The organism is Blautia coccoides, assembly GCF_034355335.1.
Classification (GTDB): Bacteria; Bacillota; Clostridia; order Lachnospirales; family Lachnospiraceae; genus Blautia; species Blautia producta.
In genome coordinates this window covers 15,001-72,671 of sequence record NZ_CP136422.1, presented here as the reverse complement: position 1 = coordinate 72,671, position 57,671 = coordinate 15,001, and the positions used below count along the sequence as shown (strand labels likewise).

The following is a 57,671-nucleotide window of genomic DNA, read 5'->3' as shown; positions in this document are numbered from 1 at the left end:
ACTACAAAGTGTAGTGTATTCATACTGAAAAGTCAATTATTTCATCGTATTTACGGGATATAGCAATTCTGTTATGATAAGCTTAGTATCAGTCATGGAGACAGGCTTTTCCATGACACTCGTTGGGATTTCAAAAAAGGAGGTATTCATTTTATGTTAACCAGAAGGCAGAATTTATTAGAAACTATCAGAGGTGGTCATCCGGACCGTTATGTAAACCAGTACGAGGCACTGGGAATGCTTTTCGGCAATCCTTACACCGCTGCAAGTCCAAACGCAGAATACGGCAAACCCCCGGTAAAGAATGCATGGGGCGTAACAATGGTGTGGCCTGAGGGAACACCAGGAGGCTTCCCTATCCACGACGAAGAGCACATTGTATGTAAAGATATCACACACTGGAGAGATTATGTAAAAGCACCGCGTCTGGACTACTCAGATGCAGAGTGGGAACCGTTCATCGCTGAAGCAGAAAAAGTAGACCGCAATGAATATTTCGTTACACAGTTCATCGCACCCGGCCTTTTCGAGCAGTGCCACCATCTGCAGGAGATCCAGAACGCCCTGATCAACTTCTACGAGGAACCGGAGTGTACTCATGAACTGATCGAATATCTGACAGAATGGGAATTACAGTACGCAGAAAAGATCTGCAAATACATCAAACCGGATGCCATTTTCCATCACGATGACTGGGGCAGCCAGACTTCCACTTTCATCTCCCCGGATATGTTTGAAGAATTTTTCCTTCCGTCCTATAAGAAGATTTACGGCTACTACAAAGAGCACGGTGTAGATGTTGTCATTCACCATGCAGATTCCTATGCTGCAACTCTGGTTCCGTTCATGATCGAGATGGGAATCGACATTTGGCAGGGATGCATGACCTCCAATAACATTGCTGACCTGATCGCCAAATACGGCGAGAAGATCACCTTCATGGGCGGCATCGACAGCGCATCTGTAGACCGTCCTGACTGGACACCGGAACTGGTAGAAAAAGAAGTCCGCCGCGCATGCGAAGAATACGGAACCAAATATTACATTCCGTGTATCACCCAGGGTCTTGGAATCAGTACCTTCCCGGGTGTTTATGAGACAGCCAGCGAAGCAATCGACAAAGTAAGCAAAGAAATGTTTAAATAATTATAACTGTAAAGCTTCACAAACAGTTACCTATGATCTATAAAAGACCGTCCGCGGCAGCTCTCAGGCTGCTGCGGACGGTCTTCTTTGTGTCATTCCTCCGGAGGTTCCCCTGTATTCCATTCTTCCTCCGGAATCTCTGTTTCTTTCTCCAATCCGTCCCAGTTCACAGAATCCATCAGTTCTTTTGCCCTCTCATAGACATTTTTTCCAACCAGGATATCTGTCCCAAAGCTGCCGGAAGTTCCGGCCACGATCGTGAGATATCCGCCTATACTGTTTCCCTGGGCTATATACGGGATATCATTTTCTTCAAGCAGCCCTGTCAGGGCTTCTCTCTCATACACACCATAGACTGTTTTGAGATTCACCATCTCAAACTCATCCTCTTGTTTCTTTTTATGGAACATATACCCTCCTGACAGACTATTCTCTCCAGTCTTTGTTTACAGGTACTCCTTTGCGGAAGTATTCCTTATCTTCATCAGTAATGGGCCTTGCCACACGACACGGGGTTCCGAAAGCCACCACATTGTCCGGAATGTCCTGGGTCACCACACTGCCTGCGCCGATGACCACATTATTTCCAATCGTTACTCCCGGCATGATCACTGCATTTGCACCGATCCAGACGTCATTTCCGATATGCACCGGAAGTGAGAACTGTGTACCGTCCCTTCTGAACTCCCCGTAAACCGGATGCCCGGTCACACAGATAGACACATTGGGTCCGCACATAACATAATCCCCGATGTACACGTCCACATCATCCACGATCACAAGACCAAAGTTGGCATAAAAGTAATTGCCCACATGGGTGTTGCATCCGTAGGAAAAGTTCACGGGTGATTCGATCCATACCTCATCCCCCAACGAGCCAAGTATTTGTTCCAAAAGCTCACGCTTACGTCCGTAGTCGGACGGATTCGTCTGATTGTAGGCGAATGTCAACTCCTTGCCGTGCTTTCTCTGCCTCTCGATCACCTTTTCGTAGGCCACATCTTTTTCATCCTTGTGACCATATTCCCGGTATAAAAGTCCGCTTTTCATCTGCTGCTCTAATGACATGAATTCAATCCTCCTGTATGTCCACTATTTGTAAATGCGCATACCTATCGAATAGCTATCATTATTTTACCATTCTTTTTACATAAAGTCACGAAATAGCTGTCAGTAAATCAGAGAATGTATTCAAATTATAGGTTGCCTTTCCGCATTTGACCGCGTCACCGATGGCCGCGCAGTCCATGCCTCCTGCAAATGCAGCTTCCAGACCGGACTGTGCATCCTCCACCACCAGGCAGTCCCCGGGCTGCAGCTTCAGGTATTCTGCTGCTTTTTGGAATACCTCTGGGTCCGGCTTGGAGCGCGAAATGTTGTTGCCGTCCGAAACAGCGTCAAAATAGCCGGAAAGCCCCAGACGTTCCAGTATAAATCCCGCGTTCCTGCTGGAAGAGCCTATGGCCAGAAGAAGCCCCCTGCTCCTAAGTTCGTCCAGTACAGCTTTCACCTCAGGGGCCAGATCCTCTGTTGTCATATTTTTCAGAAGCTCACGGTACAGGTCATTTTTCTCTGCCGCATAGCGGACTTTATCCTCTTCCTGCATGTCACCGTCATACTTTTCCAGGATGATCTCAAAGCTTTCCATCCTGCTCACACCGCGCAGTCTGTTGTTGATCTCCTCGTCAAAATAAATTCCCAGCTTGTCTGCCAGCGCCTTCCACGCCTGATAATGGTATTTGTCTGTGTGGCAGATAACCCCGTCCAGGTCAAAAATGATTCCCTTATATTTCATTTCTTCTCTCCTTATCTCTTGATCTCAATGGTATCTCTCAGCGTGTACTTTGTTCCGAACACAGTGATCTCCCTGGGTTCTCCTTTTTCCAGTGTAAATACCGTCTTATCCCTGCCCGCAAAGACCTGGATATGGCTGCCCCTGTAATTGATCTTGAATGTATAGGAATCCCATTTGCCGGGAAGCACAGGTGCAAAACAGATGCCTGTCTCCTTTAGTCTCAGACCGCCGAATCCGTATACTACAGCCATATAATTTCCGCCCATATTGGCTGTATGGATCCCGTCCTTTGTGTTGTGGTGCAGGTTAAATAAATCCAGCTTCGCGCTGTCTCCGAAATAGTCATAAGCCTTTTCCTTCAGCCCCAGCTTAGATGCCACAATACTGAATATACATGTGGAGAGTGAGGAGTCATGTGTGGTCACATTCTCATAGTACGCAAAGGATTTCCTGATAGTCTCCAAATCCTGCGCATCCTCATATATAAAATGTGCCAGCACTGTATCCGCCTGTTTGCACACCTGGTATCTGTATAAGCAGAGCGGGTGGTAGTGCAGAAGCAGGGGGAACTTATCTGCCGGTGTCCCCTTGATATCCCACACTTCTTTTTGAAGGAAAGAGTCATCCTGGGGATTGATTCCCGTCTCCTCATCGTAAGGCAGATACATGCTCTCTTCCGCTTTTCTGAATTCCTCAATCTCCTCCGGCTTCAATCCGATCTTATCCGCCACCGGGGCAAGCTTTCCCGCCTCCTCAAGGAGTTCGTAAAAGCGAACTGCCCAATGAAGATTGTACTGGGCGCCTGCATTGGTATAATAATTGTTGTTTACCAGACATGTATATTCATCCGGTCCTGTCACATCATTGATATAAAACTTCCCTCTGTGGAAATTACCTGCGTCCATCCAGAGCCTTGCCGTCTCGAAAATAATCTCAGCACCTTTCTCTGCCATCAGCTCCAAATCCCCTGTAGCCAGATAATAGGCCGTCACAGCATAGGCGATATCCCCGTCAATATGGTACTGGGCAGAACCTGCCGGAAAAAATCCGGAACACTCTGCCCCTGAAATCGTCCTCCAGGGATAGAGAGCACCTTTTCTGTGTCCCATGATCCTGGCGTTTTTCCTGGCAGCATCCAGAATACTGTACCTGTAGGCGATGAGATTTGCAGATATCTCAGGGTTCGTCAGGGTAAAGAATGGCTGCATATACATCTCCGTATCCCAGAAGTAATGCCCTTCGTATCCCTCGCCGGAGAGTCCTTTTGCCGCTATATTGCTGTGTTCATCCTTCCCGGCTGACTGCAGAAGCTGATACAGATTGTACCTTACGGCCACTGCCAGGTCATCGTCCCCCTCAATATCCAGAGCAGACTGTTCCCAGAATTCATCCAGGTATTCTCTCTGCTGTCTGTACCAGTCTTGAAGGGGAACCGAAAGTGCTCTAATCATGGCTGTCTCTGCTTCCTGCCTGCAGTTTTCATATCTTATGGAGTCTGTAAATACAGTATATTTTACCAGCCGTACCGTCTCACCTTCTCTGATATCGGCTTTCATTTTCCGGGTAATACAGTGGCCATCCTGAACGGATTCCTCTTGGCAGCCACCCCTGTCTCCGCATTCCAGTACGTCCTTTACTGCCGTACATACCGTAAGTCCTGAAGTCACCGTCTCTGTGACCAGATAAGACACACCCCCGCATATCTCTGCACACACCGGACGCAGGTGCTGAAAGCTCTCACCGGCCACCCTCGGGTCATTAGGGTTACAGTAATTTTTCACATCTCCGTTATGTACGGATATAAATTCCAGTGTCCCGTCAAAATTCAGCGCCTTTATTTCATACGATATGGTAAAAAGCGGAAGAAGCAGAAAAGATGTCATTCTCTTAATGGTAATTTCAACTCTATGTCCTTTTGGGGAACACCACACAATCTGCCTCTGTGTGAATCCGTTCTGCATATCCAGGCTGCGGCTGCTCCTTTCCACTGTCCCGTCAAACATACTGAATGGTTCGCCTTCAATGTTCACACAGATGGTCTGGGTATCTGCCACGTTCAGCATCGTCTGCTTTTCCTCTGCCAGTCCGCAGAGCTTTTCCGCCTGAGACATTTTGGCAATGTCGTAAAATCCGTTGATATACGACCCCCGGATCGTATCATATCCCTCCGCATATCCCTCCTCAAAATCAGAGCGGACCCCGATATAACCGTTGGCATTGTGAAAAACCGTCTCATTCAAAAGGCACTGCTCGTTATCAAGCCCTATGTCCTCAATCCGGTAAACCCATTTATTCATTCTGTTCTTCCTTTCCTCAAGAAAATTTGCCTTTGTTCTTTTCCAGAGCGTGTCTGAAAATTCATTCTAGTCATCATTCTAGCAACAACTATTTTCAATTTCAATGGTTTTATGCAACACCATTAAATTCCATAATCATCTTATTTTTATTTTGTTATATTAACCAATATTTCGTTTTGAAATATACATTTTTTTATAAACTCTATACATATATATACGGCCAAGTCATCCGTTTCCTCCCCGTTTTTATTCCCGGTATATAAAAATGGATATTTTGTATCAAAACATTCCCCAAAGCATTATAAAAATTGATTTTTTCCCTTTTATCCTATATACTTATAATTATATATTTAACCTACAAATCAAATGGGAGGCATTCGATGAAAAGACTTTTTGCCCTGATACTAAGCATTATCATGCTTTTATCCATATCTGTACCCGTTCATGCCAGAGAACCGCGAAAAGTCACGGCTGCCTTTCCCAAAATGGACGACAGCCGCCTCTATATCGTAAACGAAGACGGTACCCTTGGCGGTATGATGTATGAATACTTTGAAAATCTTGGTAAATGTGCCGGATGGGACATCCAATATGTGGTGGATACCATGGATGTATTATTTGACAGTTTCTATGCAGGAGATATTGACCTCATGGGTTCTATGGGTTATTCGGAAACTACGGATGAATATGCAGACTATCCCTCTTTATCCAGTGGTTTTGACTATACTTGTCTGGCCGTACTCAACGACAATACAGATATCACATCTGGAGACCTGACCTCCCTCAACAACAGATCCGTGGCGATCACAGGCACACAGGAAAAGAATGGCAAAAAAGAGATGCTGGAGGACTTCTGTTCAAATAATGAGATCCAGGTGGATATAAAGGTATATAACTCCCATGACGACTACATCAATGCCTTCAGAAACGGAGATACTGATATGCTCCTGATCGGAAGTGCCGCGCGCGGAAATGATATGCGCATCGTCACACGCTTTGCGGATTCCCCCTATTATACTGTTGTATCCAAGGATAAACCGGAGATCCTGCGGGAGCTTAACGCAGCGCTGTACACCATGCATGCCATGTCCCAGAACTATACAGACCAACTAGAAAATAAATATTTCAAAAGCGATGACAGCCTGGCAAATGCCTTTACCGCTGAGGAGAAGACCTACCTCAAAGATAAATGTACCCTGACCGCAGTGCTGCCCAGATCCTCCTACGGAGCTTCCGACCATCTGGGTGAAAACGGCGACTATAGCTGCCTGGATGCGGATATTGCAGAATATTTCTGCAGTGTGATCGGCATTTCTGTCAATTTTGTTTTAACAGATACCCTTGACGATGCCGTTAAAATGGTAAAAGAACAAAAAGCGGATTTTCTCCCTGTTATCACAACCCTGCCGGGCAGTGATGAGACGTGCCGCGGACTGCAGCTTTTCCCCTATAACACGCCGGAGCAAATGCGTATCACCGCAAATCCATCCTCCAACAAGCCTGTACTGGCACTGCCGCAGTATGAGTATGAACAGGGACTTCCTGAGAATCATCCTCTTCTGGGTGAGTATGAAAAAATCCTGTACTTAAAGTCACCGGCAGAGTGTCTGGAGAACGTTGCCGAGGGCAATGCAACGGAAACTATATTGGACAGCTTTGCTGCCCACTACCTCCTTATGGAGAACAGTTATCCCAATCTCTCCATAACGCCTACGGATCTGAAACTGACTGCCATGAATCTGGCTGCCCCTGCATCTGCTGACACGAACCTGCTCACTATACTGGAAAAAGCAATGCTGTACATGAATGCATCTGAGGTTGATGATATTATTTATCAGCGTATGATCACAGAACAGACCAACGCATCTGCCAACTTGACCACTTTTTTTAAAAATCATGTGATATTCATATCTGTAACCCTGCTGTCCGTGATCGCGTTTATCCTTCTCTGCATCGCTGTGGCAGTTATATCCCGTGTGCGGCAGAAAAGCATGCTGGAGACACTGGCCGAGAGAGAACGCAGTGAAAAGGAACTGAGCTATGCACTGGAACAGGCCAATGTGGCGACCGAGGCCAAGACAAGGTTCCTGTCCAATGTCTCCCACGAGATGCGCACGCCGTTAAACGGAATTTCCGGAATGCTCACCCTGATGCAGAATGAGACTTCACCGGAAAAAAACAGAGAATACCTGGAAAAGGCCAGAATATCCTGCAGGCAGCTCCTGTCTCTTATCAACTCTGTGCTGGATATGTCGCGGATCGAAAGCGGCAGAGAGACTCTTACACCGGAAAAGTTCCATATGTCCGCTATTTTAAATGAACTTCATGCCATGCTCAGTGTCCAGGCAGAATCCAGAAACATCTGCATGGAAATCAATGGGGACTCTATCCCTGACAGAACGCTGTTTGGTGACTGCGTGAAATTAAAGCAGATATTATCTAATATAATCGTAAATGCTGTTAAATTCACACCTGAAGGGGGCCGCATTACCCTCACGGCAGAGGAAAAGACAGCCAATGACAGCGGTGAGATCCTCTATCTGTTTGAGTGCAGAGATAATGGTATCGGCATGAGCAGAGAGTTCATGGATACCATGTTCCAGCCCTTTACCCGCTCTGTGGAAGCGGACAAAATGCAGATAAGCGGAACGGGTCTTGGACTGTCTGTTATTAAAGGACTTGTAGACCTGATGCACGGAACCATAGACGTGGACAGCCAAAAAGGGAAGGGATCTGTTTTCCGCATCACCCTGCCCTTCCCCGAGGAACCTGATACCGAGGAAGACACCTCCACAGATGGGGAAAGGGAGACTGAAGAAAAAACTGCATCCTCACCGCTGAAAGGAAAACGCATTCTCGTCACAGAGGACAATGAGCTGAATCTGGAAATCACGGAACAGTTTCTGGAAATCCTGGGAGCGGAAACAGCATCTGCCCATGACGGTGCTGAGGCGGTGGCTCTGTTCTCCTCCTCCCCTCCTGGCACATATGATGCCATTCTCATGGATGTCCAGATGCCAAAAATGGACGGATACGAAGCGACAAAAGCCATACGAAACCTTTCCCGGGGAGATGCCGCCGCGATTCCTATTATTGCAACCACTGCAAACGCGTTTAGGGAAGACATGGAAAAGGCTCTCTCATGCGGCATGAATGACCACATACCAAAGCCTTTGGAGTTGAAAAAGCTGCAGGATATCCTTATGAAATACTGCTGCAGTCAGGAGTAAAAAAACAGGGTCTGTAAATTCTAATCTAATTTACAGACCCTGTTTTTTATACCGGCATAGGAAGAACAAAGAAATACATAACAATAAAGTGACATAAGCTTCCGCCCATAACAAACAGGTGGAAAATCTCATGAGAACCGAAGTTCTTATGATTTGCATTGAAAATGGTAAGCTTCAATGCATAGATAATACCTCCAACTGTATAAATGATACCTCCTGCCAAAAGCCATCCGAATCCTGCCGGAGAAAGTGCTTTGATGATCGGCACAAAAGCAAACACACAGAGCCACCCCATTGCAATGTAGATGACAGAGGAAAACCACTTGGGACAGGTGATCCAGCAGGCCTTAATAAGGATTCCCACAATGGCCACCAGCCACACTGCTGTACAGAGAATGGTTCCTGTCCTGCCGTGAAGCACGATCAGGCAGATTGGTGTATAACTTCCTGCTATGAGAATAAAAATCATCATATGATCCATCTTGCGCAGACGCCGGTTTACCTTTTCAGTGGAATCAACTGTGTGGTAAATGGTGCTGGCCGCATATAAAAGTATCATGCTCAGCATAAAAACACCCATGGCGATAATATGGATGCTGTCCGGTTCTCTGGCTGACCTGAGCAGCAGAGGCGCCGCCGCCAATACTGCCATGACCCATCCAATAAAATGTGTGATTGCGCTGCCTGGTTCTTTGATCTTCAGTTTCATAACATCACTCCTTACTTCAATTATGCATATAGTATGTACTTTGTGCGCATTTGGTATTCCTAAATGCAATACATAGTTTTAAATACTATGTCTTGATATTTATTATACTACTACGTATAAGCTTTTATTGCAACCCTTTTTTACAAATTTTTTCTAAAAGTACAAACGCGCAGGATACAAAGCAAAAAAGAAGCCCGGTATGAAAACCGGACTCCAGATTTAAAATACATTTAGATTTTGAAAAAATTCACATGCGCTGCCCATCTCACAGCGCACAGTACACCTCATATATATTATGCCAGCCACAGATATTCATATGGTCCCAGAACAATATTTTCCCACAGCGGTACGGATTTACCCTGGATCAGATCGTGCAGTTCCCAGGGAAGTCCAAACCAGTTTACAGCGTTGCAGTTTACAGTCTGTCTCTCCTCACTGAAATTTGCCAGCACCAGCATTTTGTCCTCCCTGTGGAATGCAAACACTGCTTTATTCCCCGTATCTACGGGAATAGAGGGTATATTTGAAGCAAAAATGGAATTATCCTTCCGAACCTGGATCATCTCTTTGATACTGGTGAACAGAATCCCCTCCACTGTTCCCATATCATGCCTTTTCTCTGCCTTCTCCCAATCCATAGGTGCCCGGTGCAGCCAGCGGGAATCATGGGCGATCGTCTCATCCTCTTTGTACTCCCACCAGTTCAGGGTTCCAATCTCATCACTACTGTAGAGAAGGGGTATCCCGGTATAGGAAATGATGACGCTGTTCAGGAGCAGGATCCTTTTGACCGCCAGTTCAAGCTTGTAGCGGTCCTTTTTGTCAAAGGCTTCCTCCAGGCCGCACAGAGAAGCCATTGTTCCGCTGTTTCTGGCATCCAGGGTCTCAGGGTTGAATTCGTAAAGCTCACCTTTTGCAAAACTGCCGGGAAATTTGCCTTCCATAAACTGAATGATAAACTGCTTATGCGCCTCTGGATCCATACCCAGATCTCTGATTATATCCTTCTCAAATCCCCAGCCGATGTCATCGTGGCACCTTGCGTAATTGATCCATACGCCATCCTTGGGCGTGCCGTAATCAATAGACATGGAGCGCTGCATCAGCCGCACATCCCTGGCTGCGAGGGAATTCCACAGCAGTACCATAAGAGACGCATTGTACATGATATGGCACTCTTTCTCCTCGGGAGTACCGAAATATTTAACGATCTCATGGGGTTCCACAATGGCCTCTCCCAGGAAGATAACGGACGGGCACACATCCTCTATGATCATCTCATACATTTTCAGAAGGGTGTGCACCTGAGGCAGGTTCATGGATGAAGTCCCCAGCTCTTTCCACATATATGGAATGGCATCCAGACGGAAAATGTCTATCCCTTTATTCGCGAGAGTCAAAAGCACTTCTGCGATCCGATTGAACACATTGGGGTTCTTATAGTTCAGATCCCACTGAAATTCATAGAACCGGGTCATGACGAACTTCCCGATATCCTCGTAATACGTAAAATTCTTAGGCGCAACTGAGGGAAATATTTCTGTCAGGGCCTTCTCATACTCTGAGGGAATGCCGTAATTGTCGAACATATAGTACATATCCTCATATCCGGCCTCATTTTTTTTTGACCTTAAGGCCCATTCATGTTCCTTTGCCGTGTGGTTCAGCACAAAGTCAATACAGGTTCGTATGCCCTTTTTCTTTAATTTACCTATAACACGCTCAAACTGTTCTGTAGTGCCGAATTTCTTATCCACGTTCAGATAATCGGACACCGCGTATCCGCCGTCGTTCTGGCCCTCTCTGGACTGCAGAAGGGGCATAAAGTGAACATAAGTCACACCCAGATCTGCCAGATAATCTATTTTTTTCTCAAAATTTATCAGATCCTCTGAGAACTTATCCAGATACAGCATCATTCCCACCATCTTCTCAGAGAGATACCAGTCATTCCCCTTCTTGTCCTGCTTTCTCAGGGCAGCGCTTCTGCTTACTTTTGCCGTCTCCATGATTCCCACGAGCTGATCAAAGAAAAACTGGGTGATCCCATTTTCCCCATACAGACCAAAATAATATGTGCGCAGTTTTTCCATAGACATAATATTATGCTCCTTTCACACGCCGGAAGTTTCTTCCGCATTCTCTTGTTTTAAGTATACAGGATTGGAGGATTTCCCACAAGCAAAAAAGGTACTGCCGCTGATTTACTGGCAATACCTTTTACTCTCTTTTTTCTGTCATGATCCTGCTTATCCTATTCCATTTTTCCTCTCAGGCAGTATATCTTCAGGCGCAGATATATTTTTCAAATGTCTCCCTGATCATCTGTTCATCCCCGCAGTCTGCGTGCACCTGCATAACAACGGAACGGGCCGCACTTATGAGCATTGCGCTGATAACTGACTTTGCGTCGTAAATGCAGCTTCCATATCTCAGATCTACATCGTAATCCACCTTATTGGCCAGATTCACAAAATCAATGACCTCATTTACATCCTTTAAATCAACCGGAAATGTAATCATTTCTCTTTTTCCCCTTTCTTCTGTATACCGGGCTGCTCTTTTGCCTGCAGCCCGGCTTATATCTTAAAATCTGTTTCTCTAACTTATCATTTTCTCTTTCCGACATTCATCCTGTAATCTGTTCCTGGCAAACACGGCTGCTCCTATGACACCTTTTCCCACATATTCCCGGGAATAAATATACCGAAAACCGTATCCCATCACATCTGTGCCAACCTTTTCATTTACAGCCTTTTCAAATTCCTCCCGCGGGAAATCCTTCATCTCCATGACACCGCCTCCCACCACAAGGGAATCCGGGTTGAATATGGTAGCCATCACAGCATATACATGTGCGCAGGCATCCACAAACTCTCTCAGAGGTTCCTCATCCCTGTGAAGTGTGAACATGTCCTGTATCTCCGTATCCGGATAATACTGCTCCCGGATCTGCTGCAGTCTCCAGCCTGATGCATAGCACTCACAACATCCCCTTTTGCCGCAGCTACACGGATCATTTCCCTTATAATAAGGAATATGGCCCAGGTCAAGCTCTGCTCCGTCTTTACCCTCAAGCGGCTTGCCATCAATGATCACAGAGGCTCCCACACCGGTTCCGATATAGATTCCAACTACGATTTTCTGGCTTTCCAGATGGTTCACAGCCACATCATACTGAAGGATATTGTTCACATCATTATTCACATACACAGGAACTTCAAAATATTCCCTCATCTCAGCCGCAATATTTCTGTTGAGAAATACTACTTCCCCTGCACTGTTTCTTATATTCGTTGTACAGATGACCGTCTCCTTATCATTTGAAACGGAGGACGGTACGCCTATGGATATGGCTTCTATATCCTCTATCCCGTTGGAAACTCTGTACTTCTCTATAATCTCACAGAGCTTTTTCACCGGACTGTGGGCATTGGCAATGTAAAAGCTTTTGATGACAGAGGGATTCTTCATCTCATTGTCCGGGGTTACTGCCCCGATACGGAGATTTGTTCCCCCCAGATCAATGCCTATCATTACATTATTCATTCTCCACTTCTCTTCTTTCTCTCTGCTATGGTCTCAGTTAATTATTGATCTCATCCACCCAGGCATCTCTCACCATATGAAAACATCCCCTCATCATGTGATACTCGTCATACAGTGCCTGCCGTACCTCCACGTGAATAGGAATGGCCTCATTTTCCAGAGACTCCACAAACTCCCGAAAACGCATCATGATCAGTCTGCTGTAATCACTGTAACAACTGTCCACAACCAGGGTACCCGGGTTATAAACCCACAGGAGATTATACAGAACTCTGACAATGGTATCCAGAGCCTCATCCAGGATCTTTCTCACTTGCTCATCCTGCTCCTCATAAGTACGGATGACTTCCTTAAACTTCTTGTCGATCCCGGCATCCCTCAGCTTTCTGTTCAACACTGATACAGAAATCATATCTTCAAATGTGGTGTATTTTTTTTCCGAATTGTCTGTGAGAAGAAGCATCTTGCCAACCTCACCGGCCATCAGTTCCTCTCCCATGACTGCAGTTCCCTTATGGATAAAAAATCCGCCCACGCCATGACCGCAGTAAAAATAAAACTGGCTATCCGATTCCGAATCCATGCTTTCATACTCCGACCACGCAGCCGGTACCACGTCGTGAAGAACCAGTATATTGCTGATTCCAAACGCGTCTGTGAATAACTGCCTGATATGCAGTTCCTTAAAATCAGAAATAAGGTCATAATTAACCAGGTCAACATCTTCATAATAGGCACTTGGAACAAACACCGCGATACCCACAGTAACAGTATGCGAAGCGGCAAGCTCTTCCTTTATCTTTTCAACTGCGCGCAGAAGATTTTCTCTGTAGCTGCGCCCGGCATCGAATTCCAATGTCTGTTCTTTCTCCAGTGCCCCATAAATATCATATATGAGGAAGCTGATCTCATCTACAGATGTCAGATTGATGCACACAATATTACCGTATTTTTCATTTATCTCAAGGGCTTTGGGCTTTCTTCCCACATCATTGCCTTCACAGACTTTTTCCACAAGGATATGATCTGCGATCAGATCATCCACTATGTGTTTTACGGTCATAACGCTGATATGGTTTTCCTTTGCCAGTTCACTCCTGGTCTTGGTCCGGTCCCTGAGAATGCTCTGCATAATATTTACAACATTTACATTTCTGATACTGCTGACTGTAAGCGTCTGTTTTTTATCTGCATCTATAGTCATTGAAATCACTTCCTTAATTTTTTCTTTTATTGTAACGGATAATATGTTTTATTTCAAACATTCCCTGAGGGATTTCTCAATGACTGAAACCGCCTCATCTACGTTCTCTTTGGATGTGATCAATGCCGGGTGCATAACCACAACTACATTCTCCAGATTCTTCCTGCTCTCCAGCTCTGTGACCAGGCCGTTATGCAGCATCGCTTCATAGAATTCCTGTCCCAGCACATATTTGTCCTCTGAAGGTGTTCCTTCCAATTCCATGCCCTGCAGAAGTCCCCGTCCGCGGACATCCTTGATGACCGGATATTTTTCCTTTAATTCCAGAAGCCTGTTGTGCAGATAATCGCCCACTATACGGCTGTTTTCCACAAGTCCGTCACGCTCAATGATCTCAATATTTTTCAGCGCGCTGCGGCATGCCAGAGGGTAGCAGGAATGGGTGTGTCCGTGAAGGCTGATCTGACTCATTGCCTCCCCGATCTCTTTTCTGCAGAGAACAGCAGAACCCGGCACATATCCGCTTGTGAGGGCCTTGCCTGTTACCAGTATATCCGGGGTCACACCCTCATACTGGCATGCGAACATGGTACCTGTCTGGCCAATACCGGTGACTACCTCATCGAAGATCAAAAGCGCTCCGAATTTATCGCAAAGCTCTCTGACTCCCTTCCAGAATCCTTTTGGCGGAACAATGACGCCGCCGGCCGCAAAGATAGGTTCTGAGATCACTGCGGCAATCTTGTCGCCTCCCTCGTGCAGCATGGTCTGCTCCAGATATTTCAGGCACTGCAGCCCGCAGGTTCCGGGCTCTTTTCCGAAATCACAGTGGTAGCAGTAGGGCGGAGCGGAATGTACGAAACCTCTTGGGAGAAGTTCTGAGATACCGGAGTTTTCCTGGATCATCTCAGATTTTCCGGTCGCGGCTGCCGCACCTGCGGTGGATCCGTGGAATCCACGGCGGAAGGAGATTATCCTTCCTCCTCCCCTGTAGTATTTTGCCAGTTTCAGTGCAAACTCATTGGCATCAGAACCGGTACAGCCGAACATTACCTTATCCAGGCCCTCCGGTGATATTTCAACCATTTTCTCTGCCAGGGCTGCTCTCTCCTCTGTTGCAAAGCAGGAGGTCACAGACACGATTTTTTCAAGCTGGTCTTTCAATGCATTGATCAGCTCCTCATTTCCGTGTCCCAGACTGCACGCTGAGAACTGGCCTGAGAAATCCAGGTATTTATTGCCTTCGCTGTCATACAGATACATGCCTTTTGCATTTGTAAACGCAATATCATCTGTGGTATAACACTGGATCAGATATTTCTTATCTTTTTCGATGATCTTATTCATAAATAGTCCTCCCTTTTATCTCCTGCAGATTTACCTCTGACAGAGCATCCTTATCTGCAACGATTGTCATGTCAGGATGAAACTGTAAAATAGACGCCGGTACCTTTGGTGTGACAGGTCCGTTGATCACCTGGTCAAGGATGCCCGACTTTTCTTTTCCGCTCACAAGCAGCAGAATTCTTTTCGCTTTCATAATGGTTCCGATCCCCATGGTATATGCCTGGGAGGGCACATCCTCCGGCCTATCAAAAAAGCGTTTGTTTGCCTCCACTGTACTGGCTGCCAGGGTGACACAATGGCAGTTCTTTTCAAATACCTCCCCTGGCTCATTAAAACCGATGTGTCCGTTATGCCCAAGCCCTAAAAGCTGCAGGTCTATGCCTCCTGATTCCTCTATGGTCCTGTCATAGTCCCTGCATGCCTTTTCGCTGTCAGCTTCCATACTGTCCGGTATGTGGGTATTTTCCGGCTTTATGTTGATATCCTGAAACAGATTCTGCCTCATAAAATAGTAATAACCCTGTTCATTATCGGGTTTCAGTCCCTTATAGTCATCTAGGTTCATGGATTTCACCCCGGCAAAGTCCAATAACCCCTTATGGTACCATTTTTTAAGATATCCATAGGTTCCCACCGAGGTAGACCCTGTTGCAAGACCCAGCACACACTCCGGGTTGGACACCACCTCCGCCCCTATGATGGATGCTGCTTTTTCACTTAATTTATCATAATCATCAGCCTTATAAATCTTCATTCAGCTACCTCTATGACCTCTCTCACTGGTTTTATTTTGCTTCCCACTCACCATATTTGGCGATCACCTTGTCTTTGATCATCCGGCAGAACTCATCTGTCACTTTGAAGTCATTGACTACTGTGTACCAGTATCCGTGGCTCTCCAGGAATTCCTTCTCATATTTGATCGCCGCAAACACATCCTCCCAGGTGATCCCCATTCCTTCCGGTCTGATCTCCACTCCTGCTTTGTGGATGATATCCAGGATCCCGTCCGGGTCATTTCCTCCCATTGCAGATCCCACGAAGATTCCCAGGCATACCGGCTGGCCATGGATGAATTTCTTCTTGGTCATGTATTCCAGTGTGTAGAATAAGAAGTGGTCGCTTCCCTCAATAGGTCTTGGGTTCCAGCCGTTGTTGTGGAAGGCTGCTCCACCCCATCTCAGACCCTCTGTCAGTACACGGATCCCTTTTTCGTTTAACGCATAGATGTCATCCAGGTTCTCCACTACAGACTGGTATACTTCTCTCACCTCATCTGCCATCTCCTGGTCATAGGGCCACTTCTCCTCGCATTTTCCCTGGTCTGCCGCATATTTCCAGTCAAACAGGGAGTTGTTGTAGCAGAGCACATCACACACACCGCTCCTGTTCAGGGCCTTTGGACCGCTCTGGATCACATCATAATCCACATAGACAGCTACCGGCTCCACATATCCCACGTATTTTACCACACTGTCAAATCTCAGGCCCGCGCGGTGTCCGAACACTGCGTTTGTTGCGATGGAGGTTGGCACCTGATATAAAGGCATATGTGTCTTCCAGGCTACCGTCTTTGCATAGTCAACAGCCTGTCCGCCGCCCATTCCGATCACTGCTTCAAACTTGGGAAGCTTTTCAATGTTGGCCATTATCTCATCATACTCCAGTGTCTTTACAAAGTGTACGATGCAGTCATCATCAAACTCGTCTTTGAATTTTTCCCACAGATCCTCCATTGTCACCACCAGATAAGGTCTCTGCACAATATTCTTCAGTTCTCCCACCAGGTTACGTCCGTAGATTGTTGTAAACATTTTTTTTGCCATAATATTAATCTCCTTTTTCTATAAAAAACAGTTTATATTGTCAGTTATCTTTTTCCACTGCAGCCTGTGCTGCTTTTGCTGCCTTTTCAGCTCTTCTTGCTCTTACATCCACCATACAGGCTTCCAGTCTCTTATCGCTGAGACCATAGAACATCTGAAGAACCATATGTACAAGTGTAACAACTGCCGGTATCACAAACGCAATGATCAGCAGGGAACGAATGGTTCCGTCGCTCTGTGTCCGGTTAGCCACATACCCGGAGCTGTCCAACAGAATTCCCATGATCTGTGCTCCAAGCGCAGCGCCGATGGTGATACAGAATCCATTGACTGCGGACACTACACCGGCCTGTCCTTTGCCATTTTTCCATTCGCCGTAATCTACGGTTGCCGGTATCATAACATTTGAGAAGGAATAATACGCGCCGCTTAAGATTCCGTTTAAGATAAACATTGCAAAAAGTAATCCGAACTGCATGGACTGTGACGCCCCTGCCGGCCCGTAAATGCTGCAGACAACAAACAGAGCGATACTGAATACAGCACTGGATGCCATACAGATCATATACGCACGGCTGGTATCTCTGAACATCCTTATAAACGGCTTCATAAGGAAAACGCCCAGCATAAGCGCTATAGTATAAGCAAACATGGCTACAGAGTAGAAATCCTCCAGGCCCAGAAAATAGATGAAGATATAAATGATCATACCATTTTTGATGGCCTGCATGATCTGTTTCAGGACTTCTCCAATCTGTAAAATAATGGCGGGCCTGTTCTTAGTAAAGCTCTTTAGCTGTGCAAACATCGGCTCATGCTCCACCTGTTTCAGATGTTCCCGGCAGGTGCCATCCTTGTTCAGCTCATATTTCTTAGTCATCTGGGCATTGAGTATCTGGAATAACATGACCGTCAGACCAATAGCAAATGCTGCCCAGAAAAATCCCTGTGCCTCGTTTCCCTTACTGCCCCCGAACAGTTTTACCAGAGGCATAAAAAGCGCTGCCGCTGCCACCTGTGCCAGGTTGGTGCAGAGACTTTTTACAATGGCGATCGTCTCACGTTCTCTTGGGTTTCTGGTCATATTACAGAACTGTGCAATCTGCGGCATGAAAGAGAATGTAGCGCCAATGGAGCCAAAGCACCCGTAGCATACAGCCGCCCATGCAACCTTCAGTCCCGTGCTTTCAACCGGCAGGGCTGTAAATACACCGATAAACAAAAGGAACAGAGGAATAATGCCGAAAATCGCCCAGGAACGATAACGTCCCCATTTATAACAGACATTGTCCAGCATATAACCCACCCACAGGTCTGTAAAGCAGTCGGCCACACGGGCAAATAACATGATGGAACCTGCGACTGTGGCGCTGAGTCCCACCACATCCGTATAAAAATACACCAGATAATATCCAAAAATAACCCAGGAAACATTAAAGCTATATGCCCCATACATACTGTGTATAATTTTGTCATACCACGGTACCTTGGCGGTCGTGGATGTAAAGTCTATATCATAAGGATCTCTCTTACCATCTAACGGCACGGTTATACCATCCTGTGACATATAATACCCCCTTTAATATCCGGCAGAAGAAGATTCCCGGCTGCGGTCCGCTGTATCTTCTGCTGCCTTCTTTTATTTTGAAGTTGATTTTTTCTATATTTAATGTATAATTGATTTTATAAGAATACCTTTGTAGAAGATTGGCAGCCGTCCTGCAAAACGCGCCCTCTTTTATAGGTGGGTATTCTTTTTATTTTGCTTCCCACTCACCATATTTGGCGATCACCTTGTCTTTGATCATCCGGCAGAACTCATCTGTTACCTTGAAATCATTGACTACTGTGTACCAGTATCCGTGGCTCTCCAGGAATTCCTTCTCATATTTGATCGCCGCAAATACATCCTCCCAGGTGATCCCCATTCCTTCCGGTCTGATCTCCACTCCTGCTTTGTGGATGATATCCAGGATCCCGTCCGAGTCATTTCCTCCCATTGCAGATCCCACGAAGATCCCCAGGCATACCGGCTGGCCATGGATGAATTTCTTCTTGGTCATGTATTCCAGTGTGTAGAATAAGAAGTGGTCGCTTCCCTCAATAGGTCTTGGGTTCCAGCCGTTGTTGTGGAAGGCTGCTCCGCCCCATCTCAGACCCTCCGTCAGTACACGGATCCCTTTTTCGTTTAACGCATAGATGTCATTCAGGTTCTCCACTACAGACTGGTATACTTCTCTCACCTCATCTGCCATCTCCTGGTCATAGGGCCATTTCTCCTCGCATTTCCCCTGGTCTGCTGCGTATTTCCAGTCAAACAGGGAGTTGTTGTAGCAGAGCACATCACACACACCGCTCCTGTTCAGGGCTTTTGGACCGCTCTGGATCACATCATAATCCACATAGACAGCTACCGGCTCCACATATCCCACGTATTTTACCACACTGTCAAATCTCAGGCCCGCGCGGTGTCCGAACACTGCGTTTGTTGCGATGGAGGTTGGCACCTGATATAAAGGCATATGTGTCTTCCAGGCTACCGTCTTTGCATAGTCAACAGCCTGTCCACCGCCCATTCCGATCACTGCTTCAAACTTAGGAAGTTTTTCAATGTTGGCCATTATCTCATCATATTCCAGAGTCTTTACAAAGTGTACGATGCAGTCATCATCAAACTCGTCTTTGAATTTTTCCCACAGATCCTCCATTGTCACCACCAGATAAGGTCTCTGCACAATATTCTTCAGTTCTCCCACCAGGTTACGTCCGTAGATTGTTGTAAACATTTTTTTTGCCATAGTTTTTCTCCTTTTCTAATTTTTAAATAACATTTATAAACTATGTTTAATATTATATTACCCAAGTATTTCCAATTTGTCAATTACAATATATTCACAAAAAGCTGTTAGACAATTTGTGCACTTTTTTGCACAAAAAAAAGCCCGGAAATTCCTCAATTGCTGAGAAATCACCGAACTTCTGTCTGTGACTGATGAGTGATCGATGTATTTTCAACAGATCACACGATCCCGCTTTTCTTTTTCCACACACCTGTAAAATAAAAAAACAGAGAGATTCCTGTGCCTATTACCCATCCGGCAGGCCAGGACATCCAGATACCAACAGCACCGAAAGGAACCGAAAGTACAAATGCCAGAAAAACCCTGAGTATCAGATCCGTGAACGTGGAGACCATAAACGCTTTCATACTGCCGGAACCTCTGAGAACACCATCCGCTATGAGCTTTAATGATATGACCATATAAAAAGGAGATACGATCCGCAGAAATTCTACACCGACCTGAGCTGCCGCTTCACCTCCCTTACTCATAAAGAGCTGAATGACAGAGGGGCTGAACATAAAAAACAATAAAAACGCAGGTACCGCCACACACAGCACAAGCCTCACCCCTGCCCGGAAACCCTGGCTGATACGCTCCGGTCTGCCGGCACCTGTATTCTGGGCAGTGAAGCTGGACAGACCGTTACCAAGGGTAGAAAAGCAGGTGATGGCAAAGGTATTTACCTTCATTCCCGCGGAATATCCTGCAACTACAGCAGAGCCATAGCTGTTGATTAGCCCCTGGACGAACAGGTTTCCAACAGAAATAAAGCTCTGCTGCAGAATGCTGGGCACTGCCACCCGGCTTATCTTGCCCGCCATTTCCCATGAAAATTTTGAGTAAGGCTCTTCCGCCTCTATATCCTTTAGCCTTCTTAAAAGGGTCACAAACGCCAACAGCGAAGAAATACCCTGGGCGATAAAAGTAGCCCATGCCACACCTGCAACTCCCATATGAAAGACAACGACAAATACCAGGTCAAGGACAATATTCCCCAGTGATGAAGCGATCAATAAATACAGGGGTGTCCTGGAATCTCCCAGAGCGGTGAATACACCGGTACATATATTGTAGAGAAACAGAAAAATAAGCCCGCCTATATAGATATTCAGGTAAAGCGCCGAATCGGAAAATATATTTTGCGGTGTATTCATAAGCCGCATCAAAGGCCGGCTGAACAGAAACCCACATCCGGACAAAAATACCGCGATCCCCAAAGTAGATATCAGGGATGTGCTGACACAACACTTCATCTTCCCATACTCCCTGGCACCAAAGTACAGGGAGATCACCACAGAACATCCTATATTCAGTCCTGTTGCAACTGCCATGAATATCATAGTTATGGGGTACGAAGCACCCACTGCCGCCAATGCGTCCACGCCTACAAACTTTCCGGCCACAATACTGTCCACAATATTATAAAACTGCTGGAACATAACACTGACCAGCATGGGGATGGTAAAGCGCCACAGGACCTGGAACGGCTTTCCCTGGGTCATATCAGTTATCATATGTATCTCTTCCCTTCTGTTTTGGCTTCCTGCAGATTTTTTACTGTTCACATTCCGGAATTCCTATGCATTACGTCCTGCGAAATAGCCGCTGGATGTGGCTTCACGTATTCTTCCTGTCTTTTTGCAGTCCCCCACTGCTATGAATTCTATTCCCAGATCATAACAGGCATCTCTCAACCTGCTTGTCTCTGAATCTTTTGGACGAACGCCCGCTGCAATGAGAACCGAATCCGCTTTCAGAGTTTTTTCCACTCCGTCTTTACTCTTTACTACAGCTCCCCCATCCGTTATTTTTACACAGGAATATCCTGTTAAAACCGGTATTTTGTAATATTCTATTTTTTCATCTATCATCTGCTTCAGCCCGCCGTCGGCCTCGCCTGCGATAATATCTGTCATTTCTACAATTGTTACATTTTTCCCATCCTGGGCAAGGGCAATGGCCTCCTCACATCCCATAAGGCCTCCGCCAATGACAACTGTCTTATTTTTCGGAACATCCCCCCGTTTATGCATGGATGCAGCATATAAGACATTATCATTATGTATCCCATTGATCGGAGGAACCAATGGTTCTCCGCCTATTGCACTTATGACCAGATCCGGTTCCACCTCCCTGATCAATTCAGGTGTCACTGCCGTATTCATATGGATTTCGGCCTGACTTGCCTGAATGCGGCTGATAAGAGAATCCCTGAATATGCGGATATCATTCTTGAACTCAATATGCTCAGAATAAGCCAGTGTATTTCCAAGAGAGCCGCTTGACTCACATAAGACAACACTGTGCCCCCTTTCCAGTCCGCCCAATGCAGCCTGCATTCCAGCCGGTCCGCCGCCTGCTATCAATATTTTTTTCTTTTCATTTATAAAAGAATTCTCTCTGCCAATTTCACGGAGTCTTCCCATGACAGGGTTTACAGAGCAGTAGACCACTCCGTTGGGATAGGGTACATAGGGAATAAGCGCCCCGCTGTTGCAGCGCATACAACGGATACAATGGGCTATTTCACAACTTTTCCCCTTCAATGCCTTTTTAGGAAGGAATGGGTCTGCTATCATCTGGCGCCCCATGGCCACCATATCCACTTGTTCCTCTTCCAACAGCTTTTCCATATGCTCCGGGTCAGACAGCCCGCCAATACCGGTAACTGGAACACTGACTGCCTTTTTAATAGCTGCTGCATAAGGTATATTCACACCATTCGGGAAAAACGGCCCCGGAAACATGCGCACCATAGTGGCAGGATCATGGAAGCTTCCCACGGATACATGAAAGGAATCTACCTTATCCTCTATCATATGGGCAAAGACTGACATCTCCTCCTCTTCCAGTCCCCCCTCTATAAGCTCTGAGCCTGATATACGGTATTCTATAGGGAAATTCTTTCCGCAGCGTTCCCTCACTCTATCCAGAACCATGATCGGAAAACGGGCACGGTTTTCTAAACTTCCCCCATATTGATCCGTCCGCTTATTATTAAGCGGTGAGAGGAACTGGTCCAAAAGCCAGCCGTGTCCCCCGTGTATCATTACCATATCAACCCCTGCGAATTTTGCCATAAACGCGGCTTCTGCGTAGGCATCCGCAATTTCATCCATCATATTCTCAGTCATTTCTTTAACCTCTGCTCCGTAATGGTTGACAGAGGGCGACGGCCCCCACACCTCTCCGTCTTCAGGCAGATAAGCAGGATGCGCTCTCCTGCCAGAATGCACAAGCTCTATGGATACAAAGGTATCGTACTGGTGCACACTGTCCACCAGTCTTGTCAATGAGGGAAGCAGGCCTGGATCATCCAAGTGCGCCATCCGCGGATGACATGCATCTGTGCGTGAATGGATTCCGGTCTCACCGATAGTAAGAAGAGCCGCACCTCCTCTTGCCAATGTGGTATAAAAATCAATGTTATCCTGCGCAAAATACCCCTTTTCCTCCCCGCGTCCGGTAATCGTCATCGGTGATACACATATTCGGTTCTTTAAAGTCAGCGGCCCGATTTTTATAGGGCTGAATAAATGTGGATAATGCTTCATAATTCCTTCTCCTTTTAATGATTCTGCTTTATATGATATGGCACAGCAAAATATTTATATTTCGTAACTGTTCAGTACCCTTACAGTTACGAGCGAAAATCCGTGCAAATCGCCTTTGGCGATGGAATTTTTGCCTGGCTGCTGAACGTTTTCTTACGGTCAGCGCAGTAAATGCGCAGACCTACTGAATAGTTACTATATTTCCATATTACACTAGAAGACTTTCAATAACAATAAAGAGACGCAGAAAAATTCGAGTATCCGAAATTATTTATTGCGATAACAGGCCTTTTAGATGTACACAAAACAGGAGGCCCATACGGGCCTCCTGCTATAGCAATATGAATTCTATTAAAGTGAGGATTAATAGTTTTCAACTTTTCTCTCAAAGTATGCCTTCGGATGAGCGCATACCGGACAGACTTCCGGAGCTTCCTCTGCCTCGTGTACATAACCACAGTTTCTGCACTTCCAGCCTAAAGGAGCGTCTCCCTTAAATGTCTTGTCTGCCTTATAACTTTCAAGGAGTTTTTTATAACGTCTCTCGTGCGCAGCTTCTACTTTAGCAACGCCTTCAAACTTCACTGCCAGCTCTTCAAATCCCTCTTCTCTGGCTTCCTGAGCCATACGTGCGTACATGTCTGTCCACTCGTAATTCTCACCTGCTGCCGCGTCTTCCAGGTTCTGCGCAATATCATGGATACCGTGGATCTCTTTGAACCACATTTTTGCGTGTTCTTTTTCCTGGTCTGCTGTCTCCAGATATAAGGAAGCTAACTGCTCGTATCCGGCTTTCTTTGCTGCGGATGCATAATATGTATATTTATTTCTTGCCTGTGATTCACCGGCGAATGCGTCCCATAAGTTTTTCTCTGTTTTTGTTCCTGCGTACTTTGACATATAAAAACCCTCCATAAAATTCTGAAAACAAACGACTATTTATTTTCTATTGCAGAACCGGCACATGACCGGCTCTGCAAGACAATTGCTAAATCATAATTACCTGCAGGAAAATATCCCGCTTTATATCTGAATTAACCGAAGTATCTCTTTAACAGACCCTCGAATGCTTTACCGTGACGAGCCTCATCTCTTGCCATCTCATGTACTGTATCATGAATAGCATCCAGGTTAGCAGCTTTTGCACGTTTTGCCAGGTCAAATTTACCAGCTGTTGCGCCGTTCTCTGCAGCAACACGCATTTCCAGGTTTTTCTTTGTGCTGTCAGTTACAACTTCGCCTAATAACTCAGCGAATTTGGAAGCATGCTCTGCTTCTTCGTAAGCAGCTTTTTCCCAGTATAAACCGATTTCCGGATATCCTTCTCTGTGAGCTACTCTTGCCATTGCCAGGTACATACCAACCTCTGAGCACTCGCCTTCAAAGTTAGCTCTTAAATCAGCAATGATATCTTCGCTTACGCCCTGAGCAACTCCTACAACATGCTCTGCTGCCCATGTCATCTCGCCTGCCTGCTCTGTAAATTTATCAGCACCTACGCCACATACTGGACATTTTTCCGGAGCTGCATCGCCTTCATAAACATATCCACATACACTACATACAAATTTTTTCATAATACTCATTCTCCTTTTTGATTAAATATTTTGTTATTTATTGGTTTTTTTGATAACAGTAATGATTACTGTTTCAATGTAACATACTTGACAATTTTTGTCAACTAGTTTTTTTAATTTTTTTTGCTTCGAGACATTCTTTACAAACTCCGTAAAAAGTAGTCATATGACCTGTTATTTTACCATCAAAACCCTCGGCCACTTTCTCCTTCATACAGTCAAATTCGCTTGCCTCTATGTCTGTGATGCTGTGACACTGGGTGCATATAAAATGACTATGAGGTTTTGTATTGCAGTCAAATCTGTCCGGGCCATCCCCTGTTGTGATCTTGGCGATCTCGCCTAAGTCAACCAGAAGAGATAAGTTCCGATATACTGTACCAAGACTAATATTCGGAAAATCGGCTTTGATTCCTGCATATACAGTATCGGCCGTAGGATGCTCCTTGCTGTTCATAACGAACTCGCGGATGGATTCCCGCTGACGGCTGTACTTCAATGTTGCCATCGCACCCTCCTTTCAATAACAATAATTGTTACTGATATAACTATACAATACTTAACAATTTTTGTCAAGTATGAACTTATAAAAATTCCGGCTTTATAAATAGCCGGTTTTTGTAGAATACTTATAAATAGATTTTTTGTATATATATTATGCTGATATTGCCTATTATATGCCTTATAATGAATATGCTGTCGATTCTTTCCAGCAGGAAGGAGGTGTTCTTGTTGGATTACATAACCAATTTTATAATTTCGGTTATGGCCGGTATCATCACTTACTTTATCGGCAAATGGTTAGACCGAAATAAAGACAGCTAACCAAAGCGAACCCCCACGGAATATGGGTCCATGGGGGTTCTTTTTTGTTCTTGTTGGATTACATAGTTTTGTTTCTTTCACTTTTATAATATTCTTTTTTTCTTAAAAAGTCAACACCTTTTTGCAATAAAATACTTTGCATCAGAACGGTTCAGCCATCCACTGTCCTACCAGGTGTTACCTTGTATTTGCAAGACAGTCCCGAGACAGCCACGCGACACCAGCCCCCTATGACATCACCTGGCATCCAGAGCATTGAGCGTGTACTCATGTATGGCTTCTCTCCTGAATTTATCTGACTCCAGTATATGGGAGAACAAAATATCCACCATAACTAATATGGGAAACTGTGGGGATATCGCTTTTCCTTTTTCCAGATTTTCCTTAACAGCGAACAAAAGTATCTCATCACAGTAATTTAAAAATGTCTTATCCTTCCTGGATGTCATTAGAATGGTAGTGGCACCTCTCTCCTTGGCCGCCTTCATGGAAGTTATAACTTCCTCAGTTCTTCCGCTGACACTGATACCAATCACCGCACAGTCCTCATCCAAAAGCACAGAGTTGATCTTCATAATATGTGTATCCGTCACTGCCTCCACATTGACGCCGATACGCATAAAACGAATTTTCATCTCCATGCCCACCAGACCGGAGCTTCCCTTGCCGTACACATATACCCGCTTTTTCTCTGACAGTATATTGACAATACGCTTCATCTGTTCCTCATTCACCAGGGAATAACTCTTGTTTAAAAGCTCCTGGTAAGTATTCAGCACCATTTTCGTCTGGTCATTACTCACAGGATAATTCCGCACAGTTCCCTGCTCATAACAGAACAGAAACTCCCGGTATCCTTTATAACCACACTTTTTTGCAAAACGTGACAGGGATGCCTCCGACACATACAGACGACTGGATACACTTTTGGAGGATAAATCTATTTTTTCTGTATTGCTGATAAAAAAATCAGCAATGGTTTTCTCCAAAGGTGTAAAACTGTTATAAATTGATTCTATCTGAGGAATGATATTTTTTTCATACTGCTCCATTCGAGCACCTCCATTCTATCTGTCTATGCGGCAAGGCAGCGCTTAGGAGTGTTTTCCTCTGAAATGATAAAATGCCCCCAGCATTCCCGCCTGATTTTTATTTTCCGCAAAAGCCAGTCTGGTATTGGAAGCTACAGAAGGTATCAGATACTTATCCATACTCTTTCTGATCCTGTCATACAGATATTCCTTCTGAGCCATGATTCCGCCTCCCAGAACCACCACTTCCGGGTTGATCACATAACAGATATTTGCGATTCCCATTCCCAGCACGTCCACCATCTCATCAATGGCGCGGATACAGTCTGCGTCACCCTGCTTCGCATTTTCAAATACATATCTGCCGTCAATGCTGTCAGGACTGATCTTCTTGTATTCCGCAGTCTTCTTCACCAGAATGCTGCTTGCGCCCATATCCTGAAACTCACCGCCCGGAAGATGCATATATCCAATTTCACACCCGCTCCCGGAAAATCCGTGGAACACCTGGTTGTCGATCACAATAGCACCGCCGATTCCTGTACCGATCGTCAGACACAGACTGATCTTTGTGCCCCTGGATGCACCCGCAAAGTTCTCCGCAAGCCCTGCGCAGTTCACGTCATTTTCCACCTCGCAGGGCAGATGAAATCTCTCTTCCAGAGTTTTCTTGATCTCTGTACCTGTATATTCCGGTATCAGCGGAGCGGAATGTGTGATCCTGCCCGCCTCGCAGTCCACCATACCCGCCGTTGAGATACAGATACCCGCAGGACTACGATCCTTCAGGTAATCTTCAATAATCTTCACTGCTTTTTTCATGATTCCCGGTCCGCCATGCTGCATAGCCTCTGTGGGCATTTCACCTGCAGCCACAAATACCGCATCTTCCTGTATTATACCATACTTTATAGAAGTACCGCCAATATCAATACAAATATATTGTTTCATAACAAATGCTCCTTATATCACTGTTCAGTGCCTTTACAGGCACAAATCCATATAGCTGCCGTTTCACCACCGCACTTAATGCGGTATTAAAACGTGACAAAAGGGAACTGTAATGTCACATTCCCGCGGCCGTTACAGTTCCCTATATTGTACCATGAGTCTGCCCCACAGTCTTTAAAGAATCTCTGATTATTTGATTTTGATCTTAAATATAGCTTTTTTGATAACAGCCGGACCGTCAACCGCAACGGCTGTCCTGTGGGCGTCCTTTGGATAACAGAGAAGGAAATCGCCTTCTGTCAGTACCACATGGCTGTTTGGTTCACCTTCAAGAGGTAGAAAATCATCCTTCTCCACAAACTCCTTCTGCTCCATGTTATCAATAAAGTTCACATCGATCTGTTCCGGACCTCTCAGCATAAAATGCAGATCCAGATACTGCCTGTGTGCTTCCCAGAAACGATTTTCCGGTGTTGTGGTCTCATATTCCACAATGTTTACGAACAAATCATCCCCGTCTATCTCATGACTGCCTTTTTCATAATTCAGCAGGTCATGTTCCTGTGCATACCGGAAGCATTTCAGAACTTCCTTTTCCAGCCAGGAATAATCCTTTAAATCTCTGATATTACCAAATACCATTTTGCTGCCTCCCTTTCAGAACAGACATTACGATCAGTTTTTGTAAATCGTTGTATGTGCAGCCGGCACGGAGTTATCTCCCTTTACCTTTCTGGATATAATACTTGCGGGGAGACCCACAACCAGAGAAACAACGATAGAAATAATGGAGTAGGACCAGATAGAGATCGTCACATCCGGAGCCACAGCCGGCACCACATATTTGATCGCTACCATAACTGCTGATGCAGCGATAAACGCGCATACAGCGCCAAAGGTATTGGCAACCTTGGTAAACGCCCCCAGAATGAAAGTACCCACTAGGATACCAAGTACCAGACCCATGAATCCGTTAAACCATTCGTAAGCGGATTTCACGCCGCCGTTAGCCAGAACTACAGCAACCACGATTGAGAAAATACCTACCAGAAGGGATACATACTGTCCAATCTTTGTCTGTTTCTCAAAGCTCAGTTCCTTCTTGGAAAGTCTGGCCTGGATATCCAGCGTCCAGCTTGATGCCACGGAGTTCAGACCGGTGGACAATGTGGACTGGGCTGCTGCATAGATGGCTGCCAGAAGCAGACCGGTAATACCCACAGGAAGCTGAAAAGCGATCCAGGATGCAAAAATCTGATCCTGCTGCGCTGCCGGCGGAAGCTGATTGCCCTGTACCTGGTAAAATACATACAAACCGGTACCGATCAAGTAAAATACAGTTGCGATGAAGATAGACAGACCGCCATTTGTCAGCATCATCTTGTTCAGTTTCTTTGTGTCTGTTGTTGTTGTAAAACGCTGTACAATATCCTGGCTGGATACATAGGAACCCATTGTGTTGAATCCGGCGCCTACGATCATGAGGAATACACTGTCTTTTAAAATGTTAGGATTGAAAATCGGCTGGTCAACTGCCAGGAACTTATGGCCTGCTGTCATTTCATGGAAAATCGATCCGATACCGCCGTCAAGATGGGCTACCAGGAAGATCAAGCCAAAAGTAACACCGACTAAAAGCACGGACCCCTGGATAAAGTCTGTCCAGAGTACGGATTTTAGACCACCTGTGTAGGAGTAAATGATAGCAATGATTCCCATGATGACGATTAGGATATTTACATTGATTCCCATGAGGCTGGATAATACCATACAAGGAAGATACATGATTATGGACATACGTCCAACCTGATAAATGATGAACATAATTGCGCCCAGAACACGCAGTCCCTTGCTGTTAAAACGCAGCTCCAGATAATGATAAGCCGTATCAATATCCAGTTTGCTGTAAATAGGCAGGAAAAATCTGATGGTAAGCGGAATTGCCAGCAGCATACCTAACTGTGCAAACCACATGATCCATGTTCCCGCGTATGAATTTCCTGCCAGTGACAGGAAGGAAATGGGACTGAGCAGTGTCGCGAAAATAGATACGGATGTAACCCACCACGGTACGGTTCCGTCACTCTTAAAGTATTCTTTTCCCTTCATTTCCTTTTTAGCAAAATGAAGACCGGCAAATAAAACGGCTGCCAGGTAAACGATCAAAATAGCCAGATCAATATAAGTAAAACCCTGCATCTGTTACCTCCCTCTAATCTCTTCTTTTTGTACGCTACGCCCGTAAAGGCATAGATTTTCTTTTACTTTTCCCTAATACTACATTAATATTCCAAGTAACAGCCCCTGCTGTCTACGCCAGGAGCACATTATACAGCAGGATTATACCAGATATCTTTCCATGGCAGCTTTAACCATAGCGGCAGCCTCATGAGCGATCACTTTGTCTGCTTCCTGCATATTTTCCAGCGGTTCACGGACACCTCCGATATTTACGCTGTCGTTTGTGCGCAGGATTTCTTTTGCTACCGCATACATATTCGCATGGCTGGAGCACATTTTGTAGATGATCTCATTGATCGCATACTGTAATTCACAGGCTTTTTTCTTTTCCCCTGCCTCGACCAGCTCATTCAGTTTCAGGAACAGCTCCGGCATAACACCATAGGTTCCGCCGATCCCACCGTCAGCACCGATCGCGCGTCCTGCTACAAACTGCTCATCCGGGCCGTTGAACACTACAAAGTCGTCTTTTGCCGCAAGACCTGCTGTTTTGAACATCTGAATATCCTGGGCAGGCATGGAAGAGTTCTTTACAGCGATAACTCTTGGGTTTTTCATCATCTCTGCAAACAGGCTCATAGTCAGAGCTGTGCCAGCAAGCTGCGGTATATTGTAAATCACGAAATCTGTGTTTGGCGCTGCTTCACTGATTGCATTCCAGTAAGCTGCAATAGAATACTCCGGCAGACGGAAGTAAATAGGAGGAATGGATGCGATTGCATCTACGCCTACACTCTCAGAGTGTTTTGCCAGCTCCACACTGTCCTTTGTGTTATTACATGCCACATGATTGATGACAGTCAGTTTACCCTTTGCTGCTGCCATTACGTTTTCAATGATAAGCTTTCTCTCTTCTACGCTCTGGTAAATACATTCTCCTGAAGAACCATTTACGTAGACACCCTTTACGCCTTTTTCGATGAAGTGACGTGTGAGGGCCTGTACACGCTCTCCGCTCACATTTCCTTCCTCATCATAACATGCATAAAATGCCGGGATAATACCTCTGTACTTATCTAATTTACTCATTGCTGTGACTCCTTTCATCTTCCTCTTACATTTACTTTTCCAGGGTTGCCATCACATCTGTGAAGGATTTTGTGATCAATTGGGGACGTGTAATAATAGAACCTACTACCACGCTGTAGCATCCCAGTTCGATCACGCGTTTTGCCTTTTCCGGTGTGTTTATGTTGCCTTCTGCGATCACATGATGTTTTACTCTGCTTAATATTGTGCGTATGATTTCAAAATCATTCGCTTCAATCCTGTCACCTCTGCTGTGCTCAGTATAGCCAACCAGTGTCGTACCAATGAAGTCAAATCCAAGCTCGTCTGCGTGAAGCGCTTCCTCCACGGTGGAGCAGTCTGCCATCAGAAGCTGCTCAGGATACTTCTTTCTGATCTCCGCATAAAATTCGTCCAAAGTTACATTTCCCGGTCTCAGATCTTTTGTGGCATCAATGGCAATGATCTCAGGATTTACCTCCATCAGTTCATCGACTTCCTTCATAGTTGGTGTGATATAAACTTTGCTGTCATCATAATCACGTTTTACAATCCCAATAACCGGAAGGTCCACATTTTTCTTGATCTCCGCTATATCCTCCTTTGTGTTGGCACGAATTCCCATGGCTCCGCCTTCTGCTGCTGCTTTTGCCATTCTTCCCATAATAAAGGATGAATGGAGGGGTTCATGAGGAAGTGCCTGGCAGGATACGATTAAATGTCCCTTGAGCTTCTCTAAACGCTGATTCATAACTCTCTCCTTTCCGCATCTCGGCTTCTGATCTGCTGCCTTCGCTTTGACTTCAGTATAGCATTTATGAAAATTTTTTCAATATTTTTTCCGATTCAGAAAATCCTTTCAAACCAAATATCAACTTGCACAAATTTTACCGGTGCTGAAACCTGATTTTTTATTTATATTGACGTTTTATGAAAGTTCTTTCAATTTTACCCTCATACATTGAATTAACTTGTAATGGGAATTATAATAGAAGTACAGATACACACGGATAATAACTAACATCACATATTTTCCCAAAGAATTGCAAAAAAATACAAGGACAGGGAACGGATCATGTGGTAGAGTGAAATCAGAAAAGGAGTGAAACCAGATGATAATTAAAAACGGATCAGTATTTCAGGAAGATGGAACCTTTGAGAAAAAAGACCTCTATGTAGAGAACGGAAAAATTGTCTCTTCTATAGATGAAGTGACAGACAAGACAGAGATTGATGCCACAGGCCTGAAAGTTCTCCCCGGTACTGTAGATGTTCACAGCCACGGAGCATTCGGACACGATTTTTCCGACGCAGACGTGGAAGGACTTAAAACAATTCTGCGCTATGAAAAATCCCACGGCGTGACATCTTACTGCCCAACCTCCATGACGCTTCCAAAAGAGCAGCTTTTGGAAATCTTTGCAACTGCTGTCAGCGCGGGAAATGCCAAAGACCAGGCAAGGATCGTGGGCGTGAATATGGAAGGGCCTTTCATTGATCCTGATAAAAAAGGCGCACATGTAGAACGGCATATCCGCAGACCGGATATTGCATTCTTCCGTGAATGCAATGAAAAAACCGGACATCTCATAAAGCTTGTAACACTTGCTCCGAATATGGAAGGCGCAGATGAATTTATAGAAGAACTGAAGAACGAAGTAAAAATCTCCATCGGCCATACTACAGCCGGATATGACACTGCACTTTCAGCCATGAAAAAAGGCGCTGCCCATGTGACACATCTATTTAACGCCATGCCGTCCTACGCACACCGCGATCCCGGTGTTGTAGGCGCTGCCGCAGATACTGAAAACTGCATGGTAGAATTGATCTGCGACGGCATCCACATCCATCCCAGCGTTGTGAGAAACACTTTCCGCATGTTCGGAAGTGAAAGAGTTGTGCTCATCAGCGATTCCATGATGGCAACAGGCATGGAAAACGGCACCTACGAGCTGGGCGGCCAGGAAGTTACCATGAACAACAGAAAGGCAACTCTGGCCAACGGAACCATTGCAGGTTCCGCAACCAACCTGTTTGACTGTATGAAAACAGCTATGGCATTCGGTATCCCCGAAGCTGACGCCATCTTCGCAGCCACAAGGAACCCGGCTAAGAGTATCGGTGTATATGACAGAGTCGGTTCTCTTACTCCTGGTAAAGAGGCAGATATCCTGCTGGTGGATGAGGCGTATAATTTGAAAAAAGTATTATAAGGACAGTTGCCCGATTCCATAAAAATCTCCCGAAAAAGCATATTCTGCTCATCGGGAGATTTTCTATTTTTTAATATCAGCGGTCACACACATGTGTATGCCCCGTCCACAACCACATCACTGCCGGATGTATAACCGGAAGCGTCACTGGCTAAATATAACACAGCCGGAACAAGCTCCTCAGGTTTTCCCATTCTGTGCATGGGGATCAGCGGCATCCACGCCTCTTTTAGCTCTTTCGGTGTATCCACAGACATAGGGGTCGCTATATAACCTGGACTCAGACTGTTGACCCTTATATGGTTTTCTGCCCATTCCGCTGCCAGAGAACGTGTCATATGGATCACTGCCGCCTTGGACGCATTATAAGAACACTGCCACTGAGGAATATTCACAATACTGCCTGACATGGATGCCATATTGATGATACTTCCATGTATCCCTTTTTCTATCATGATCTTTCCTGCTGCCCTGGCTACAATATATTCCCCTGTCAGATTCACATCCACAACCTGTCTGAATTCCTCAATGGAGGACGTCAGCGTATCCTTATGTATGCATATTCCCGCATTGTTAAATACAATATCCAATGAGCCTGACTGCTCCATGATAAGCTGAAATGCCTGCGTCACACTTTTTTCATCCGTAACATCCGTCTTAATAAAATATCCGCTGCCTCCTGCGTCTGAAATTCTTTTGATCGTCTCATCTGCCTGACTTCTGGATAATATGACCACCTCAGCTCCTGCTCTGGCCAGTCCCTCTACCACAACCTGTCCGATTCCCCGGCTTCCTCCTGTCACAACAGCAGTCTTTCCCTTTAAACCAAATATCTCTTCCAAATACATCTGCAAAAACCTCCCTTTAATAAGCTATCTCTGTCTCCACTCCTGTCATTTCGATCACGCCTTCCCAGATTTCATCATCCGTAAGCCTTCTGCTGACCTCATCCGGCTGGCTGCCTCCAATATATATTTTAAATCTTCCCGGCTCCAGCACACAAGTTCCGTTCTGCCGTACCACTGCCAGATCTCTGGCTCTTATGCAAACGGTTACTTTCTTTTCTTCACCTGTTTCTGCCATAACCCTTTTAAAGAACACCAACTGATGCTTCGGTACTTTCACACTGGCCTCTTCATCCCGGATATAGACCTGTACCACAGTCTCGCCAGAGCATTTTCCTGTATTTTTGACAGAAACATCAAACTGAATATCCTTGCCTGCCAGAATCGTTTCCGGAAGATCAACGGGCCTGTACTCAAATCTTGTGTAGCTCAATCCGTAACCAAACGGATACATAGGCTCTTTTTCTAAAAATCTGTATGTACGGCCCTGCATGTCATAACTGTCAAATGGAGGCAGATCTTCTGTGCCTTTCACAACCGTTACCGGCAGACGGCCGGACGGATTATAATTTCCGAATAGAATGTCAGCAACAGCACTTCCGCCCTCCTCACCCGGATACCAGACCTCTAAAATGGCATCTGCCAACGGCTCCTCCTTCGGTATACTGAGCGGACTTCCATTGCAAAGAATCAGTATCACCGGTTTTCCTTCCCGTGCGACAGCCCTGACCAACTCCGCCTGTCTGCCCGGAAGCCCAAGGTCATCCCGGTCACACTGGACAGCGTCTTCCTCACCCTCTTCCCCTTCCAGTACAGGGGACAGGCCAAGACAGAGCACCGCAATATCACTTTTTCTCGCTGCGATCACAGCCTCGGGGATTAAATCCGTCTCACAGAGACTTTTGTACTCTTTTTTGTAAAGATCACATCCCTCAGCATAGATAACCTCTATACCGCGCTTTTTTGCCTCCTCCTGCATTCCTCTCAGCAAAGTGGTATATTCGGACGGTGTACCGGAGTAATTTCCCAATAAAACATCCTTTGAATCAGCATTTGGTCCAATGACGGCTATGGTCTTATATTTATTTTCCAGAGGAAGTATATCCTCTTTATTTTTCAGCAGTACCGCAGATTTTCCTGCCGCCTCTCTTGCCAGTCCGCGGAATTCTGCGCAGTCCACTATGTCATCACTTATTTTGTAAAACGGCACATCCTCAGCAGGGTCAAACATTCCCAGACGGATTCTCTCCTCCAACAGACGCTGAACAGATACATCTATATCTTCCTCTTTAACAAGACCCTGCCTTACGGCTTCTGATAAATGCAGGAATGTAGTTCCGCCATTCTGATCACATCCGTTGTTGAAAGCCATCGCTGCTGATTCAACCGGTGAAGAGGTTATTTTGTGGTGCAGGTGAAAATCATCAATGGCAAAGCTGTCCGATACCACATATCCCTTAAAGCCCAGTTCCTCCCTCAATATATCCTTTAACAGATAGGAACTTCCCGAACACGGTGCTCCGTTCACTCTGTTGTATGCCCCCATCACACAGGCCACTTCCGCCTCTCTGATACATCTGGCAAAAGCATACAGATACGTCTCCCTGAACTGCTTTTCATCAATGGTGACATCTATTTCATGTCTCAGTTCATCGGGACCGCTGTGTACAACATAATGTTTTACATTGGCATCTGCCTTGCGGTACTTCTCATCCTCTCCCTGGATCCCACGGATGAACGCAATTCCAAGTTCAGCCGTGAGGAAAGGATCCTCCCCGTATGTCTCCTGCCCTCTTCCCCATCTCGGGTCCCTGAAGATATTTATATTAGGAGCATATTCCGTAATGCCTTTATAAATGGAATTGTCACCTATACTCTGATATGCATTATACTTTCCTCTTATTTCGTCCGATATTGCTTCTGCCACCCTCTTTAAAAAATCAGCGTCAAACATGGCGGCCAGGCCGATTGCCTGGGGAAATACCGTTGCGGTGCCGCACCTGGCCACACCGTGCAGACATTCATTCCACCAATGATAAGCCGGTATTCCCAGACGCTCAATAGCTGCGCTTTTATACACAAGCTGTGAAACTTTTTCTTCCAGGGTCATCTGTTTAATGGTCTCTTTTGCCCGCTCTTCCACAGGCAGTTCTGTATTAAATAAAGGATTCATTGTCCCCCTCCTTCTCAGCCTTTCACTGCTCCTGAAGTCATTCCTTCTATCACCTGTTTATTAAAAATAGAAAATATAATGATACTCGGTAAAACCGTGATCGCCACAGCGGCAAACATGGCTACATAATTGGTAGAATACTGCCCCTTAAATGAGTTCAGCCCGATGGGAAGTGTCATCTTACTCTGGTCATTGAGAAATACCAGCGCATAATTCAGCTCATTCCACATGGAAACAAAAGAATATATGGCCACTGTGGCAATGGACGGTTTTGCAATTGGAATCGTGATTCGCAAAAACAAAGTCCTCATGGTCGCGCCGTCTATAATGGCGGATTCTTCTATTTCAGCAGGGAAACTCTTCAAAAATCCTGTCATAATGAATATGGCGATGGGCATTCCGCTGGTTGTATAGGGAATGATCAAAGACAAATGGGAATTAATGATCCCCGCCTTTGAAAACATTAAAAACAGCGGTATTAAAGTGGAATGAATGGGTATCATCATCCCCACCAAAAAAATCATCATAGCGGCATTCGATAATTTCCATTTCAGTCTGGTAAGGGCAAAAGCCGCTGTTGTACTCAGCAATAAGCAGAGAAAAAGCGCTGACACGCAGACTATGATGGAGTTTAAAAAATATTGTCCGATATTTGCCTGTTTCCAGGCATATATATAATTTTCAAAATTTATACTGCCGGGCAGTGCCCAGGGATTCTCAAACAGCTCACTGTTGGTCTTAAATGAGTTATAGAATACCCAAACAAGCGGAAATATAAAAATAAGGGTAACTGCAGCCAGAACCGCATATTTGATAATATTTGACACTTTGTTCATATGTACACCCTCTCTCCCACTCTATTCTATATTTTCCTCTGAACGCTTGAACATGCCGTTTAACACTACAGTTACCAATACACACATGATCATAAGGACAACTGACATGGCACTGCCGTATCCGAACTGCATCCCCTTAAAGGATCTGGTATACAGATGGGACGCGATAACCTCTGAAGCGTGGTTCGGTCCGCCACCTGTCATGACAAATACAATATCAAATATTCTTAAAGAACCTGTGGCTACCAGTACCGTGTCAATTTTAAGTATTGGCACGATCAATGGAAATGTGATCTTACAAAATGCCTGCCAGGATGTCGCTCCGTCAATCTCCGCTGATTCCAGCACAGATGAAGATATATTCTGCATAGCACACAGATAGATGATCATATGGTATCCGATATACTGCCAGCTTGCCGCAAGGATGACACATATAAGCGCTGTCCCTGACTCTCCCAGCCAAACATGTGTAAAAGAATCAAGCCCCACAAACCGGAGAATGGTATTGATAAGACCAAACTCTGGATGCAGTATAAAGATCCACAGAATTCCGATGGCTGCTGTTGATATCATGTTTGGTACAAAAAATGCCACTTTAAAAAAGTTTCTTCCCCTTCTGATTTTCGTAAGGAGATATGCCAGCAAGACTGAACACGGAACCTGTACCAACAGACACAATACCGTGGCCATCAATGTATGTACGACTGCATCCTGAAATATCTTATCTGTTGTAAAAAGCTGTACATAATTTTTTAAGCCCACAAAACCGTTTAATCCTGCTACATTCCAGTCCGCAAAACTAAGCACAGCCGAACATAACAGAGGAAATGCCGCGATCATAAGATAGCAAAACAGTGCTGGCAGTATGAAGAGGCAAATAGTCCGTTTGTCTTTTCTCAGTTTCTCCATTTCTTCCCCTTCCTTTTTTGTATAAAAGGCTGCCTTTTGGACAAGACAGCCTCCTGTACACATTTTATCTGGTAACTGTGCAGACCTGCTGAATCGTTACCTTTTATTTCTCATAGTTATCATCAAAGAATTGCTGAAAGTTCTCAAACATTTCCTGGGAATCACTTCCTGACATGATCGCCTGTACTGTGTTGTTATATTCATTTCCTACCACAGAGCCAAGTGCCACATCATAGAATACAAACAGTCCTGTCATATCTGAGTGCAGTTTCATGATCTGGGAAGCGATCGGACCAACATTGCTCAGATCAAGCTTATCCGCATTGATAGTCGTCAGAGTACCTGCGTCTGCCATTTTCTGCATATATTTTGTCTGTGTATAATATTTGATAAACTCCACGGCTGCGTCCTTATTCTCACAGCGCTCACTTACAACCAGACATCTGTCAGCCTGTCCGAGCCAGTTGTTTTCATCTCCCTTTCCCCCTTCTACTGTGGGGCACTTTCCAAGCACAACTTTATCCTTTACCGCAGAATCCTCTGCCTCAAAATTGCTGATACAATAACTGGACCAGATAAAAGATGCAGCCTTGCCTGATTTAAACTGTTCCACTGCTTCCTCAGGAGTCATGCCGGCATATCCGTCGGGAACCAGTTTTTCATCCGCCATTTCCTGTAACAGGGATGCTGCCTTAACAAAGGATTCGTCCGTCCACTTCCCGCTGCCGTCCAGTGCTTTGTCAAAAGGTTCATTTCCGCCGATCCTGTTTGCCAGGATTTCACTGTGCGATGCGGAAGGCCAGGCTGTACTGTTTCCAAATGCCATTGGGATAATGCCTTCCCCTGAATCACGTATTACTTTCAGCCCTTCAATATACTCCTCATGTGTTTTGGGAATAGGCAGATTGAATTTGTCATAAATTTCCTTGTTGTAGTATGCCACCTGGGTCGCCAATTGTGTTGGAATCGCATATATTTCCCCGTCATATGTGACATGTTCCATTACACTGTCTAAAAACTGGTTTTTCCACTCCGGATCACTGTCTAGTGCTTCCTGGAGAGAATATACTTTACCTGCTTTTACATACGGCTCAAGATATCCGGCTGACCACGACATGAACAAGTCCGGCGCATTATTCGCCGCCATTAAAGTCGGAAGCTTGGTTTTGGTCTGTTCACTTGGAAGATACTCAGGTACAATTTTGATTTTCCCCTCATTTTCCTTATTGAAATCGTCAATGATATCATGGACTATAACCTCCGCGGCCTCACCGTTTCCCCCATCCCAAACCATCATACTGAGTTCCACGGGTTTTCCTTCCGCCTCTGTTGTGTCTTCCTTTTTGCTTCCCTCTTCCCCTTTTTGATCACCTGAGCCGCATGCCCCCATAGAAAATGTCACAACTGCTGCCATCAGCATGGCAAATACCTTTTTCTTCATAACCTTCTCCTCCGTATTTTTTCTAACAATGGTACCATCTGTTGATTTTATGTAACGATCCAGCAGACCTGTTGTAACTGTTAAGGTACTGAATGATTACAATTTTATTATATAGAACAGTTATTGTTCTTTCTATTCATTTTCCGAAGCAAAATGTTTGTATTTCTGTATATTTTAACATAATATTTTCACCTACCTTTATAACACATTCACATTTATTTTATTTTTCCCTGTATTTTCCCACTTATATTATACTTTTTGACCATTTCCGGTGTTGTTTTTTGTTATTTTTAATCATATAATAAACATACGTCGGTAATTAATTATCTTTCAGACAAAATGCGCTTGTGCAGAGGTGAACACATGATAAATATGCTTATTGTAGATGATGAAATAGTAATGAGAAGAGGACTTTCTTTTATTCCTTGGGAAAAAGCTGGTGTCTGTCTGGCCGGCACTGCCTCCAGCGGCATGGAGGCACTGGAAATAATAAAACAAAAGGACATTCAGATTCTGTTTACTGACATACAGATGCCGGATATCAACGGACTTGAACTGATCCGTGCCGCCAATTTGTTAAACCCTTCTATCCAGAGCGTACTGTTAACCGGACATAACAACTTTAATTATGCAAAGGAGGCTATTTCTCTTCATGTCTATGATTATATATTAAAACCCTGCGATCCCGATGAAGTCCTGGAGATAATAGGAAAACTGGCAAAAAAAATAGAAGAAGAGACTCAATATAAGCAGATAAACCAAGATACTATTTCTGAAATCCAAAAACAGACACTGCAGAACACCCTTCTGCAAATCTATACCAATCAAAATGTCACCAATCACGAACTCCTGACATTAAAAGACTCTGATTTTTTCAAGAGCGGCCTGTATCTGGCTGCCCAGGGGATCTGCAGTGCCGGGGATACAGGTAAAATAGAATCGTTTTTAAAAGGCCAGGATGACCCCTGCTTTTCTTTTGTATACTTTTTCCCTGCAAATAATAAATTTGTTCTCCTAATAAAAAGCTGTGGATCTATTCCCGATACAACAGACCGTGTGTCCGCCTGGCTCTGTTCCATGCAGGAAACACTCCTTCATGAGCATAACTGTACCATTTCAATCGGACTTGGAAAGGAGACTTCGTCCTGCCAGGAGATATCAGAAGCTTACAGGACTGCCATGGAGTCCTCGGGTTTATTTTTTTCCCATGCTGAAACAACTTTTATCTCCTATGGCTCTGTCTCCGGCCTGTTAAACCAGGCAGACAGCGGGCCTGTCTGCCAGAAAATCCTTTCACAGCTTGAACAGCGTAATTACACCCTTATCCGGGAATCCATGTCGGAACTGACAGAGCTGTACAGAGCTTCATGGAACACTGCCTCAAAAATCCGTCTTACTATGATCGATCTGTGCCTTCTTGCCTCCGGCCTGGTGGCACAAAAGAAAAATGAAGCATTTTCAGGACTGAAAGCAGAGCAGCTTTTATCCATTAATCAGGCGGATTCCCTGTCTGCTCTGATAGATCAGACCCTGCAGATACTCACCCACTGCATTGATGATCTGAACGGTACCTCAGATACCTCTTATCATCATATCGTAAAAGACTGTTTAACATACATTGAGGCACACTATACAGAAGATATCAGCATATCCAAAGCTGCCCTGGATATCCATGTAAACGCGGACTATCTGGCCCGTATATTAAAAAAAGAATACGGACTTCCCTTCAGCCAGATCTTAACAAACATCCGCCTTGAAAAAGCCTGTTCACTATTATGCGATATGGACTTGTCTATCAGTGAAGTATCCTGCCGGACAGGTTTCCGCGATTTCAGATATTTTGGACAAGTGTTTAAGACACGTTATAAAATGACACCGAGAGAATATAGGAAAACAGTAAAGAAAAAGAACATATAGCTGTGAGAAGGCCAAACCGTTACAAGAATGCCCATAAAAAAGACTTTAGATGGAGAAACCTATGAGATATAAAATATCAAAATTACTGAAATCATTCCGTGACTGTATTTACCGGATTTCTGTGCAGCATCTGGTCGCAGCTCTGCTGATTCTTTTGATCACGGTTTCCACCCTTGCCATAACAGGGATCAGTTATACACTCTCTGAGCAGATCATCAGTGATAAGACCTCCAAATACTGTATTGATATTTTAAACGAGATCAGTGCCAATATACATACGAAATTAAAAGAGGTAGACAGTCTGACAACCTACATATGCTATAACGAAACCATCCAGTCCCAGATAAATAAAATGAACCATGCAAAGGGAAACAGTTTCTTATATGAGAAAAAAATTCTGGAAAAAGAACTGATTAATATGACTGTAGCCAATGAATCCCTAAAAGAAATGACTATATTGACCAGCAGCGGACAGTCTGCCTGGATCTCTCAGCCTTATCCGGAATTCACTTCCTCCTCCCCTATTCTCGATACACTCTACAGTCAGCAGGGGAGCCTGAGCTGGCTGACTCTTGAAAGGGAACATACCCCTATGATCATAGCAGGACGAACTATCAATGACCTGGGTGTCCAAAAAATCATCGGCTACTTTTTAGTCCGCTTTGACGATAAATTGCTGACTGATATTCTGGAACAAAAAGAATATTTTAAAGATGGCCGCCTCTGTATTGTAGACGACAAAGGAACTATCCTATCCAGCAACCAAGCAGGAGAAATCGGAAAAGTATATCCCTCTTTTGATCTGCTTACAGAGGATACCATAAGCAGGAAATTAGACGACTCCCAGGAATGGCTGACTTCCTGCATCATACCCGACTCAGAATGGAGGCTTGTAAGTACGATCCCCAATATTTCCTATGAGAAAGAAATCATCTGGCTCAGAGGCTGCGTCATTGTGATCGCCCTTGCCATGATAATAGCGGCTATTTTTATCTCCATAGCCGTTACAAAACAGTTATTCATCCCATTGGATAAACTATGTCAGATGATGAAGTCCGTGGGCAAAGGTGATTTTAATGTATACAAGCCTGCGTATTATCAAAATGATATTGGAATCTTATATGACTATTTCATTGATATGGTAAAAGAAGTCCAAAATTTAATACAGACCACAAATCAACAGCAGATCCTGCTGCAGAAGACAGAATTGAACTCTCTCCGGATGCAGATCAACCCGCACTTTATCTATAACACCCTGGAGTCTATAAAATGGATCGCATACATGAATGGAAATAAAGAGATTGTTGTGATGGTTAAGGCACTTGGGGATTTTATGCGGTGTAATATAAGCGGTCCTGAATTTATCACTATAGAAAAGGAACTGGAAAATATCCATTGCTACCTGACCATACAAAAATTCCGGTACAATGACAAGCTGGACGTTCAGATTGATATACCTCCCGAACTTTACCGTGCAAAAATCCCAAAACTGCTCATTCAGCCCCTCATAGAAAATTCCATTGTTCATGGACTGGAGCAAAAAGCGGGAAACGGGCAAATCATTATAAAAGGCACCTGGGAGCAGGAGGATGTCATTATAGACATTATTGACAACGGCATAGGATTTTCTAAACTATCCCTTGAAAATCTGGATCTTGATTTCATATCTCCGGAAGATACAAGAAAAAATGGGGGACTTGGCATGAAAAATGTACATCAGCGTATCAAAATGTATTACGGGGAATCCTATGGCCTCAGCGTGACAAGTGAATATGGAATCAGAACCTGTGTCCGGATACGAATCCCATATCAGGAATTATAATAAGGGACCGGAAATCTACATAAGGCAGCGGTATCCCGCTGCCTTTCTTCACCCCTTAATCTTTTCCCCGCAGAAATCACATCTCTTGACGCCTCCTCTGCTGACTTTATTCAAAACCCCGCAGTTTTCACATTCCACCGTGACAATAGAACTGCTTCCAACACTGCTCATATCCTGCCTGTAGATAACCCTCTTATTCAGAAAAATAAATTTCCCGGATGAGGCATCATAGTAAGCTCCTTTTATATATCCTTTTCTCAGCATTTTCCTCAGTCTTTTTGCCGCCGCATCCTCCGGAATGCCCATACGCAAAGACAGATTCTTCACAGACCCCTCCGGGTCAGAGGAAAGAATCGGTATATACTCTCTCATTTCATGGATCAACCGGAATCTGAAAGCTCCATTTATGAGAATAACTGCTGCTATGACAGCCAATATGTACAGAATTACCACTGTATCTGTCTCGGTCTGCCCATCCCCCGTGCTGTGTATAGCTGTTCCGCCAAAGATAAAGGCCGCAGCAAAACCTCCTGCCACCTCCAAAGCTCCTAAAATTTGATTAAAGACAACTGCTCCCCTGGAATACCAACCGCGCTCTCCATCTCCCATTCTCTTTCCTCCTGTGAACTTCATGTCAACAATTTGAGCTTGTCCTTCCTCGAAAGCCGCTTTATCTCCCACTCCCTCCGCATGGCCTCCTCTTTTGTCACAAATGACTCATAATAGGCCAGCTCCACAGGAAGTCTGGATTTTGTGTATTTTGCCCCTTTTCCGGCGTTGTGGCACTTGATACGTTTTTCCAGGTCATTGGTCCACCCGGTGTACAGACTGCCGTCGCCGCATTTCAGGATATAAGTATAATTCATGATAAATCCCTGACCTGCCTTCTATGTAATGGCACCGCACCTGCCAATGGCAAATACGGCACCCTCTATTCCAAAGCTGCCGATAAAAAAAGTATTTTTCCCATGTGCGGAAATTCGGATAATTCCGCAGAGGAACAGTGACACACTGTTCTAAAATAAATCCTGTAAAAATTTGATCGGCTGCGGATTTTCTTGTTCCGCATAGTTTATTATACTCTAAAGTCTCATAAATGTGAATACAGGGACCGCTAAATGCGGTCCCTGCAAAAGAAATTCAGATGTGCTGTTGTTTCGTAACTATAAAGATACTTATCAGTTATGCTATTTTAAAAGATATACATTAGTGAAATATACACCTAAATTATTTCCGCGATTATGATCATTGACAAATACATCTATGTGGTTGCCTTTAATAGCACCGCCGCAGTCAGATGCGGTAAAGATATGTCCATTGATGATAACCTTTGTTCCATAAGGGATAATTGTGGGGTCAACTGCAATGGTATCCCCCTCCACCAGAGGTGCTCCCGTGGAAGTCACGCCTGCCCACTGGTCATTACAGCAGGCACCACCGCAGTAATGAGTGATCTTATAGGTGCCTAAGCACTCTCCGTACTGGTCTGAAGATGCATTGATCTCACCAATATCACTTCCGTAGAATCCGTAGGTGTCATCCAGAACTCTGGTAGCCCATACGGCATTTGCAGTGTTTACATTTCCTACTATGATTCCCGCACGGCTGTTAGCTGCCTCTACGGTCTTGCCATCGCCTGCATACATGACAACATGATAAATCTCGCTTCCGTTTGAATAGAATATGAGATCGCCGGGCTGCGCTTCATCAACCGGTATCTGAGTACCGTAGTAAGCCTGGTCCTCCGCAACTCTCGGAAGGTCATAACCATACTGTGCGTATATACTCTGAACAAAACCGGAGCAGTCCGCACCGTCTGTCAGGCTGGTACCGCCCCAGACATAAGGATTTCCAACAAACTGGGACGCAAATTCCAGAATAGACTGTCTCAGCGCGCCACCGGGAACTCCGCCCTTTGTGGATGTGATGGTATAGTAACAAGCACTATTCTCTTCCGGTTTGATAAGCTCTGAAGCTGTCTCCAGATTCTCTTCCCCGTGTTCTTCTATAAATTTGTTCGCTTCCTCGTCAAGGTAAAGAGCATTCTTTTTAATAAATCCTCTCACATCACCAGACTCTACATATACCCAATCCTTGTCTTTGTCAGCAAGTATGTAACATATATTATCCAGATTCAGATTTCCAATGACGCGGCTCTTATCGCTCTGTGATTCATGAATGGTTCCAAGCAAAGATTTGCATACTGCGTAATCTTTTGAAACAACTGTAGATCTTACAGTCGTCTTTGTATAAAGGAATGCTTTATTTTCCAGCGGTGAAATTAATTCATTTGCTTCTTTAAACTCTTCAACAGTTATTTTCTTTTCAGCTGTTTTATTTTTCTCTTCGGCTTCCTGTTTTTCTTTTGCTTTTGCGTCTGCTATTTTCTGTGCTTCATCACCTGTCAACAGCTTTGACTTAAGCACAAATCCTCTTACTGTTCCGGATTCTATGTATACCCATGTTCCATCGTCTGTATCAATATCCTGTTCTTCCTCTTCAGTTCCCAGATGCAGTTTTAATCCATCATTGCTGAGAAGGTAGCACACACCATCTTTATCAAGTGTTCCTATCACCCTTGCCTGCTCGGATTTTTCCTCATATACATTCAGATTCTCCAAAGCGAACGCATAAACCTTACGGATTGTACGGAAACGGAAATTTTCTTTGATATCCGGCATTACAAAAGTCTGCTGGCTGTCTATTAAATTATCGCTTGCCTCCGCATCCTGTGCCGGTTCTTCTGCCGGTGCCTCAGGTTCTGCTGGAGTTTCAACTACAGGCTGTTCAGGCTCTGCCGGGGTCTCAGGAGTATCCGGGGTTTCCGGGTCTGGATTTTCTGGGTTTTCGGGATCTGGATCCTCCGGGTTCGGATTATCCGGATTCGGGTTATCTGGATTCGGGTTATCCGGGTTCGGATTATCTGGATTTGGATTATCCGGGTTCGGATTGTCCGGGTTCGGGTTATCCGGATTTGGATTATCCGGGTTCGGATTGTCCGGGTTCGGGTTATCCGGATTTGGATTATCCGGGTTCGGGTTATCCGGATTTGGATTATCCGGGTTCGGATTATCTGGATTTGGATTATCCGGGTTCGGATTATCCGGGTTTGGATTTTCAGGATTCTCCGGATTTGGATTATCTGGGTTCTCGGGATTTGTGGTGTCTGTAAGGTTTTCAGTATTTTCCTGGTTCTTTATACTTGCAGTCTCCACATCCTCAGGCGTTTCTATTTTATTTGTTCCAACCTTTGTCATATCGCTGGCTAAAACAGCGGATGGTGTAACCATTGTCAGCACCACTGTTACTGCCACAACTCTGCTCAATCTTTTTAAATGCATAGAACTCCTTCCATTCCGTCTTATTCCTGCTGCAAAAAAGCATAAAATTCCTTATACTTTGTATTTTCCCACCATTCTTTTCCAATGTCAACAGCAAAATAAAAATTCACTAAAAATTCAAACAAACTAATAAAAAATTTACATTGTATACAAATTTTCTTTTCCTATATTAAAATATAACACTTTAGAGGTTTCACAAAGCATTACATAATCATTTATTTTCATTTATTTATATGTAATTGAAATATTTTTTTATAATATAGGGGTTCCCCGATTCTCGTCAATCGTGGAACCCCTGTATTTTATCTTTATTTTATCTGTCTATTTACGTTGTCTGTTTATTTACGTACAGCCCTTTTACAGTTATGGCAGGTACTGGATAGGATCCAGCGGGCTTCCGTCCTTCTTCAGTTCAAAGTAAAGGTTTGCACCTTCTTTTGTATAGTATTTCGTAGGCTCATTCACATAACCGAGTGTTGCGCCTGCCTCTACATACTGTTCCGGCTGGAATGCCACATCTTTTAACTGGCCGTAAACTGCCTGATATCCATTACCCAGGTCAACGGTTACTGTTGTGCCTGTCTCAACGCTTTCTTCAACAGAGACTATCTGACCGTTTGCAACAGAGGCAACCGGTGTATCTACCTCTGAGGAGATTGCAATTGCCGGGCTGTATTTATATTCGTTCAGAGTAGGAAAATATACTGTGTGTTCCATATCATAGTCAATGACAACCTGTCCGCTTACCGGCCACTCCATAAGAGAGCTTTCTGTGAAATTAACATCCGGTGCAGTTGCCACTTCTGCCTGGTTGTCCACCTCCGCAGATGCATTCTGTGTATCTGCCTCCGGCTGCGCATTCTCTGCAGCGGAAGCATCAGCAGACGCATTCTCCTCTGCTGCAGGCTCCTGAACTGCTTCTGCCTGTGTATCTGCCTCTTCCGGCACTTCTCTTGTACCTTCAACCTGAGTGGTGTTCGCATCCTGGGATTCCTCCTCAGGTTTTTCTTCTGTTGTCATTGCCTCGTCAGAAGTATTCTCCTCATTCTTGACAAGTTCCTTTTCATTCGGTGTGCTCTTACTCCCGGACTGATATACAGCCACACATGTTACTACTATGGCCAGCACTAAAAAACTACTGAGAGCCACGCGGATTTTGTTTCTTTTACTCATATTCTTCACCTCAACCTATAGTGGAGCATCCGCCCCTTTTTTTGTTACAGCATACAGCCTTAAAAACCCTGTCATTGGATCGGAAACCTTTTCTCCGGACAGTGGCTGTATATAGTAACCTTTTGTATAACTATCCAGTAAACTGTGAAGGTACTGAACAGTTACCCATTTGTTTTCTCTTATAGGATTGCCAGAATATGTGAACTTATACATATTTTTATATCTCCGCGCGGCATCTTTTCTGCTTTTTATTTTTTCTGCCTTTGTATCTCCTCCAGTTTTAAGTCAGGGTAAAAATAATTCAGGATTTCCTCATACTTTTTTTTCTTAGCAGCCATCTTTTCCGCTGTATACTGACTCAGCCCCACTCCGTGTCCTATCCCTTTACACAGAAATCTCACTTCGTTTTCCAACGTCTGAACCGTAAAACAGGAAGATGGAAGATCCAGGATGTCTTTCAGTTTTTCCCCCTGGAATTCCTGATTTCCTACATTGATTTCCAGTACATAACCTGCACTGTCAGTATTTTTTATCTCTATTTCTTCTATACTCCCAATAGTAAATCCGGGATATGTCTTCCGAATCTGTTTTTTTAGCTCCTCCAGAGAAAAATAACATCCCTGTATGTAAGAAGGGCTGTTAATATCTTCCGGTGTTTCCACAGAAGGAACGTATGAAAATGTTTCCCCAAGAACCTCTCCAGCCTCCCTGGTCTTTCCCTGACTCAGTTCATGATAAGGAAGTTCTACTATATTTCCGTCTTTCATAAGTACCTGGTCTCTGGTATCGGCTGCCGCGTCCTGGAATTTTTGAAACTGTTCCAAGAACAGATCATCCATTTTCCTTCTCTTCAGGGCCTGAGAGGCATTCTGAATGGTCTTTGCCGCAGTTCCCTTTTTCCACTCCAGATAGAGATTATTTCTGGCAATGACCGTCTGCGCCTTTATGGCTTCACTGGGAGCATCCCAGGATATCTGAGATGCCGTCACAGCGGGAATATAATCCTCCATATCTGATTCTCTGGATACAGGGCATGCCTTTCTTCCGCATATAATAACAGTCAAAAGATACGGCAGTAAAAACAACATGATAATCCCGGAAATACCCGGACCTTTTCCTGCTTTCATACAAAACCCGGCTAATTTCTTTCTTTTATTATATGAATCGGCATTCTCGTCCCATGCCCTTTGTTACTATTCATCCTTTCGGCTTCAGAACAGCAAATACATAAAATCAGGGAATGCAATTACCTTTCGCAATATGCATTCCCTGATAAAAATTCTATTTTTTTATTATAAGCACCGGTATAGGAGGATTATTTTGTCTGTTATAGTATGAACTCAAAATGACAACATATTTCCTGCTGTCCAGATTTTTCAGCATTTCCAGAATTTTGTCCCTCTCCTCAAAACCAGTATGGCCTCCGCTGTATATACACAGACTCATGACACCGCCTTTTTTGAGAAGTCCCAGACCGGTCAGAACAGCTTTCATACTGTTTTCAGGCTTGGTTGCCAGAGAATGATCACCCCCGGGCAAATAACCAAAATTAAAGAATATGCCGTCAACAGTCTCCTCCTGCTGATACAGGCCCATATTTGTATGACTGTCCAGAAACAATTCAGCCCGCTCTCCCACACCGTTTTCCTGGAGAAGTTTCTCTGTGGCTTCAAGTGCCTGACGCTGAATATCAAAAGCCTTCACATACCCTGTCCTGCCTGCCATACGGCACAGAAAAAGTGTATCATTGCCATTTCCCATAGTGGCATCTATGTATATACCGCCGGACTTCGCATAGATTTTAAAGCTCTCCTGACACCACTCTGTAATCTGATAAGATTTCATCTCTTACTTCGTACTGGCTTCCAGAGCCTGTGCCAGATCCTCGATAATGTCATCAACATTCTCGATGCCAACAGACAGACGAATCATCCCGGGAGAGACACCTGCTGCCACAAGCTGTTCGTCATTCAACTGCCTGTGTGTATGGCTTGCAGGATGAAGCACGCTGGTCCTTGCATCTGCCACATGGGTCACAATAGCTGCCAGCTTCAGACTGTCCATAAATTTCACTGCTGCTTCCCTGCCGTCTTTCAACTCAAAGGAAATAACGCCGCAGGTACCCTTTGGCATATATTTCTTAGCCAGTTCATGATATTTATCTCCTGGGAGTCCTGCATAATTTACATGTCCCACCAACGGGTGCTCATTGAGGAATTCTGCTACCTTCTGGGCATTATAGCAATGACGCTCTACACGCAGTGCCAAAGACTCCAGGCTGGCATTCAGCATAAAACAGTTTGTAGGAGATGGAATGGAACCCAGGTCACGCATAAGCTGTGCATTTATTTTCATAATATATGCTGCTTTGCCGAACTGTTTTGTATATATCACTCCGTGATAGGATTCATCAGGCCTTGTAAGTCCATGGAACTTTTCTCCATAGGCATCCCAGTCAAAATTCCCGCTGTCCACAATTGCTCCACCTACCTGCATTGCGTGTCCATCCATATATTTTGTTGTGGAATGCGTCACAATATCTGCACCCCACTCAAATGGACGGCAATTGACGGGTGTTGCAAATGTGTTATCTACGATCAGGGGCACACCATGTGCATGTGCCAATCCTGCAAATTTTTCTATATCAAGCACAACAAGAGCCGGATTTGCAATAGTCTCAGCAAAAACAGCCTTGGTGTTTGGCTTAAATGCCTTTTCCAGTTCCTCTGAGGGAGCATCCGCATCCACAAAAGTACATTCGATTCCCATTTTCTTTGCTGTCACACCAAGGAGGTTCAATGTACCTCCATAAATGGCAGACGCACAGATCACGTGGTCTCCCGCCTCACAGATATTAAATACAGCATAGAAAGTAGCTGCCTGCCCTGATGAGGTCAGCACACCTGCCACACCGCCTTCCAAATCTGCGATCTTAGATGCCACCACATCATTGGTAGGATTCTGGCATCTTGTATAGAAATATCCATCCTCCTTCAGATCAAAAAGACGTCCCATCTCTTCTGTTGTATCATATTTGAATGTGGTACTCTGGTAAATAGGCAGGATTCTCGGCTCGCCTTTTTTTGGCTTCCATCCGGACTGCACACATTTGGTCTCAATACGAAATTCTTTATCCATTGTTCTTTCCCCTTTTCATAAAATATACGTACCTGTCCAGTATCATCACAGTTACGTACAAAATCCATGATATACCAAAACTTTTATATGTGGTTCATTTTACCACGATTCTTCTTATCCGCCAACTGCTAATTTCAGAGCCCTATAATATGTCAGGATCTTCCTCTGCTGTGGGCTGTCATTTACGGAACTTTTTCTGCCCATACATAATAACTGCCAGAAACAACAGAACACCTACAGCCAATACCAACAAAATCTGGGACTGTTTCAGAGGAGATTTCCATGCGAAAATCCCAAGCGCCAGCATATCAAGCCCTATAATACTCACTCCGCCTCCGACGGTCATCATAAATTTTCTCTCGTTCTCAGGTGATACACCACTGGAAAACCGCTCCCTTACCATAGAAGTTTTTCCTTTCACTGCCATAAAGATCCCCATGAGTATTACCATACCTGCAATGATGATCATCATCAAAGACTGTCTGTCCATAAACTGCCTCCCTCTTTATTTTTAAAACTTCTGCCTTCCGCTTTTATAATATTTTAAAAATACGATCAAAAACCATACTGGAAGTACAAGCCCCTTCAGCACACAGGAGAGACTCAAAGTCCACCATACACCGTTCAGTCCGAGAACCGTAGATGACAACAGCATGGCAACCGGAATTCTCAGTGTATTGAACAAAATTCCCGTCACAGACGGAGGTATGGTTCTTCCAAATCCCTGGAACGCACCTGCCGTCGTGATCTCCATACACATGAAAAATTCTGAGATACCTATAATTCTCAGATAGTCAACCCCCATGGGAAGTACATCGCTCTCTGTAATAAAAATACGGAAGAAAAATTCAGGAAAAGCAATGAGAATAAAACTGGTGAATATTCCCCAAAGAGCCATGATCCCCATAGCTGTCTTATATCCCTTTTTAATTCTTTCTTTTTTACCCGCTCCATAATTCTGGGCCACAAATGCATTTACAGCAGTTGAGAAGCCTCCTGCAGCCATCCAGGAAATAGATTCTATCTGGCTTCCAACCTTCTGTACAGCCACAGCAGCATCACCCCACCCGGCGATCAGACGGGCAATTACCATGGAGATTCCGGAAAACAGGGCATCCTGTATCGCCGATGGAAATCCAATACGCACAATCTCACGCACGTGCTGCTTTTCCGTTTTCTGCATCAAATGAATATGCTTAAAAATAACCGGCTCATTCCAGACCGTAACAAGATACAGTAAAAACACGATAATCTGGGCAAGCACAGTAGCAATCGCCGCTCCTGTTACCTCCATCCTGGGCACAGGGCCAAATCCAAATATAAAAAGAGGATCCAGCACAATATTTATGATAAGACCAATGGTGGTGGCTCTGAAAGTTGCCATGGTATTTCCCATAGCTGCCAGTATCCCTGTAAAGACCTGGTTCAAAAAAGAAAACACAATAGCTCCGCATGTAATGATAAGATACATTTTGGCATCGTGTATGACATCAGGACTGTTCAGCTTAAAAAATCCGATCAACGGGCCTGAAAAAATCACACTGATAATTCCATACAGAATGCCAAGAAGTGTCCCCATCCGAATAGAACCTCTGGCATAGTCAATGGCTGCATCCTTGTCCATAGCCCCCAGTGACTGCCCCACTGTCACCTGTCCTCCCATTCTCGGTATGGTGGTGATACCGTTTGCCAGCCACATATACATGCCCGCTGCGCCTATGGCAGCTACCGCATTGCTGCTGATACGACCGATCCAGATCATATCTACCAAATTGTAAGCCATCTGTATCAGTGATGTTCCCATAATAGGAAAGGCTAATTTTGCCAGAGAACCCGCAATAGGACCCTCCAGCAAATCTACATTTCTCTTCATTTTTCCTTTAAATCCCCCAATTTCAGAATCTAAACTCTATACTAACAGACAATGAAAAAACCTGCAACCTCTTCCAAACAGAGTCTCAAATTTTCAACAGAAATTCCATTTCTTCAGTAAGTTATCCACACTTTTTTAAGATATCCACATTTAACATCTTAAAAGAGCGATTCAATGTTACTATTGTATCGCATAGAAATCCATTTTGCACTCTTTCTTTCTTATTTTTTTTATGTTACTCTTATATAAGACAAGCAAAGAAACCGGGGGAAAGAAAAATGAAAGAAAAAATATACACCATACCGCTGATGGACGCATTCCGTGCTGACGATGAATGCCCCTTCTGTTTTATTGAAAAAAATCTGGAACAGCATGCCATGGATTTTGTACTTGGGTCCGGTGCCTCCTATATGGAGGACGATGTGCGTGCAGAGACAGATAAACTTGGCTTTTGCCATGAGCATTATAAAAAAATGTTTGACTACGGCAACCGTCTTGGCTGCGGACTGATTTTAACCACACATTTTAAGAAGAAAAATGAAGAACTAAAACAGCAAATTAAAATGTTCTCCCCGGGAAAAGCCTCCATGCTGGGACATTTTAAAAAAGCCAAACTGGATTCAGACAATCCGAAAACGAACATTGGTTCCTGGGTAAAGGAGCAGAGCCAAAACTGCTATATCTGCGATTACTATAAAAATACATATGTACGCTATCTCGATACCTTTTTTGAGCTGTACAGAAAAAATCCTGAATTTACAGATTTGTTTAAGAACAGCAAAGGCTTCTGTCTCTCTCACTTTGGTGATCTTGTAGAGACCGCAGAATCCCTTTTATCCGACAAAGAGAAGTCTTCTTTTTATGAAATCCTATTTCCACTCATGATCGATAATATGCAGAGGGTCACAGATGACCTGGAGTGGTTCTGTGACAAATTTGACTACCGAAACAAAGATGCAGACTGGAAAAACTCCAGGGATGCCATACAAAGAGGAATGCAGAAGGCAGGCAGCGGTTATCCTGCAGACCCTCCATATAAAGCTGACAGATAATCCCAAAGGGACAGGCAAATATCGCCTGTCCCTTTTTCTTATTATCCATACCTGTTATTTTTGTTGCGGTCTGATATCTATGGTAAATGCCTCCCCTGCCTGTTTAAAATCATTACTGAGCTTTCCGCTCTGCTCCGGGAATTTCACTGCATAAGGTGTCAGATAAAGTTCTGTGGCATCATCACTCAGGTTTCCGTTATCAATGGTGGAAATATTCATTCTACCCACGCCGTTACTCCACCTGGAAAGTGTAAACTCCACAGCATTTCCGCAGTCGTCTGTACCTCTTAAAACAAGATCATAATCACAATTGCCTGTAGATGTAGAAAAATAAATTTTCTGTCCAAGAGGATTATCTGTAAATTTGTCAAGATATACTTCTGTTCCATCGTCCAGTGTAAATGTTTTATTTATTTGGACTGTATTGGTACTCTGTGCCAGTTCCTCCCCTGAAGCTGAAAATTCAAACTCCCATGTAGCACTCATGTTATCATAGTCCATATACTGTATCTCAAAATCAAATGTCTGACTTAAGTCCACATCCTTAATATCGCATTCAGAGACGGATACTATTGTATTATCCCCAACCTGCTCTTCTCCGCCGGACGCGCTGTCTGAAACAGACTTACCATTGATGTATACATTTACCCCGATAAAACGTTTATTTTCATCTGTGATCTTCTCATCATATTCTTTGGTACTGGATACTATAATTTCATCTTCATTTACAATTACCTCGTTCAAAGTAATCGTTATTCCGTTTGATGTCACAGACTTGCCAATCACTGTTTTATATGGCTCCAGATCCTTTTTAATGCCAAGTATGGAAGCAATATCATAAGATATTGATTTTACAGCAGCCTGAACAACGTAATGCAGGGGACCGCTTCCTACTCCCACAGCCAGGATCACTGCAGCGGCACAGACACCGGCAACAGGTTTCCATCTTCTTTTCTTTTTTCCCTTACCTATAATATCTTTTGTAGCTTTTTTCTTCCAGCGCTTTCTCTCTATATCATCAGGTTCCTCCGCTTTGTAATTCTCCATATCTGTCTGTACATCATTTAATAATTCATATATATTACTGCTCATAACTGTTCTCTCCTTTCTGCCCCGAAAACAATTTCCTTATTTTCCGTTTTCCCCTGGAAACTCTGTTATATATCACATCTTTTTTCATTCCGGTCTGCCGGCTCACTTCCTCCAGTTCCATCTCATCCACATAAAGCTTCATAAATAACTCTCTGTCCTCAGGATTCAGACAACTGAGCATTTCTTCCATCTCTTCAGACAGTTCTTTCTCAATCAGTTTCAACTGCTCTCGGTCCTCCTCTCCAGCTACTACATCATCCAGATTCTCCGCCTGTTCCCTATTCAGATACTTTCTCTTGTAGTCTATGGCTTTATATCTGGAGATACCTGCAATCCAGTTTGTAAAACTGCTTTTCTCGGCTCTGTAAGAATTTATATTTTCCCACACAGCCAGGAAAACGTCATTGATACACTCCTCCTGATAATACTCCAATGAAAACAGATGTTTTTTTATCACTGATTTTACAATGCGTCCATAATTGTCGATCACATATTCTAGAGCCTTTTCGTTCCGGAACTTTAACTGCTCTACAAAGTTGTCTTCATTTATTCTCATAAGCTTTCACCCGATTCTTTTTTCTTTAACGGCCGTTACACTATATACTTCGTATCTGTGTACAGGATTTCTATCCATATATGAAGAAAAAATAAAAAACTTTTTCACATTTCTTTTACTATTTCATCACAGATTCATCACATTTACAATGTATATTAGTATTTGAACAAAGCCAATAAGACTTTTTTTCAAAATCTTTTTCTTTTTCATATGCCGGTATTCCCTTATACCGGCTCTCCTTCTTTTTATATTTTTATAAAAGTAGACATGAAAATAAGAGGCCATAATCTATCCCCCCTCAAGATTATGGCTTCTTATTTTTTGTACTTTTTCTCCCGAGCGCAGTGAGCATGATGTCCAAATAGCTTCCGTAACAAAAAAACAGCTCAAATACAGTAATAACTGAATTTGAACTGTTTCACAGTGAAGCATCGGGGATTCGAACCCCGGACAACTTGATTAAAAGTCAAGTGCTCTACCAACTGAGCTAATGCTCCGTATTCTATTTACAAACTACAAACTTTAGGCAATAAAAATGCCCAGAGCCGGAATCGAACCAGCGACACGAGGATTTTCAGTCCTCTGCTCTACCAACTGAGCTATCTGGGCGTAAAACTTGAGTAGCGGGGACAGGATTTGAACCTGTGACCTTCGGGTTATGAGCCCGACGAGCTTCCAGACTGCTCCACCCCGCGTTATTAATTTTGTAACAACAATAAACTATTGTTGAAAAGCCGATGATCGGACTCGAACCGATAACCTGCTGATTACAAATCAGCTGCTCTGCCAATTGAGCCACATCGGCATATTTACTTTTAAGTCTAATCTTATCAGCTAAATGGACGATGGTGGATTCGAACCACCGAAGCAATTTGCAGCAGATTTACAGTCTGTCCCCTTTGGCCACTCGGGAAATCGTCCAAAAATGGGACCTATAGGGCTCGAACCTATGACCCTCTGCTTGTAAGGCAGATGCTCTCCCAGCTGAGCTAAGATCCCATTATATTTTATTATTTTCTTTTTCAAGAAAATAACGACCCAGAAGAGACTCGAACTCTCGACCTCCGCCGTGACAGGGCGGCGCTCTAACCAACTGAGCCACTGGGCCATCACGAAGGTATATACCTTCAAAACCGCATATACAAAACACAAAAACCTTTTTTCAAACCCGCCGTTTGCACTTTCGTGCTCAGGTCAAGCCCTCGACCGATTAGTAGCAGTCAGCTCCATACATTGCTGCACTTCCACCTCTGCCCTATCCACCTCGTCGTCTTCAAGGGGTCTTACTTCTTTATGAATGGGATATCTCATCTTGAGGGGGGCTTCACGCTTAGATGCCTTCAGCGTTTATCCCTTCCAGGCTTGGCTACCCTGCCATGCAGTTGGCACTGCAACAGGTACACCAGCGGCCCGTCCATCCCGGTCCTCTCGTACTAAGGACAGCTCCTCTCAAATATCCTACGCCCACGCCGGATAGGGACCGAACTGTCTCACGACGTTCTGAACCCAGCTCGCGTACCGCTTTAATGGGCGAACAGCCCAACCCTTGGGACCTACTACAGCCCCAGGATGCGATGAGCCGACATCGAGGTGCCAAACCACTCCGTCGATGTGAACTCTTGGGAGTGATAAGCCTGTTATCCCCAGGGTAGCTTTTATCCGTTGAGCGATGGCATTCCCACTTAATACCACCGGATCACTAAGCCCTACTTTCGTACTTGCTCCACCCGTCGGTGTCGCAGTCAAGCTCCCTTCTGCCTTTGCACTCTGCGAATGGTTTCCAACCATTCTGAGGGAACCTTTGGGCGCCTCCGATACTCTTTCGGAGGCGACCGCCCCAGTCAAACTCCCCGCCTGGCATTGTCCCACCGCCGGTTAACGGCGGCTGGTTAGAAGCCCAATACTGCAAGGGTGGTATCCCAACAGTGGCTCCATGGCAACTGGCGTCACCACTTCTTAGCCTCCCACCTATCCTGTACATGCAATACCGGACCCCAGTACCAAACTGGAGTAAAGCTCCATGGGGTCTTTCCGTCCTGGCGCAGGTAACCAGCATCTTCACTGGTACTTCAATTTCACCGGATGCATTGCCGAGACAGCGCTCAAATCATTACGCCTTTCGTGCGGGTCGGAACTTACCCGACAAGGAATTTC

The 57,671-nt window shown here is 44.5% G+C and carries 47 protein-coding genes, 7 tRNA genes and 1 rRNA gene (1 of these 55 running past the window's edge); 6 read left to right on the top strand and 49 right to left on the bottom strand.

The features are described from left to right. Positions 1–153 precede the first annotated feature (153 nt). Positions 154–1,146 carry a uroporphyrinogen decarboxylase family protein gene (locus BLCOC_RS00330; RefSeq protein ID WP_018597200.1) on the top strand — a complete coding sequence of 331 codons (993 nt, stop codon included), beginning with the start codon at positions 154–156 and terminating at the stop codon, positions 1,144–1,146. 92 nt (positions 1,147–1,238) lie between these two features. Here the strand turns inward: BLCOC_RS00330 and BLCOC_RS00325 are convergent, their stop codons facing one another. The 4 genes from BLCOC_RS00325 to BLCOC_RS00310 form a co-directional block, all read right to left on the bottom strand. After that, complete coding sequence (locus BLCOC_RS00325) at positions 1,239–1,556, bottom strand: putative signal transducing protein (RefSeq protein ID WP_115624008.1); 318 nt, start codon at positions 1,554–1,556, stop codon at positions 1,239–1,241. A gap of 16 nt (positions 1,557–1,572) precedes the next feature. Further along, positions 1,573–2,214, bottom strand: a complete 642-nt coding sequence (locus BLCOC_RS27470) for a sugar O-acetyltransferase (RefSeq protein ID WP_029470970.1) — start codon at positions 2,212–2,214, stop codon at positions 1,573–1,575. An 88-nt stretch (positions 2,215–2,302) separates the two neighbouring features. Continuing rightward, the gene (pgmB, locus tag BLCOC_RS00315) at positions 2,303–2,941 is read right to left on the bottom strand and encodes a beta-phosphoglucomutase (protein ID WP_029470971.1); all 639 of its coding nucleotides are present in this window, start codon (positions 2,939–2,941) and stop codon (positions 2,303–2,305) included. An 11-nt stretch (positions 2,942–2,952) separates the two neighbouring features. Continuing rightward, a complete protein-coding gene (locus BLCOC_RS00310) occupies positions 2,953–5,238 on the bottom strand; it encodes a glycoside hydrolase family 65 protein (protein ID WP_115624007.1) in 2,286 nt (761 codons plus the stop codon). 380 nt (positions 5,239–5,618) lie between these two features. Here BLCOC_RS00310 and BLCOC_RS00305 point away from each other — a divergent pair, with 380 nt between their 5' ends. Then, complete coding sequence (locus BLCOC_RS00305) at positions 5,619–8,468, top strand: ATP-binding protein (protein ID WP_115624006.1); 2,850 nt, start codon at positions 5,619–5,621, stop codon at positions 8,466–8,468. Between the two features lie 46 nt (positions 8,469–8,514). Here the strand turns inward: BLCOC_RS00305 and trhA are convergent, their stop codons facing one another. From trhA to BLCOC_RS00200, 21 genes are all read right to left on the bottom strand, one after another. Then, positions 8,515–9,177, bottom strand: coding sequence for a PAQR family membrane homeostasis protein TrhA (gene trhA, locus BLCOC_RS00300; RefSeq protein ID WP_115624005.1), 663 nt, complete (start codon positions 9,175–9,177; stop codon positions 8,515–8,517). Between the two features lie 293 nt (positions 9,178–9,470). After that, entirely contained in the window at positions 9,471–11,276 is a 1,806-nt protein-coding gene (locus BLCOC_RS00295; RefSeq protein WP_115624004.1) for an amylosucrase, read from the bottom strand. 187 nt (positions 11,277–11,463) lie between these two features. Further along, complete coding sequence (locus BLCOC_RS00290) at positions 11,464–11,700, bottom strand: HPr family phosphocarrier protein (protein WP_115624003.1); 237 nt, start codon at positions 11,698–11,700, stop codon at positions 11,464–11,466. A 78-nt stretch (positions 11,701–11,778) separates the two neighbouring features. Beyond that, positions 11,779–12,726 (bottom strand): allose kinase, encoded by a 948-nt coding sequence (gene alsK / locus BLCOC_RS00285; protein ID WP_029470978.1) that lies wholly within the window; start codon positions 12,724–12,726, stop codon positions 11,779–11,781. Positions 12,727–12,763: 37 nt separating this feature from the next. Continuing rightward, positions 12,764–13,930, bottom strand: a complete 1,167-nt coding sequence (locus tag BLCOC_RS00280) for an ROK family protein (RefSeq protein WP_115624002.1) — start codon at positions 13,928–13,930, stop codon at positions 12,764–12,766. A gap of 48 nt (positions 13,931–13,978) precedes the next feature. After that, positions 13,979–15,277 carry an aminotransferase family protein gene (locus tag BLCOC_RS00275; RefSeq protein WP_029470979.1) on the bottom strand — a complete coding sequence of 433 codons (1,299 nt, stop codon included), beginning with the start codon at positions 15,275–15,277 and terminating at the stop codon, positions 13,979–13,981. Continuing rightward, positions 15,270–16,031, bottom strand: a complete 762-nt coding sequence (gene nagB, locus BLCOC_RS00270; RefSeq protein WP_115624001.1) for a glucosamine-6-phosphate deaminase — start codon at positions 16,029–16,031, stop codon at positions 15,270–15,272. Before nagB ends, BLCOC_RS00275 begins: the two co-directional genes overlap by 8 nt. 31 nt (positions 16,032–16,062) lie before the next feature. Next, complete coding sequence (locus BLCOC_RS00265; RefSeq protein ID WP_115624000.1) at positions 16,063–17,103, bottom strand: iron-containing alcohol dehydrogenase; 1,041 nt, start codon at positions 17,101–17,103, stop codon at positions 16,063–16,065. A gap of 40 nt (positions 17,104–17,143) precedes the next feature. Then, a complete protein-coding gene (locus BLCOC_RS00260; protein WP_115623999.1) occupies positions 17,144–18,670 on the bottom strand; it encodes an MFS transporter in 1,527 nt (508 codons plus the stop codon). A gap of 190 nt (positions 18,671–18,860) precedes the next feature. Further along, positions 18,861–19,901 (bottom strand): iron-containing alcohol dehydrogenase, encoded by a 1,041-nt coding sequence (locus tag BLCOC_RS00255; protein WP_115623998.1) that lies wholly within the window; start codon positions 19,899–19,901, stop codon positions 18,861–18,863. A gap of 221 nt (positions 19,902–20,122) precedes the next feature. Beyond that, complete coding sequence (locus BLCOC_RS00250; protein WP_115625509.1) at positions 20,123–21,460, bottom strand: MATE family efflux transporter; 1,338 nt, start codon at positions 21,458–21,460, stop codon at positions 20,123–20,125. A gap of 63 nt (positions 21,461–21,523) precedes the next feature. Then, positions 21,524–23,500 (bottom strand): NAD(P)/FAD-dependent oxidoreductase, encoded by a 1,977-nt coding sequence (locus BLCOC_RS00245; protein ID WP_115623997.1) that lies wholly within the window; start codon positions 23,498–23,500, stop codon positions 21,524–21,526. A 363-nt stretch (positions 23,501–23,863) separates the two neighbouring features. Beyond that, positions 23,864–24,400 (bottom strand): rubrerythrin, encoded by a 537-nt coding sequence (rbr, locus tag BLCOC_RS00240; protein WP_018596131.1) that lies wholly within the window; start codon positions 24,398–24,400, stop codon positions 23,864–23,866. A gap of 134 nt (positions 24,401–24,534) precedes the next feature. Further along, positions 24,535–25,077 carry an NADH peroxidase gene (locus tag BLCOC_RS00235; protein ID WP_018596132.1) on the bottom strand — a complete coding sequence of 181 codons (543 nt, stop codon included), beginning with the start codon at positions 25,075–25,077 and terminating at the stop codon, positions 24,535–24,537. Between the two features lie 100 nt (positions 25,078–25,177). After that, on the bottom strand, positions 25,178–25,585 hold the full coding sequence (locus BLCOC_RS00230; protein ID WP_018596133.1) for a Fur family transcriptional regulator: 408 nt from the start codon (positions 25,583–25,585) through the stop codon (positions 25,178–25,180). 553 nt (positions 25,586–26,138) lie between these two features. Beyond that, positions 26,139–26,954: a MurR/RpiR family transcriptional regulator gene (locus BLCOC_RS00225; RefSeq protein WP_018596135.1), complete on the bottom strand. Its 816-nt coding sequence runs from the start codon at positions 26,952–26,954 to the stop codon at positions 26,139–26,141. A 42-nt stretch (positions 26,955–26,996) separates the two neighbouring features. Further along, a complete protein-coding gene (locus BLCOC_RS00220) occupies positions 26,997–27,884 on the bottom strand; it encodes an ROK family protein (protein WP_115623996.1) in 888 nt (295 codons plus the stop codon). Positions 27,885–28,073: 189 nt separating this feature from the next. Next, the gene (locus BLCOC_RS00215) at positions 28,074–28,526 is read right to left on the bottom strand and encodes a NanQ anomerase/TabA/YiaL family protein (protein WP_018596137.1); all 453 of its coding nucleotides are present in this window, start codon (positions 28,524–28,526) and stop codon (positions 28,074–28,076) included. A 33-nt stretch (positions 28,527–28,559) separates the two neighbouring features. Then, the gene (locus BLCOC_RS00210) at positions 28,560–30,083 is read right to left on the bottom strand and encodes a sodium:solute symporter family protein (RefSeq protein ID WP_115623995.1); all 1,524 of its coding nucleotides are present in this window, start codon (positions 30,081–30,083) and stop codon (positions 28,560–28,562) included. A 141-nt stretch (positions 30,084–30,224) separates the two neighbouring features. Beyond that, positions 30,225–31,154 carry a dihydrodipicolinate synthase family protein gene (locus BLCOC_RS00205; RefSeq protein ID WP_115623994.1) on the bottom strand — a complete coding sequence of 310 codons (930 nt, stop codon included), beginning with the start codon at positions 31,152–31,154 and terminating at the stop codon, positions 30,225–30,227. A 31-nt stretch (positions 31,155–31,185) separates the two neighbouring features. After that, complete coding sequence (locus BLCOC_RS00200) at positions 31,186–31,884, bottom strand: N-acetylmannosamine-6-phosphate 2-epimerase (protein WP_018596140.1); 699 nt, start codon at positions 31,882–31,884, stop codon at positions 31,186–31,188. 361 nt (positions 31,885–32,245) lie between these two features. On the opposite strand from BLCOC_RS00200, the gene nagA reads away from it, so the two are divergent. Beyond that, positions 32,246–33,349, top strand: a complete 1,104-nt coding sequence (gene nagA / locus BLCOC_RS00195) for an N-acetylglucosamine-6-phosphate deacetylase (RefSeq protein ID WP_115623993.1) — start codon at positions 32,246–32,248, stop codon at positions 33,347–33,349. 83 nt (positions 33,350–33,432) lie between these two features. Here nagA and BLCOC_RS00190 read toward each other — a convergent pair whose 3' ends face one another. The 5 genes from BLCOC_RS00190 to BLCOC_RS00170 form a co-directional block, all read right to left on the bottom strand. After that, positions 33,433–34,197, bottom strand: a complete 765-nt coding sequence (locus tag BLCOC_RS00190; RefSeq protein ID WP_115623992.1) for a glucose 1-dehydrogenase — start codon at positions 34,195–34,197, stop codon at positions 33,433–33,435. A gap of 16 nt (positions 34,198–34,213) precedes the next feature. Continuing rightward, positions 34,214–36,367: a glycoside hydrolase family 3 C-terminal domain-containing protein gene (locus BLCOC_RS00185; protein WP_115623991.1), complete on the bottom strand. Its 2,154-nt coding sequence runs from the start codon at positions 36,365–36,367 to the stop codon at positions 34,214–34,216. Between the two features lie 14 nt (positions 36,368–36,381). Further along, the gene (locus tag BLCOC_RS00180; protein WP_018596144.1) at positions 36,382–37,203 is read right to left on the bottom strand and encodes a carbohydrate ABC transporter permease; all 822 of its coding nucleotides are present in this window, start codon (positions 37,201–37,203) and stop codon (positions 36,382–36,384) included. A gap of 21 nt (positions 37,204–37,224) precedes the next feature. Continuing rightward, positions 37,225–38,112, bottom strand: coding sequence for a carbohydrate ABC transporter permease (locus tag BLCOC_RS00175; RefSeq protein ID WP_165907276.1), 888 nt, complete (start codon positions 38,110–38,112; stop codon positions 37,225–37,227). A gap of 103 nt (positions 38,113–38,215) precedes the next feature. Then, on the bottom strand, positions 38,216–39,553 hold the full coding sequence (locus tag BLCOC_RS00170; RefSeq protein WP_115623989.1) for an ABC transporter substrate-binding protein: 1,338 nt from the start codon (positions 39,551–39,553) through the stop codon (positions 38,216–38,218). Positions 39,554–39,916: 363 nt separating this feature from the next. On the opposite strand from BLCOC_RS00170, the gene BLCOC_RS00165 reads away from it, so the two are divergent. Both BLCOC_RS00165 and BLCOC_RS00160 read left to right on the top strand, forming a co-directional pair. After that, a complete protein-coding gene (locus BLCOC_RS00165; RefSeq protein WP_165907277.1) occupies positions 39,917–41,470 on the top strand; it encodes a response regulator in 1,554 nt (517 codons plus the stop codon). A gap of 61 nt (positions 41,471–41,531) precedes the next feature. After that, positions 41,532–43,292 carry a cache domain-containing sensor histidine kinase gene (locus tag BLCOC_RS00160; protein ID WP_165907278.1) on the top strand — a complete coding sequence of 587 codons (1,761 nt, stop codon included), beginning with the start codon at positions 41,532–41,534 and terminating at the stop codon, positions 43,290–43,292. A gap of 48 nt (positions 43,293–43,340) precedes the next feature. On the opposite strand, the gene BLCOC_RS00155 is transcribed toward BLCOC_RS00160, so the two are convergent. From BLCOC_RS00155 to BLCOC_RS00115, 9 genes are all read right to left on the bottom strand, one after another. After that, positions 43,341–43,901 carry a hypothetical protein gene (locus tag BLCOC_RS00155; RefSeq protein WP_115623986.1) on the bottom strand — a complete coding sequence of 187 codons (561 nt, stop codon included), beginning with the start codon at positions 43,899–43,901 and terminating at the stop codon, positions 43,341–43,343. Between the two features lie 20 nt (positions 43,902–43,921). Then, positions 43,922–44,158, bottom strand: a complete 237-nt coding sequence (locus BLCOC_RS00150; protein ID WP_018596150.1) for a GIY-YIG nuclease family protein — start codon at positions 44,156–44,158, stop codon at positions 43,922–43,924. A 321-nt stretch (positions 44,159–44,479) separates the two neighbouring features. Continuing rightward, positions 44,480–46,633, bottom strand: a complete 2,154-nt coding sequence (locus tag BLCOC_RS00145; RefSeq protein WP_029470997.1) for a C40 family peptidase — start codon at positions 46,631–46,633, stop codon at positions 44,480–44,482. Between the two features lie 363 nt (positions 46,634–46,996). Continuing rightward, positions 46,997–47,806 (bottom strand): M23 family metallopeptidase, encoded by an 810-nt coding sequence (locus tag BLCOC_RS00140; RefSeq protein WP_115623985.1) that lies wholly within the window; start codon positions 47,804–47,806, stop codon positions 46,997–46,999. A 248-nt stretch (positions 47,807–48,054) separates the two neighbouring features. Continuing rightward, entirely contained in the window at positions 48,055–48,933 is an 879-nt protein-coding gene (locus BLCOC_RS00135; RefSeq protein WP_115623984.1) for a SpoIID/LytB domain-containing protein, read from the bottom strand. Between the two features lie 154 nt (positions 48,934–49,087). Beyond that, entirely contained in the window at positions 49,088–49,651 is a 564-nt protein-coding gene (gene mnmM / locus BLCOC_RS00130) for a tRNA 5-(aminomethyl)-2-thiouridylate-methyltransferase MnmM (protein ID WP_115623983.1), read from the bottom strand. Between the two features lie 3 nt (positions 49,652–49,654). Next, entirely contained in the window at positions 49,655–50,944 is a 1,290-nt protein-coding gene (locus BLCOC_RS00125) for an O-acetylhomoserine aminocarboxypropyltransferase/cysteine synthase family protein (RefSeq protein WP_029471002.1), read from the bottom strand. A 178-nt stretch (positions 50,945–51,122) separates the two neighbouring features. Further along, positions 51,123–51,434, bottom strand: coding sequence for a hypothetical protein (locus BLCOC_RS00120; protein ID WP_018596158.1), 312 nt, complete (start codon positions 51,432–51,434; stop codon positions 51,123–51,125). A gap of 21 nt (positions 51,435–51,455) precedes the next feature. Next, positions 51,456–52,817, bottom strand: a complete 1,362-nt coding sequence (locus BLCOC_RS00115; RefSeq protein WP_029471003.1) for an MATE family efflux transporter — start codon at positions 52,815–52,817, stop codon at positions 51,456–51,458. 278 nt (positions 52,818–53,095) lie between these two features. Between BLCOC_RS00115 and BLCOC_RS00110 the strand changes: the two genes are divergently transcribed. After that, complete coding sequence (locus BLCOC_RS00110; protein ID WP_115623982.1) at positions 53,096–53,869, top strand: DUF6062 family protein; 774 nt, start codon at positions 53,096–53,098, stop codon at positions 53,867–53,869. A gap of 54 nt (positions 53,870–53,923) precedes the next feature. Here the strand turns inward: BLCOC_RS00110 and BLCOC_RS00105 are convergent, their stop codons facing one another. The 10 genes from BLCOC_RS00105 to BLCOC_RS00060 form a co-directional block, all read right to left on the bottom strand. Continuing rightward, a complete protein-coding gene (locus BLCOC_RS00105) occupies positions 53,924–54,961 on the bottom strand; it encodes a DUF4179 domain-containing protein (protein WP_115623981.1) in 1,038 nt (345 codons plus the stop codon). Beyond that, positions 54,951–55,517, bottom strand: a complete 567-nt coding sequence (locus tag BLCOC_RS00100) for a sigma-70 family RNA polymerase sigma factor (RefSeq protein WP_115623980.1) — start codon at positions 55,515–55,517, stop codon at positions 54,951–54,953. The genes BLCOC_RS00105 and BLCOC_RS00100 overlap by 11 nt, the downstream gene beginning before the upstream one ends. Before the next feature lie 424 nt (positions 55,518–55,941). Beyond that, positions 55,942–56,014 (bottom strand) — tRNA-Lys (locus BLCOC_RS00095). Positions 56,015–56,053: 39 nt separating this feature from the next. Further along, a tRNA-Phe gene (locus BLCOC_RS00090) sits at positions 56,054–56,126 on the bottom strand. A 12-nt stretch (positions 56,127–56,138) separates the two neighbouring features. Continuing rightward, positions 56,139–56,212 (bottom strand) — tRNA-Met (locus BLCOC_RS00085). 37 nt (positions 56,213–56,249) lie between these two features. Further along, positions 56,250–56,322, bottom strand: a tRNA-Thr gene (locus BLCOC_RS00080). A 34-nt stretch (positions 56,323–56,356) separates the two neighbouring features. Continuing rightward, positions 56,357–56,438 (bottom strand) — tRNA-Tyr (locus tag BLCOC_RS00075). Positions 56,439–56,443: 5 nt separating this feature from the next. After that, positions 56,444–56,516: transfer RNA gene (locus BLCOC_RS00070), tRNA-Val, on the bottom strand. A 35-nt stretch (positions 56,517–56,551) separates the two neighbouring features. Continuing rightward, positions 56,552–56,625, bottom strand: a tRNA-Asp gene (locus BLCOC_RS00065). An 82-nt stretch (positions 56,626–56,707) separates the two neighbouring features. Beyond that, a 23S ribosomal RNA gene (locus BLCOC_RS00060) occupies positions 56,708–57,671 on the bottom strand (it continues 1,920 nt past the right edge of the window).

What these genes read in the sequence shown, in the direction of transcription:
- BLCOC_RS00185 (WP_115623991.1), bottom strand. Translation starts at nt 36,367, where the DNA reads ATGAATCCTTTATTTAATACAGAACTGCCTGTGGAAGAGCGGGCAAAA.
- BLCOC_RS00125 (WP_029471002.1), bottom strand. Translation starts at nt 50,944, where the DNA reads ATGGATAAAGAATTTCGTATTGAGACCAAATGTGTGCAGTCCGGATGG.
- BLCOC_RS00230 (WP_018596133.1), bottom strand. Translation starts at nt 25,585, where the DNA reads ATGGCAACATTGAAGTACAGCCGTCAGCGGGAATCCATCCGCGAGTTC.
- BLCOC_RS00215 (WP_018596137.1), bottom strand. Translation starts at nt 28,526, where the DNA reads ATGGTATTTGGTAATATCAGAGATTTAAAGGATTATTCCTGGCTGGAA.
- pgmB (WP_029470971.1), bottom strand. Translation starts at nt 2,941, where the DNA reads ATGAAATATAAGGGAATCATTTTTGACCTGGACGGGGTTATCTGCCAC.
- BLCOC_RS00295 (WP_115624004.1), bottom strand. Translation starts at nt 11,276, where the DNA reads ATGTCTATGGAAAAACTGCGCACATATTATTTTGGTCTGTATGGGGAA.
- BLCOC_RS00205 (WP_115623994.1), bottom strand. Translation starts at nt 31,154, where the DNA reads ATGAGTAAATTAGATAAGTACAGAGGTATTATCCCGGCATTTTATGCA.
- BLCOC_RS00150 (WP_018596150.1), bottom strand. Translation starts at nt 44,158, where the DNA reads ATGAATTATACTTATATCCTGAAATGCGGCGACGGCAGTCTGTACACC.
- BLCOC_RS00120 (WP_018596158.1), bottom strand. Translation starts at nt 51,434, where the DNA reads ATGGACAGACAGTCTTTGATGATGATCATCATTGCAGGTATGGTAATA.
- BLCOC_RS00210 (WP_115623995.1), bottom strand. Translation starts at nt 30,083, where the DNA reads ATGCAGGGTTTTACTTATATTGATCTGGCTATTTTGATCGTTTACCTG.
- BLCOC_RS00115 (WP_029471003.1), bottom strand. Translation starts at nt 52,817, where the DNA reads ATGAAGAGAAATGTAGATTTGCTGGAGGGTCCTATTGCGGGTTCTCTG.
- BLCOC_RS00260 (WP_115623999.1), bottom strand. Translation starts at nt 18,670, where the DNA reads ATGTCACAGGATGGTATAACCGTGCCGTTAGATGGTAAGAGAGATCCT.
- BLCOC_RS00220 (WP_115623996.1), bottom strand. Translation starts at nt 27,884, where the DNA reads ATGAAACAATATATTTGTATTGATATTGGCGGTACTTCTATAAAGTAT.
- BLCOC_RS00280 (WP_115624002.1), bottom strand. Translation starts at nt 13,930, where the DNA reads ATGACTATAGATGCAGATAAAAAACAGACGCTTACAGTCAGCAGTATC.
- BLCOC_RS00245 (WP_115623997.1), bottom strand. Translation starts at nt 23,500, where the DNA reads ATGAAGCATTATCCACATTTATTCAGCCCTATAAAAATCGGGCCGCTG.
- BLCOC_RS00225 (WP_018596135.1), bottom strand. Translation starts at nt 26,954, where the DNA reads ATGGAGCAGTATGAAAAAAATATCATTCCTCAGATAGAATCAATTTAT.
- BLCOC_RS00235 (WP_018596132.1), bottom strand. Translation starts at nt 25,077, where the DNA reads ATGAAAAAATTTGTATGTAGTGTATGTGGATATGTTTATGAAGGCGAT.
- BLCOC_RS00250 (WP_115625509.1), bottom strand. Translation starts at nt 21,460, where the DNA reads ATGATAACTGATATGACCCAGGGAAAGCCGTTCCAGGTCCTGTGGCGC.
- rbr (WP_018596131.1), bottom strand. Translation starts at nt 24,400, where the DNA reads ATGTCAAAGTACGCAGGAACAAAAACAGAGAAAAACTTATGGGACGCA.
- BLCOC_RS00325 (WP_115624008.1), bottom strand. Translation starts at nt 1,556, where the DNA reads ATGTTCCATAAAAAGAAACAAGAGGATGAGTTTGAGATGGTGAATCTC.
- BLCOC_RS00140 (WP_115623985.1), bottom strand. Translation starts at nt 47,806, where the DNA reads ATGAGTAAAAGAAACAAAATCCGCGTGGCTCTCAGTAGTTTTTTAGTG.
- BLCOC_RS00190 (WP_115623992.1), bottom strand. Translation starts at nt 34,197, where the DNA reads ATGTATTTGGAAGAGATATTTGGTTTAAAGGGAAAGACTGCTGTTGTG.
- nagB (WP_115624001.1), bottom strand. Translation starts at nt 16,031, where the DNA reads ATGAAGATTTATAAGGCTGATGATTATGATAAATTAAGTGAAAAAGCA.
- mnmM (WP_115623983.1), bottom strand. Translation starts at nt 49,651, where the DNA reads ATGAAATCTTATCAGATTACAGAGTGGTGTCAGGAGAGCTTTAAAATC.
- BLCOC_RS00255 (WP_115623998.1), bottom strand. Translation starts at nt 19,901, where the DNA reads ATGGCAAAAAAAATGTTTACAACAATCTACGGACGTAACCTGGTGGGA.
- BLCOC_RS00110 (WP_115623982.1), top strand. Translation starts at nt 53,096, where the DNA reads ATGAAAGAAAAAATATACACCATACCGCTGATGGACGCATTCCGTGCT.
- BLCOC_RS00330 (WP_018597200.1), top strand. Translation starts at nt 154, where the DNA reads ATGTTAACCAGAAGGCAGAATTTATTAGAAACTATCAGAGGTGGTCAT.
- BLCOC_RS00160 (WP_165907278.1), top strand. Translation starts at nt 41,532, where the DNA reads ATGAGATATAAAATATCAAAATTACTGAAATCATTCCGTGACTGTATT.
- BLCOC_RS00290 (WP_115624003.1), bottom strand. Translation starts at nt 11,700, where the DNA reads ATGATTACATTTCCGGTTGATTTAAAGGATGTAAATGAGGTCATTGAT.
- BLCOC_RS00200 (WP_018596140.1), bottom strand. Translation starts at nt 31,884, where the DNA reads ATGAATCAGCGTTTAGAGAAGCTCAAGGGACATTTAATCGTATCCTGC.
- BLCOC_RS00105 (WP_115623981.1), bottom strand. Translation starts at nt 54,961, where the DNA reads ATGAGCAGTAATATATATGAATTATTAAATGATGTACAGACAGATATG.
- BLCOC_RS00265 (WP_115624000.1), bottom strand. Translation starts at nt 17,103, where the DNA reads ATGGCAAAAAAAATGTTTACAACAATCTACGGACGTAACCTGGTGGGA.
- BLCOC_RS00100 (WP_115623980.1), bottom strand. Translation starts at nt 55,517, where the DNA reads ATGAGAATAAATGAAGACAACTTTGTAGAGCAGTTAAAGTTCCGGAAC.
- BLCOC_RS00310 (WP_115624007.1), bottom strand. Translation starts at nt 5,238, where the DNA reads ATGAATAAATGGGTTTACCGGATTGAGGACATAGGGCTTGATAACGAG.
- BLCOC_RS00155 (WP_115623986.1), bottom strand. Translation starts at nt 43,901, where the DNA reads ATGGGAGATGGAGAGCGCGGTTGGTATTCCAGGGGAGCAGTTGTCTTT.
- BLCOC_RS00305 (WP_115624006.1), top strand. Translation starts at nt 5,619, where the DNA reads ATGAAAAGACTTTTTGCCCTGATACTAAGCATTATCATGCTTTTATCC.
- alsK (WP_029470978.1), bottom strand. Translation starts at nt 12,726, where the DNA reads ATGAATAATGTAATGATAGGCATTGATCTGGGGGGAACAAATCTCCGT.
- BLCOC_RS00180 (WP_018596144.1), bottom strand. Translation starts at nt 37,203, where the DNA reads ATGAACAAAGTGTCAAATATTATCAAATATGCGGTTCTGGCTGCAGTT.
- BLCOC_RS00170 (WP_115623989.1), bottom strand. Translation starts at nt 39,553, where the DNA reads ATGAAGAAAAAGGTATTTGCCATGCTGATGGCAGCAGTTGTGACATTT.
- BLCOC_RS27470 (WP_029470970.1), bottom strand. Translation starts at nt 2,214, where the DNA reads ATGTCATTAGAGCAGCAGATGAAAAGCGGACTTTTATACCGGGAATAT.
- BLCOC_RS00145 (WP_029470997.1), bottom strand. Translation starts at nt 46,633, where the DNA reads ATGCATTTAAAAAGATTGAGCAGAGTTGTGGCAGTAACAGTGGTGCTG.
- BLCOC_RS00275 (WP_029470979.1), bottom strand. Translation starts at nt 15,277, where the DNA reads ATGAATAAGATCATCGAAAAAGATAAGAAATATCTGATCCAGTGTTAT.
- BLCOC_RS00175 (WP_165907276.1), bottom strand. Translation starts at nt 38,112, where the DNA reads ATGGAGAAACTGAGAAAAGACAAACGGACTATTTGCCTCTTCATACTG.
- trhA (WP_115624005.1), bottom strand. Translation starts at nt 9,177, where the DNA reads ATGAAACTGAAGATCAAAGAACCAGGCAGCGCAATCACACATTTTATT.
- BLCOC_RS00135 (WP_115623984.1), bottom strand. Translation starts at nt 48,933, where the DNA reads ATGAAAGCAGGAAAAGGTCCGGGTATTTCCGGGATTATCATGTTGTTT.
- nagA (WP_115623993.1), top strand. Translation starts at nt 32,246, where the DNA reads ATGATAATTAAAAACGGATCAGTATTTCAGGAAGATGGAACCTTTGAG.
- BLCOC_RS00165 (WP_165907277.1), top strand. Translation starts at nt 39,917, where the DNA reads ATGATAAATATGCTTATTGTAGATGATGAAATAGTAATGAGAAGAGGA.